Source organism: Piscinibacter sp. PDB1-1 (assembly GCF_056675995.1).
Map to the genome: position 1 here is coordinate 1,419,444 of NZ_JBWVZJ010000001.1, position 54,323 is coordinate 1,473,766.

Annotated in this window: 57 protein-coding genes (2 of these 57 cut by a window edge); 32 read left to right on the plus strand and 25 right to left on the minus strand. The window is 66.2% G+C overall.

Translation table 11 applies throughout. The annotated features are described in order from the left end of the window. The 4 genes from hisA to hisC all read right to left on the minus strand — a co-directional run. Positions 1–180: the 5' end (the start) of a 1-(5-phosphoribosyl)-5-[(5-phosphoribosylamino)methylideneamino]imidazole-4-carboxamide isomerase gene (gene hisA, locus AC1KAR_RS06475; protein ID WP_480315686.1), read on the minus strand. It extends 567 nt beyond the left edge of the window; the window shows 180 of its 747 coding nt (coding positions 1–180); the start codon lies at positions 178–180; the stop codon falls past the left edge of the window. Between the two features lie 84 nt (positions 181–264). Further along, the gene (gene hisH / locus AC1KAR_RS06480) at positions 265–912 is read right to left on the minus strand and encodes an imidazole glycerol phosphate synthase subunit HisH (RefSeq protein WP_480315688.1); all 648 of its coding nucleotides are present in this window, start codon (positions 910–912) and stop codon (positions 265–267) included. Position 913: 1 nt separating this feature from the next. Next, the gene (hisB, locus tag AC1KAR_RS06485; RefSeq protein WP_480315690.1) at positions 914–1,507 is read right to left on the minus strand and encodes an imidazoleglycerol-phosphate dehydratase HisB; all 594 of its coding nucleotides are present in this window, start codon (positions 1,505–1,507) and stop codon (positions 914–916) included. After that, positions 1,504–2,598, minus strand: coding sequence for a histidinol-phosphate transaminase (gene hisC / locus AC1KAR_RS06490; protein WP_480315692.1), 1,095 nt, complete (start codon positions 2,596–2,598; stop codon positions 1,504–1,506). The genes hisB and hisC overlap by 4 nt, the downstream gene beginning before the upstream one ends. 81 nt (positions 2,599–2,679) lie before the next feature. On the opposite strand from hisC, the gene AC1KAR_RS06495 reads away from it, so the two are divergent. Then, positions 2,680–2,961 carry a hypothetical protein gene (locus AC1KAR_RS06495; protein WP_480315694.1) on the plus strand — a complete coding sequence of 94 codons (282 nt, stop codon included), beginning with the start codon at positions 2,680–2,682 and terminating at the stop codon, positions 2,959–2,961. Next, positions 2,958–3,149, plus strand: coding sequence for a hypothetical protein (locus AC1KAR_RS06500; RefSeq protein ID WP_480315696.1), 192 nt, complete (start codon positions 2,958–2,960; stop codon positions 3,147–3,149). The genes AC1KAR_RS06495 and AC1KAR_RS06500 overlap by 4 nt, the downstream gene beginning before the upstream one ends. A 13-nt stretch (positions 3,150–3,162) precedes the next feature. Here the strand turns inward: AC1KAR_RS06500 and hisD are convergent, their stop codons facing one another. The 6 genes from hisD to AC1KAR_RS06530 form a co-directional block, all read right to left on the minus strand. Next, positions 3,163–4,479, minus strand: coding sequence for a histidinol dehydrogenase (hisD, locus tag AC1KAR_RS06505; RefSeq protein ID WP_480315698.1), 1,317 nt, complete (start codon positions 4,477–4,479; stop codon positions 3,163–3,165). Between the two features lie 8 nt (positions 4,480–4,487). Further along, entirely contained in the window at positions 4,488–5,129 is a 642-nt protein-coding gene (hisG, locus tag AC1KAR_RS06510; protein WP_480315700.1) for an ATP phosphoribosyltransferase, read from the minus strand. Then, positions 5,126–6,397 carry a UDP-N-acetylglucosamine 1-carboxyvinyltransferase gene (murA, locus tag AC1KAR_RS06515; protein ID WP_480315702.1) on the minus strand — a complete coding sequence of 424 codons (1,272 nt, stop codon included), beginning with the start codon at positions 6,395–6,397 and terminating at the stop codon, positions 5,126–5,128. The genes hisG and murA overlap by 4 nt, the downstream gene beginning before the upstream one ends. Before the next feature lie 90 nt (positions 6,398–6,487). Further along, positions 6,488–6,757, minus strand: coding sequence for a BolA family protein (locus tag AC1KAR_RS06520; protein ID WP_480315704.1), 270 nt, complete (start codon positions 6,755–6,757; stop codon positions 6,488–6,490). Positions 6,758–6,771: 14 nt separating this feature from the next. After that, complete coding sequence (locus AC1KAR_RS06525) at positions 6,772–7,536, minus strand: ABC transporter permease (RefSeq protein ID WP_480315706.1); 765 nt, start codon at positions 7,534–7,536, stop codon at positions 6,772–6,774. Positions 7,537–7,621: 85 nt separating this feature from the next. Further along, entirely contained in the window at positions 7,622–8,557 is a 936-nt protein-coding gene (locus AC1KAR_RS06530) for an ABC transporter ATP-binding protein (RefSeq protein WP_480315708.1), read from the minus strand. Positions 8,558–8,661: 104 nt separating this feature from the next. Here AC1KAR_RS06530 and AC1KAR_RS06535 point away from each other — a divergent pair, with 104 nt between their 5' ends. The 6 genes from AC1KAR_RS06535 to AC1KAR_RS06560 all read left to right on the plus strand — a co-directional run bounded on the left by AC1KAR_RS06535 (position 8,662) and on the right by AC1KAR_RS06560 (position 14,833). Then, complete coding sequence (locus AC1KAR_RS06535; RefSeq protein ID WP_480315710.1) at positions 8,662–9,330, plus strand: TetR/AcrR family transcriptional regulator; 669 nt, start codon at positions 8,662–8,664, stop codon at positions 9,328–9,330. Positions 9,331–9,369: 39 nt separating this feature from the next. Then, a complete protein-coding gene (locus tag AC1KAR_RS06540; RefSeq protein WP_480315712.1) occupies positions 9,370–10,143 on the plus strand; it encodes a hypothetical protein in 774 nt (257 codons plus the stop codon). A 175-nt stretch (positions 10,144–10,318) separates the two neighbouring features. Then, complete coding sequence (locus AC1KAR_RS06545; RefSeq protein WP_480315714.1) at positions 10,319–10,924, plus strand: DUF3501 family protein; 606 nt, start codon at positions 10,319–10,321, stop codon at positions 10,922–10,924. Between the two features lie 56 nt (positions 10,925–10,980). Further along, positions 10,981–11,229 (plus strand): hypothetical protein, encoded by a 249-nt coding sequence (locus AC1KAR_RS06550; RefSeq protein WP_480315716.1) that lies wholly within the window; start codon positions 10,981–10,983, stop codon positions 11,227–11,229. 14 nt (positions 11,230–11,243) lie between these two features. Next, positions 11,244–12,521 (plus strand): DUF2325 domain-containing protein, encoded by a 1,278-nt coding sequence (locus tag AC1KAR_RS06555; protein ID WP_480315718.1) that lies wholly within the window; start codon positions 11,244–11,246, stop codon positions 12,519–12,521. A 35-nt stretch (positions 12,522–12,556) separates the two neighbouring features. Further along, positions 12,557–14,833 carry a TonB-dependent siderophore receptor gene (locus tag AC1KAR_RS06560; protein ID WP_480315720.1) on the plus strand — a complete coding sequence of 759 codons (2,277 nt, stop codon included), beginning with the start codon at positions 12,557–12,559 and terminating at the stop codon, positions 14,831–14,833. Between the two features lie 196 nt (positions 14,834–15,029). On the opposite strand, the gene glpK is transcribed toward AC1KAR_RS06560, so the two are convergent. Continuing rightward, the gene (glpK, locus tag AC1KAR_RS06565; RefSeq protein WP_480315722.1) at positions 15,030–16,523 is read right to left on the minus strand and encodes a glycerol kinase GlpK; all 1,494 of its coding nucleotides are present in this window, start codon (positions 16,521–16,523) and stop codon (positions 15,030–15,032) included. A gap of 736 nt (positions 16,524–17,259) precedes the next feature. Next, complete coding sequence (locus tag AC1KAR_RS06570) at positions 17,260–18,024, minus strand: DeoR/GlpR family DNA-binding transcription regulator (RefSeq protein WP_480315724.1); 765 nt, start codon at positions 18,022–18,024, stop codon at positions 17,260–17,262. A 241-nt stretch (positions 18,025–18,265) separates the two neighbouring features. On the opposite strand from AC1KAR_RS06570, the gene glpD reads away from it, so the two are divergent. The 9 genes from glpD to AC1KAR_RS06615 all read left to right on the plus strand — a co-directional run bounded on the left by glpD (position 18,266) and on the right by AC1KAR_RS06615 (position 27,851). After that, positions 18,266–19,879, plus strand: a complete 1,614-nt coding sequence (glpD, locus tag AC1KAR_RS06575; RefSeq protein WP_480315726.1) for a glycerol-3-phosphate dehydrogenase — start codon at positions 18,266–18,268, stop codon at positions 19,877–19,879. Further along, positions 19,870–20,940, plus strand: coding sequence for an ABC transporter ATP-binding protein (locus AC1KAR_RS06580; protein WP_480315728.1), 1,071 nt, complete (start codon positions 19,870–19,872; stop codon positions 20,938–20,940). Before glpD ends, AC1KAR_RS06580 begins: the two co-directional genes overlap by 10 nt. Then, a complete protein-coding gene (locus AC1KAR_RS06585; protein ID WP_480315729.1) occupies positions 20,940–21,968 on the plus strand; it encodes an ABC transporter ATP-binding protein in 1,029 nt (342 codons plus the stop codon). Before AC1KAR_RS06580 ends, AC1KAR_RS06585 begins: the two co-directional genes overlap by 1 nt. A gap of 208 nt (positions 21,969–22,176) precedes the next feature. After that, positions 22,177–23,061, plus strand: a complete 885-nt coding sequence (locus AC1KAR_RS06590; protein WP_480315731.1) for a carbohydrate ABC transporter permease — start codon at positions 22,177–22,179, stop codon at positions 23,059–23,061. Next, positions 23,054–23,866, plus strand: coding sequence for a carbohydrate ABC transporter permease (locus tag AC1KAR_RS06595; protein ID WP_480315733.1), 813 nt, complete (start codon positions 23,054–23,056; stop codon positions 23,864–23,866). Before AC1KAR_RS06590 ends, AC1KAR_RS06595 begins: the two co-directional genes overlap by 8 nt. A gap of 879 nt (positions 23,867–24,745) precedes the next feature. Continuing rightward, positions 24,746–25,054: a DUF2160 domain-containing protein gene (locus tag AC1KAR_RS06600; protein WP_480315735.1), complete on the plus strand. Its 309-nt coding sequence runs from the start codon at positions 24,746–24,748 to the stop codon at positions 25,052–25,054. A 91-nt stretch (positions 25,055–25,145) separates the two neighbouring features. After that, positions 25,146–26,879 carry an ABC transporter substrate-binding protein gene (locus tag AC1KAR_RS06605; RefSeq protein ID WP_480315737.1) on the plus strand — a complete coding sequence of 578 codons (1,734 nt, stop codon included), beginning with the start codon at positions 25,146–25,148 and terminating at the stop codon, positions 26,877–26,879. Positions 26,880–27,094: 215 nt separating this feature from the next. Next, complete coding sequence (locus tag AC1KAR_RS06610; RefSeq protein WP_480315739.1) at positions 27,095–27,532, plus strand: META domain-containing protein; 438 nt, start codon at positions 27,095–27,097, stop codon at positions 27,530–27,532. A gap of 70 nt (positions 27,533–27,602) precedes the next feature. Next, a complete protein-coding gene (locus tag AC1KAR_RS06615; protein ID WP_480315741.1) occupies positions 27,603–27,851 on the plus strand; it encodes a DUF3297 family protein in 249 nt (82 codons plus the stop codon). 7 nt (positions 27,852–27,858) lie between these two features. Here the strand turns inward: AC1KAR_RS06615 and AC1KAR_RS06620 are convergent, their stop codons facing one another. Further along, a complete protein-coding gene (locus tag AC1KAR_RS06620; protein ID WP_480315743.1) occupies positions 27,859–28,203 on the minus strand; it encodes a PspC domain-containing protein in 345 nt (114 codons plus the stop codon). Positions 28,204–28,362: 159 nt separating this feature from the next. Here AC1KAR_RS06620 and AC1KAR_RS06625 point away from each other — a divergent pair, with 159 nt between their 5' ends. From AC1KAR_RS06625 to AC1KAR_RS06635, 3 genes are all read left to right on the plus strand, one after another. Then, complete coding sequence (locus tag AC1KAR_RS06625; protein WP_480315745.1) at positions 28,363–29,328, plus strand: DMT family transporter; 966 nt, start codon at positions 28,363–28,365, stop codon at positions 29,326–29,328. Between the two features lie 64 nt (positions 29,329–29,392). Then, complete coding sequence (locus AC1KAR_RS06630) at positions 29,393–29,773, plus strand: hypothetical protein (RefSeq protein WP_480315747.1); 381 nt, start codon at positions 29,393–29,395, stop codon at positions 29,771–29,773. Then, on the plus strand, positions 29,757–30,914 hold the full coding sequence (locus AC1KAR_RS06635) for an acyltransferase family protein (RefSeq protein WP_480315749.1): 1,158 nt from the start codon (positions 29,757–29,759) through the stop codon (positions 30,912–30,914). The genes AC1KAR_RS06630 and AC1KAR_RS06635 overlap by 17 nt, the downstream gene beginning before the upstream one ends. 30 nt (positions 30,915–30,944) lie before the next feature. On the opposite strand, the gene AC1KAR_RS06640 is transcribed toward AC1KAR_RS06635, so the two are convergent. The 4 genes from AC1KAR_RS06640 to glcE all read right to left on the minus strand — a co-directional run bounded on the left by AC1KAR_RS06640 (position 30,945) and on the right by glcE (position 35,212). Continuing rightward, positions 30,945–31,979 carry a porin gene (locus AC1KAR_RS06640; RefSeq protein ID WP_480315751.1) on the minus strand — a complete coding sequence of 345 codons (1,035 nt, stop codon included), beginning with the start codon at positions 31,977–31,979 and terminating at the stop codon, positions 30,945–30,947. 236 nt (positions 31,980–32,215) lie between these two features. Next, a complete protein-coding gene (gene glcF, locus AC1KAR_RS06645) occupies positions 32,216–33,448 on the minus strand; it encodes a glycolate oxidase subunit GlcF (protein WP_480315752.1) in 1,233 nt (410 codons plus the stop codon). A 2-nt stretch (positions 33,449–33,450) separates the two neighbouring features. Continuing rightward, on the minus strand, positions 33,451–34,071 hold the full coding sequence (locus AC1KAR_RS06650) for a class I SAM-dependent methyltransferase (protein WP_480317787.1): 621 nt from the start codon (positions 34,069–34,071) through the stop codon (positions 33,451–33,453). A gap of 31 nt (positions 34,072–34,102) precedes the next feature. Beyond that, the gene (gene glcE / locus AC1KAR_RS06655) at positions 34,103–35,212 is read right to left on the minus strand and encodes a glycolate oxidase subunit GlcE (RefSeq protein ID WP_480315754.1); all 1,110 of its coding nucleotides are present in this window, start codon (positions 35,210–35,212) and stop codon (positions 34,103–34,105) included. Between the two features lie 409 nt (positions 35,213–35,621). Between glcE and AC1KAR_RS06660 the strand changes: the two genes are divergently transcribed. Next, on the plus strand, positions 35,622–36,338 hold the full coding sequence (locus tag AC1KAR_RS06660) for a DNA/RNA non-specific endonuclease (protein WP_480317789.1): 717 nt from the start codon (positions 35,622–35,624) through the stop codon (positions 36,336–36,338). On the opposite strand, the gene AC1KAR_RS06665 is transcribed toward AC1KAR_RS06660, so the two are convergent. After that, positions 36,328–37,086 carry a Crp/Fnr family transcriptional regulator gene (locus tag AC1KAR_RS06665; protein WP_480315756.1) on the minus strand — a complete coding sequence of 253 codons (759 nt, stop codon included), beginning with the start codon at positions 37,084–37,086 and terminating at the stop codon, positions 36,328–36,330. The two genes, AC1KAR_RS06660 and AC1KAR_RS06665, sit on opposite strands and share 11 nt — an antisense overlap. 120 nt (positions 37,087–37,206) lie before the next feature. Here AC1KAR_RS06665 and AC1KAR_RS06670 point away from each other — a divergent pair, with 120 nt between their 5' ends. The 9 genes from AC1KAR_RS06670 (at position 37,207) to AC1KAR_RS06710 (ending at position 47,189) form a co-directional block, all read left to right on the plus strand. Further along, positions 37,207–39,153: an AMP-dependent synthetase/ligase gene (locus AC1KAR_RS06670; RefSeq protein WP_480315758.1), complete on the plus strand. Its 1,947-nt coding sequence runs from the start codon at positions 37,207–37,209 to the stop codon at positions 39,151–39,153. Between the two features lie 109 nt (positions 39,154–39,262). Then, positions 39,263–40,045, plus strand: coding sequence for an ABC transporter ATP-binding protein (locus tag AC1KAR_RS06675; protein ID WP_480315760.1), 783 nt, complete (start codon positions 39,263–39,265; stop codon positions 40,043–40,045). A 79-nt stretch (positions 40,046–40,124) separates the two neighbouring features. Next, positions 40,125–41,054 carry a branched-chain amino acid ABC transporter permease gene (locus AC1KAR_RS06680; protein WP_480315762.1) on the plus strand — a complete coding sequence of 310 codons (930 nt, stop codon included), beginning with the start codon at positions 40,125–40,127 and terminating at the stop codon, positions 41,052–41,054. A gap of 95 nt (positions 41,055–41,149) precedes the next feature. After that, a complete protein-coding gene (locus AC1KAR_RS06685; RefSeq protein ID WP_480315764.1) occupies positions 41,150–42,214 on the plus strand; it encodes a branched-chain amino acid ABC transporter permease in 1,065 nt (354 codons plus the stop codon). 58 nt (positions 42,215–42,272) lie between these two features. Then, positions 42,273–43,607: an ABC transporter substrate-binding protein gene (locus AC1KAR_RS06690; protein ID WP_480315766.1), complete on the plus strand. Its 1,335-nt coding sequence runs from the start codon at positions 42,273–42,275 to the stop codon at positions 43,605–43,607. Between the two features lie 106 nt (positions 43,608–43,713). After that, positions 43,714–44,535 carry an ABC transporter ATP-binding protein gene (locus tag AC1KAR_RS06695; RefSeq protein ID WP_480315768.1) on the plus strand — a complete coding sequence of 274 codons (822 nt, stop codon included), beginning with the start codon at positions 43,714–43,716 and terminating at the stop codon, positions 44,533–44,535. Further along, positions 44,532–44,834, plus strand: coding sequence for a hypothetical protein (locus AC1KAR_RS06700; protein ID WP_480315770.1), 303 nt, complete (start codon positions 44,532–44,534; stop codon positions 44,832–44,834). Before AC1KAR_RS06695 ends, AC1KAR_RS06700 begins: the two co-directional genes overlap by 4 nt. Further along, entirely contained in the window at positions 44,834–46,081 is a 1,248-nt protein-coding gene (locus AC1KAR_RS06705) for a phenylacetate--CoA ligase family protein (protein WP_480315772.1), read from the plus strand. Before AC1KAR_RS06700 ends, AC1KAR_RS06705 begins: the two co-directional genes overlap by 1 nt. A gap of 136 nt (positions 46,082–46,217) precedes the next feature. Further along, on the plus strand, positions 46,218–47,189 hold the full coding sequence (locus AC1KAR_RS06710; RefSeq protein WP_480315774.1) for a tripartite tricarboxylate transporter substrate-binding protein: 972 nt from the start codon (positions 46,218–46,220) through the stop codon (positions 47,187–47,189). A gap of 102 nt (positions 47,190–47,291) precedes the next feature. Here the strand turns inward: AC1KAR_RS06710 and dtd are convergent, their stop codons facing one another. Both dtd and tyrS read right to left on the minus strand, forming a co-directional pair. Next, positions 47,292–47,735: a D-aminoacyl-tRNA deacylase gene (gene dtd / locus AC1KAR_RS06715; RefSeq protein WP_480315776.1), complete on the minus strand. Its 444-nt coding sequence runs from the start codon at positions 47,733–47,735 to the stop codon at positions 47,292–47,294. Further along, positions 47,732–48,988, minus strand: coding sequence for a tyrosine--tRNA ligase (gene tyrS / locus AC1KAR_RS06720; protein ID WP_480315778.1), 1,257 nt, complete (start codon positions 48,986–48,988; stop codon positions 47,732–47,734). Before tyrS ends, dtd begins: the two co-directional genes overlap by 4 nt. Before the next feature lie 203 nt (positions 48,989–49,191). Between tyrS and AC1KAR_RS06725 the strand changes: the two genes are divergently transcribed. Both AC1KAR_RS06725 and AC1KAR_RS06730 read left to right on the plus strand, forming a co-directional pair. Continuing rightward, positions 49,192–50,580, plus strand: coding sequence for a peptidoglycan DD-metalloendopeptidase family protein (locus AC1KAR_RS06725; RefSeq protein ID WP_480315780.1), 1,389 nt, complete (start codon positions 49,192–49,194; stop codon positions 50,578–50,580). A 38-nt stretch (positions 50,581–50,618) separates the two neighbouring features. Next, complete coding sequence (locus AC1KAR_RS06730) at positions 50,619–51,722, plus strand: anhydro-N-acetylmuramic acid kinase (RefSeq protein WP_480315782.1); 1,104 nt, start codon at positions 50,619–50,621, stop codon at positions 51,720–51,722. A gap of 83 nt (positions 51,723–51,805) precedes the next feature. On the opposite strand, the gene erpA is transcribed toward AC1KAR_RS06730, so the two are convergent. The 5 genes from erpA to rplM form a co-directional block, all read right to left on the minus strand. After that, positions 51,806–52,183 (minus strand): iron-sulfur cluster insertion protein ErpA, encoded by a 378-nt coding sequence (erpA, locus tag AC1KAR_RS06735; protein ID WP_480315784.1) that lies wholly within the window; start codon positions 52,181–52,183, stop codon positions 51,806–51,808. Positions 52,184–52,232: 49 nt separating this feature from the next. Further along, positions 52,233–52,631, minus strand: a complete 399-nt coding sequence (locus AC1KAR_RS06740; RefSeq protein WP_480315786.1) for a bactofilin family protein — start codon at positions 52,629–52,631, stop codon at positions 52,233–52,235. Between the two features lie 63 nt (positions 52,632–52,694). Continuing rightward, complete coding sequence (locus AC1KAR_RS06745) at positions 52,695–53,402, minus strand: DUF6776 family protein (protein ID WP_480315788.1); 708 nt, start codon at positions 53,400–53,402, stop codon at positions 52,695–52,697. 176 nt (positions 53,403–53,578) lie between these two features. Continuing rightward, complete coding sequence (gene rpsI, locus AC1KAR_RS06750) at positions 53,579–53,971, minus strand: 30S ribosomal protein S9 (RefSeq protein WP_480315790.1); 393 nt, start codon at positions 53,969–53,971, stop codon at positions 53,579–53,581. Between the two features lie 9 nt (positions 53,972–53,980). Continuing rightward, positions 53,981–54,323, minus strand: the 3' portion of a protein-coding gene (gene rplM / locus AC1KAR_RS06755; RefSeq protein ID WP_480315792.1) for a 50S ribosomal protein L13. It continues 86 nt past the right edge of the window; 343 of the gene's 429 nt are visible here — the last part of the coding sequence; the start codon falls outside the window, past its right edge — the gene reads right to left on this strand; its stop codon occupies positions 53,981–53,983.

Genomic DNA, 54,323 nt, shown 5'->3' on the forward strand with positions numbered 1-54,323 from the left:
AGGCTTGCCTGCGAACGCACCGTTGAGGTCCACCAGATGCAAACGCCGTGCACCGGCATCGACCCATCGCCGGGCCATGGCTGCCGGGTCTTCGCCGAAGGTGGTGGAGTCGGCCATGTCGCCTTGTTTGAGGCGAACACATTTGCCGTCTTTGAGGTCTATGGCAGGGATCAGCAGCATGGCCGAAGCATGAGTGGGTGTGGAGGAGGTGGGAGGAACCGCAGGCCCGAGAACAACGCAGACGAGATGACGCCGTGAAGCGGATCAGGGATTCCAGTGCAGGAAGTTGCGGTAGAGCGCGAGGCCTTGCTCGGCGCTCTTCTCAGGGTGGAACTGGGTGGCGAAAATGTTATCGCGTGCCAGCGCACAGGTAAAGCGGGTGCCGTACACCGTTTCGCCCACGCTGTGGCGTGCGTCGGACGGGCGCGCGTAGAAGCTGTGCACGAAATAGAAGTAGGCAGCATCGGGCACGCCCGCCCAGATCGGGTGCGCATGCGCCTGGATCACCTGGTTCCAGCCCATCTGCGGGACCTTGAACCGGCTCCCATCGGGTTGCAGTTGGCCTTGCAACTGGAACCGGATCACCTCGCCCGGGATGAGATTCAGCCCGTCGGTAGGCCCTTCCTCGCTGCGAGTGAGCAACATCTGCATGCCCACGCACACGCCCATCAGCGGCTTGCGCGCGGCGGCGTCGAGCACGGCGTCTTGCAGACCGGAATCGCGCAGATCGCGCATGCAATCGGGCATGGCGCCCTGGCCAGGCAGCACGACGCGCTCGGCGGCATAGACCTCATCGGGCTTCGAAGTGACGATCACCTCGAAGCCGCTGCCCTGCGCGACATGCATCACCGCCTGCGACACGGAGCGCAGGTTGCCCATGCCGTAGTCGACGACGGCCACAGTGCGTGCCATGTCAGAGGCTGCCTTTGGTCGAGGGGATGACACCCGCTGCGCGCGGGTCGATCTCCAGCGCCATACGCAACGCCCGCGCGAAGGCCTTGAAGATGGTCTCGCACTGGTGGTGGGCGTTGTCGCCCTCGAGATTGTCGATGTGCACGGTCACGCCGGCGTGATTGCTGAAGCCCTGGAAGAACTCGTAGGCGAGCTGGGTGTCGAACGCGCCAATCATGCCGCTCTTGAAAGCGACGCGCATGTGCAGGCCCGGGCGGCCGGAGAAGTCGATCACCACGCGTGACAGCGCCTCGTCGAGCGGCACGTAGGCGTGGCCGTAGCGGCGCAGGCCTTTCTTGTCGCCCACCGCCTTGGCCACAGCCTGGCCGAGGGTGATGCCCACGTCTTCGACCGTGTGGTGGCCGTCGATGTGCAGGTCACCCTTGGCGTCGATCTCGATGTCGATCAGCCCGTGGCGGGCAATCTGGTCGAGCATGTGGTCGAAGAAGCCGATGCCGGTGGCCAGCTTGGCGGCACCGGTGCCGTCGAGGTTGATGACGACGCGGATCTGCGTCTCATTGGTGTTGCGGGTGACGTCCGCGATGCGGTCGGTCATGACAGGCTCGCTTTCATGGCTTCGATCAACAAGTCGTTTTCTTCCGGGGTGCCAACGGTCAGACGCAGGCAGTTTGACAGCAGCGGGTGCAGTTTGCTGACGTTCTTCACTAGCACGCGGCGTTGCTTCAGGGCGTCGAACAGCGAGGCCGCATCGGGCACGCGGGTGAGCACCATGTTGGCTTCGCTGGGGTAAGGCTTCACCCCGGGCATGGCGGCCAGCGCCTCGATCAGACGCGAGCGCTCGCTGCGCAGAACGGCTGCCTGGCGCGCGAATTCGTCGTCGTGATCGAGTGCGAAAAGTGCTGCCTCTGCGTTAAGCACGCTCACGTTGTAGGGCGGGCGCACCTTGTCGATCTCGTCGATCAGCGCTTTCGGGCCGAGCATGTAGCCCAGGCGCACGCCCGCGAGGCCGAACTTGCTGAGCGTGCGCATGACGAGCACGTGCTCGTGCCGCGCCACGCGGTCGACGTAGCTGCGCGAGGCAAAGGGCTGGTAGGCCTCGTCGATCACCACCAGGCCGGGTGCCGCCTGCACGACGCGTTCGATGACGGCGTCGTCGAACAGGTTGGCAGTCGGGTTGTTCGGGTACGCGATGAAGACGATGGCCGGCTGATGCTTGTCGATCGCGGACAGCATGGCGGCCTCGTCGAGTTCGAAATCAGCCGTCAGCGGCACGCCCACGAACTGCAGGCCTTGCAGCTTGGCTGACATCTCGTACATCACGAAGCCGGGCACCGGTGCCAGGACGGTGGCACCAGGCACGTCGCAGGCCATGCTCAGGAGGCTGATGAGTTCATCCGAGCCGTTGCCAAGCATCAGCTCGAAGCCCTCGGGCAAGCCCACATGGCGCGCCAAGGCTGCGCGCAGTTCGTCGATCCGGGCGCCGGGGTAGCGGTTGATCGCCACCTCACCCAAGCGCGCACCGAGCGCCTGGCGCAACGCCTCGGGCAGGCGGAACGGGTTCTCCATCGCGTCGAGCTTGAGCATGCCGCTGCTCGGCTGGATGGCGTAGCCGTGCATGGACTGCACGTCTTGCCGGATGTGGCGTGCAATGACCGGGGAAAGGGCGGAAGAATGCCTGCTGGACATGATGGGATCGCGTGGGGCAACGGGCCTTGAAAGGCCCCGTATTACATAATATATTGCATGTATCGTTCACTGGAGACCGCCATGGCAGCCGTCCTGACCAACGTGTACCTCGAACCCGGGCAACGCAAGTTCCTGGAGAAGCAGGCGAAAGCCAACGGGAGCAACCTCTCTGTCGAGATGCGCTCGGCGGTCGATTTGTACAAGGCGGGCGTTTCCAAGCCCGACCTCGACTTGCTCGACCTGGCCACACGCCGCGCCAAGGAAGACCTGGACGCGATCAACGCCACCCTCGACGCCGGCCAGCGCCGCGCCGAGCTGTTCTTCGCGCAGATCGAATCCATCAAGGCTGGCGCTCCGCAATGAGCCTGGTCGCAGAGATCCTCGACCGCCTGACCGGCGTCTCGATGCTGCGCGAGAAAGTCGCCCAGCAGGACAAGGTGCTCGAAGGCATGCAGCGCATCATGCTCGACCAGCAACGCGAGCTGGCCGAGATCAAGGGCACCTTGCGGGCCATGGTTGCCATGCAGCCGTCCTTGACCCACAAGCGATAACCCGTTTCCGTCTTCACCGCGGCTTGAGCCGCATCTCGGCGGCCTGCGCGTGGGCTTGCAAGCCCTCGCCATAAGCCAGTTCGGCCGCGATCACGCCGAGCTTCTGCGCGCCCGCTTCGCTCACCTCGATGAGGCTGCTGCGCTTCTGGAAGTCGTACACGCCCAGGGGCGACGAGAAACGTGACGTGCCCGAGGTCGGCAGGACATGGTTCGGCCCGGCGCAATAGTCGCCCAGGCTTTCGCTCGTGAACGCGCCCATGAAGATCGCACCGGCGTGCCTGAGCAGTGGCTCCCACTTCGATGGCTCGCGCGAGCTGATCTCCAGATGCTCAGGCGCGATGCGATTGCTGATCTCGCAGGCCTCTTCCATCGAGCGGGTGTGGATCAGCGCACCGCGGCCTTCGAGCGAGGCGCGGATGACGTCGCGGCGCGGCATGCCGTCGATCAGCCGATCGATCGCCGCCTTGACCTTCGCGATGTAAGCCGCATCGGGGCACAGCAGGATGCTCTGCGCCAGCTCGTCATGCTCGGCTTGGCTGAAGAGATCCATCGCCACCCAGTCGGCCGGCGTCGTGCCGTCGGCCAGCACCAGGATCTCGCTCGGGCCGGCGATCATGTCGATGCCCACCTTTCCGAACACGCGGCGCTTGGCGCTCGCCACGTAGGCATTGCCGGGCCCGGTGATCTTGTCGACCCCGGGCACGGTGGCCGTGCCGTATGCCAGTGCCGCCACGGCCTGTGCGCCGCCCAGGGTGAATGCGCGGTCGACGCCGGCAATGGCGGCGGCGGCCAGCACCATCGCGTTGCGCTCGCCCTTGGGCGTGGGAACCACCATGATGATCTCGCCCACCCCAGCCACCTTGGCCGGCACCGCCCCCATCAGCACACTGGACGGATAGGCGGCCTTGCCGCCGGGCACGTACATGCCCAGGCGATCGATGGGTGTGACCTTCTGGCCCAGCAGCGTGCCGTCGGCGTCGCGATAGCTCCACGAGCGGCCGCAGGCCTCGAGCTGGCGCTGGTGGTAGTCGCGCACTCGTTCGGCGGCGGCTTCGAGGGCGCCGCGTTGTTTCGGCGTGATCGCCGCCACGGCGGCCTGCAGCTCGGCGCGGGTGATCTCGAGCGCCGACACCGCGCTCGCCTTCAGGCCGTCGAACCGTTCGGTGTACTCCAGCACGGCCGCATCGCCGCGCTTGTGCACGTCGGCGAGGATCGCCGCCACCCGCTCTTCGATCGCATGGTCCGTCTCGGCCGACCAGTGCAGGACGCGCTGGAACTCGGCTTCGAAATCGGCGGCGGTCGTGGCGAGCTGGCGGACGTTGACACTCATGGTCTGGCTCAGGTTGGAGGAATGGCCGACGCGATCGCGTCGATGATCTGGCGGATGGGTTCGCGCTTGGTCTTGAGCGCGGCCTGGTTCACCACCAGGCGGGCCGAGATCTTCATGATCTCTTCGACCTCGACCAGATGGTTGGCCTTGAGCGTGCTGCCGGTGGAGACAAGGTCGACGATGGCGTCGGCCAGGCCCGTGAGAGGTGCGAGCTCCATGGAGCCGTAGAGCTTGATCACGTCCACATGCACGCCCTTGTCAGCGAAGTGATCACGCGCGCAGCTCGTGTACTTGGTGGCCACGCGGATGCGCGAGCCCTGCTTCACCGCCGTGGCGTAGTCGAAGTCGTCACGTACCGCCACGCTCATGCGGCATTTCGCGATGCGCAGGTCGAGCGGCTGGTACAGGCCTTCGCCGCCGTGCTCGAGCAGCACGTCCTTGCCGGCCACGCCGAGGTCGGCGCCGCCGTACTGCACGTAGGTCGGCACGTCGGTGGCGCGCACCAGCACCACGCGCACATCAGGTCGGGTCGTTCCGATGATGAGCTTGCGCGATTTCTCCGGGTCTTCGAGCACCTCGATGCCGGCCGCTTTCAGCAGCGGCAGAGTCTCTTCGAAGATTCGTCCTTTGGACAGGGCAAGAGTGATCATTTGATGCGTTCAATATCGGCGCCAATGCTGCGCAGCTTGGTTTCCATCTGGTCATAGCCGCGGTCCAGGTGGTAGATGCGCTCGACAGTCGTTGCCCCCTCGGCCACCAGGCCACCGATGACGAGGCTGGCCGAGGCACGCAGATCAGTGGCCATCACCGTCGCGCCGGACAACTTCTCCACTCCCTGGACCACCGCCGTATGGCCATCGACCTCGATCTTCGCGCCCAGACGCATGAGTTCGTTCACGTGCATGAAGCGGTTCTCAAAGATAGTCTCGGTGACCTTGGCAGTGCCGCTTGCGATGCAATTGAGCGCCATGAACTGCGCCTGCATGTCGGTCGGGAAAGCCGGGTACTCGCTCGTGCGAAACCCTACGGAACGCAGGCGACCCTCGCTTTTGACGCGGATCCAGTCGTCAGCGGACTCGATCGTGGCGCCGGCATCACGCAGCTTGTCGATCACCGCGTCGAGGTGATCGGCCCTGGCGCGGCGCAGCACCACGTCGCCCCCTGCCGCTGCCACGGCGCACAAGAAGGTGCCCGCCTCGATGCGATCGGGAACGATGCGGTGCGGTTTGGTCGCAGGCAGGCCACCGAGGCGCTCGACGCCCTGGATGCGAACCTTGCTTGTGCCATGCCCCTCGATGCGCGCGCCCATGGCAATGAGCATCTCGGCCAGGTCGGTCACTTCTGGTTCCTGCGCGGCGTTCTCAAGCACGGTTTCGCCGTCAGCCAGCGCGGCGGCCATCATCAGGTTCTCGGTGCCGGTGACGGTGACCATGTCGGTCGTGATACGCGCCCCCCGCAGGCGCTTGGCGCGCGCGAGGATGTAGCCGTGCTCCACAGTGATCTCCGCACCCATGGCCTGCATGCCCTTGATGTGCTGGTCGACCGGCCGCGAGCCGATGGCGCAACCGCCGGGCAAGGACACCTTGGCCTCGCCGAAGCGCGCCAGCAAGGGGCCGAGCACGAGGATCGACGCCCGCATGGTCTTCACGAGGTCGTACGTCGCCTCGCGCGAACTGACCTTGTCGGCATGGATGGTGACCGTCTCGGGCTGCGCGTCGCTACGCTGCGCCGCCACGCCCAGCATGCGCAGCAGCTTGAGCGTGGTATTCACATCCTGCAGGCGCGGCACATTGGTCAGCGTGACCGATTCATCGGTCAGCAAGGCCGCACACAGTTCGGGCAGGGCCGCGTTCTTCGCGCCGGAGATCGTGAGTTCGCCCGCGAGGCGGCGGCCGCCGTGAATCAGAAGTTTGTCCATGCTTGAGCTTTCTTGGCTGCCCCATGACCACCCCGGCTTTCGAACCCGCTGGCGCAGGCTCGCCAGCCGCAGTGAGCACTGCGGCGGGTATCAGTGGTGGTGGGTGGAGGCCGGGGCTGGGCTGGCAGCCCACTCGGCCGGGGTCAGCGTCTTCATGGACAGAGCGTGGATTTGCTCACGCATTCTATCGCCCAGGGCCTGGTAGACGCGCTGATGGCGCGCCACCCGGCTCTTGCCATCGAACTCGGCCGACACGATGGTGGCGAAGAAATGACGGCCGTCGCCTTCAACCTGCAGATGCTCGCAGGCCAGGCCTTGCGCGATGTAGCGCTGGACTTCGGCGGGGGTGGGATCAGCCATGGAGTCGGATTATCTCAGTGTCTGATCTTGTAGCCGATGCGAAGGAGATGCAGGCACAAGGCGCACACCACAACCAGGCTCGCGCTCACGATGAGCAAGCTCGTCCACGGCGAAACGTCGCTCACGCCGAAGAAGCCGTGGCGGAAGCCGTCGACCATGTAGAAGAAGGGGTTCAGGTGGCTCAGGCCCTGCCAGAAGGCCGGCAGCGACTTGATCGAATAGAACACGCCCGAGAGCATCGTCATGGGCATGATCAGGAAGTTCTGGAAGGCCGCGATCTGGTCGAATTTTTCGGCCCAGAGCCCCGCGATCAGGCCGAGCGCGCCCATCATCGCGGCGCCGGCCAGCATGAAGACGAAGACCCAGACCGGATGCGACACAGGTGGCGGCGCGAACCATACCGTCACCAACATCACGCCAAGGCCGACCACTACGCCGCGCGCCATCGAGGCACCCACGTACGCCACGAACCAGGCCCAGTGGCTGAGCGGTGTGACGAGCAGGAACACGAGGTTGCCGGTGATCTTGCTCTGGATCAGCGAGGAACTGCTGTTGGCAAAGGCGTTCTGCAGCACGCTCATCATCACCAGGCCGGGAATGAGGAAGCTGGTGTAGCCCACCTCGCCGAACACCGTGACGCGGCCTTCGAGCACATGGCCGAAGATCAGCAGGTACAGCACGGCGGTGAGCACCGGCGCAGCGACGGTCTGGAAGCTGACCTTCCAGAAGCGCAGCATCTCCTTGTAGAGCAGCGTACGCGCGCCCGCCAGAGCCGTCATGACAACTCCGCGATCGCCGTTGCCGGCGATCGACCCTCCGAGCGAGTCGGGCCTTGCTTGGGGCGGCCCAGCGCTGCAGCCCGCCTCATACCGCCACCTTCACCTGGTCGATCGTCTTCGGCGGCCCCTGCATGATCTCGAGGAACACGTCTTCGAGGTCGGCGCGGCCGATCTCCAGGTCTTCGGGTTGGCAGCCGGCGGCGCGCAGAATGCCTAGCACCGTCTCGACCTCGGCTGCGTCGTGCGCGGTGACCTGCACGATGCGCCCGGTCACGCGCGACTGGGCGGCGAGCTGCGTTGGCAGCGGCGCGTCCATCTTGAATCTCATCATCGTGCTCGCCGTGCCGGCCAGGAGTGCGGAGGTGCGATCGAGCGCCACCATACGACCCTGCTTGAGCATCGCGATGCGGCCGCACAGCGCCTCGGCCTCTTCGAGATAGTGCGTGGTCAGCAGCACGGTGTGGCCTTCCTTGTTGAGTCGAGCAACGAACTGCCACAGGGTCTGGCGCAGTTCGACATCCACACCCGCCGTTGGTTCGTCGAGCACGATCACGGGCGGCCGGTGCACCAGCGCCTGCGCCACCAGCACGCGGCGTTTCATGCCCCCGGAGAGCTGGCGCATGTTGGCGTGGGCCTTGTCAGACAGCCCCAGGCCTTCGAGCAGTTCGTCGATCCAGGCGCCGTTGTTGCGCACACCGAAATAGCCACTCTGGATAACGAGGGTTTCGCGCACGCTGAAGAACGGGTCGAACACCAGCTCCTGCGGGACGATACCCAGGCGCTTGCGTGCTTCGGCGTAGTCGGAGACCACGTCGTGCCCGAGCACCGAGACCGCGCCGCCACTGGCGCGCGTGAGCCCCGCGAGGATGCTGATGAGTGTGGTCTTGCCCGCGCCATTCGGCCCGAGCAGACCGAAGAATTCGCCGGGCTGGATCTCGAAGCTCACGCCGTCCAGCGCACGCACATCGCGCCCGCCGGATGAGTAGAGCTTGCTGATGTTCTGGAAGGAGATGGCTGGCATGAAGGGCTGCGATTGTAGGCAGCCGATGCAATCTTCGCTGGTGGCAAAACCGGTGTCTGGTGCTAGATTCGCCCGCAGATAACAACGAGGCATGAGAGACAAGCATGGCCCCTCCGCCCAAGAAGCCGCGCCGTACCGCCGAACGCATCCTCGAAGTGACGCTGGATCTCTTCAATCGCTTCGGCGAGCCGAACGTCTCGACCACACTGATCTCGGCGGAGTTGAACATCAGCCCCGGCAACCTGTACTACCACTACCCCGCGAAAGACGAGCTGATCAACTCGCTCTTCACGCGCTATGACGAGTCTCTGCGGCAGTTGCTGCACGCCGCCGACGACGTTCGCAATGTCGAAGACGCCTGGCTGTTCTTCCACATGCTGTTCGAGCTGATCTGGCGCTACCGCTTTCTGTACCGCGACCTCAACGACCTGCTCAGCAAGAACCGCAAGCTGGAGACCCAGTTCCAGAATGTGCTGCGCGACAAGACGCAGGCGGTGCAAGGCGTGCTCAGTGGCCTGGCGCGTGGCAATGCGATCCGAATCACACCGACCGAGGCCGAGCCCACCGCCACCGCGATGGTCGTCGTGCTCACCTACTGGCTGAGCTACGAATATGTGCGCGACCCGCGCAACGCGCTCGAGCCCGAGAGCGCCGGTGTGGCTCTGCTGCGCGGCGCTTTCCACGTGCTCAGCCTTCTTATGCCCTACCTCGACCCAGCCCAGCGCGAGCACCTGCTCGGCCTGGTGGGTCGCTACCAGAAGCCCGCCCCATAACCTGCCCACGCGCACCACACCAGCGCTCAGGAGACGACCATGGCCAAGTGGACTGCCTTCCCCTACGACGCCACCGACTACAGCTTCGACGCCGCCGCGCTCAGGAAGAAATGGGCCCGGCTCCACGCGGGTGACGCGGAGCCTCTCCCCAAAGACGACAAGGTGCTCTCCGCCTGGGCGCTGTACCACGCGGGCGAGTTCCAGAAGGCCGCCGAGGCTGGCCTGAAGGCGGGCCCCGCAGGCACGACCGTGGCCAACAAGGCCCAGGCCATCTACGCCAACTACCTCGAGAAGAGCGACAAGACCAAGTTCGCGCTCTTTCTCGAAGTGGCCGAGCGCGCCGAGGCGCAGGCCGCCGCCGAGCCCACGAACGCCAACGCGCACTACCTCATGGCCTACGCACTCGGCCGCTACAGCCAGGGCATCAGCGTCGCCAAGGCGCTGGCCCAGGGGCTTGGCAGCAAGGTCAAGACGGCACTGGAAACCGCCATCAAGCTGCAGCCCAAGCACGCCGACGCCCACATCGCGCTCGGCGCTTTCCATGCCGAGGTGATCGACAAGGTGGGGTCGCTGCTCGCCCGCACGCAAGGCGCCAGCAAGGAGGCCGGCCTGTCTGCCTTCAAGACCGCCCTCAAACTCAACCCGGCCTCCGCAATTGCGATGGTCGAGTACGCCAACGGCCTGGTCATGCTCGAAGGCGACAAGAAGATGAAGCAAGCCGAGCAGCTCTACGCCGACGCTGCCGCCTGCGACCCCGTCGATGCGATGGAGCGGCTCGACGTCGAGATGGCCAAGGCCGAACTCGACGAATAGAGCCCCACCCCTTTCCGGGGGATGAACAGGGCCTTAAGGTTGTGAATGCGAACGATTCGCATTAAAGTTCACAAACCCTGAAGCCGCCCCTGCCACCTGGTGGACGTCCTTGCTTTCAGGGCTCGCGCACAGCCAGCCATCGCCCGCCGTGCCAGACACCGAATTCGGACTGGACATGGCCCTACTCTTTCCCTCACTTGCGAGCGAACAGCACCGACACAAGCAAAGTCTGATCGCGCATCGGCGCGGCCGCAGCATCGCGCTTGGGCCGCGCATGTGGTTCCAGTTCGAGGATGCACGCACCGTCGAGTACCAGGTCGACCAGCTGCGCGCCGAGCCCGACGACGACGCCCAACGCGAGATTTCTGCCTGCGAGCACCTTGTGCCCGATGGCACCAACTGGAAGGCCACGCTTCTCATCGACCTGAGCAACGCAGCCGCGCGCGAGACGGAAACGCCCCCGCTGTCACTGCCTCCGCAGGCTCCACCCAGGATCTGCGAGGCCGTGACCCGCCTCTACGTCGAACTGCCCCACTTCGCCCGCGTGTACGCGCAAGCCAATACCGGCCTGCCCGCGCCACAGAGGGCGGGCCAAGAAGCGGCGAGTTCGCAGGTGCACTTTCTGCGCTTTGACTTTCCCAAGCCGCTACGCGTGGCGCTGCTGGCCGGTGCGAGCGCCACGCTCGGCTGCGCGCACGACCAGTACGCCTTTCGCCGCGTGATTCCGCTGGCCACGCTGGAGCGCCTGCGCTGCGACCTGGCCACGCAGTCCCCCCGCTGAACCGCATCGAACGCGGTCCGCCCCATCCACTGCTTCGCCAACCGACGCGAGGACCCATGCACCACCCCGATCCTGAACAGCACGGCCCCGGCCTGCCCCTCGCGCGAAGCGAGCTCGGCCATGTATCGATCTGCGCATGCGGCGTGGTCACCGTGACGCTGCACTACCTGAGCATGCGCTTCGAACCCGCCGCCTTCCGCGAGCTGGTGGGCATGTTGGGCCATGCGCAAGAGCGCATCGACAACGACGCCGCCTCACCTTCGGCGCCAGCACCTGCACCGCACGACGCACCGCAAGTGCATTGAACGGGAGACACCCTATGTGCCAGAAAGACCCCAACCAACTCGAAACCCTGGTGCGCCTGGCCGCCAGCCAGACCGGCGCCACTGTGTTGAGCGCTCCTGCTGCTCTGGCCAACGGTTCCCGGCGACGGCGCCTGTGGGAGCTCGACAGCCACGCCCACTGCCCGGTCGTCGGCGTGTGCCTGCCCATCAGCGCGCTGCGCCGGCTGGTCGACAAGGTGCTGGGGGGTCAGGCCATCGCCGATGAGTACGAACTGCACTGCGGCGTGATCGCCGAGTGCCGCCTGCGCACGCCGGTGGCCGAGGCCGTGCAACGCGAGCTCGACCGCCGCTGCCTGCTCACGCTGCGCCAGGCCGCCAAGGCCAAGACCACCGAGGCGCTGGCCGCATGGTGGGCCGAGGCATCCAAAGGCAAGGACCTGGCCGGCGCCTTCTGGGCCACGCTCACGCACGCACGCTGTACGCCCGCACTGGAGCATCAGGTGCTCGGTGAAGTGCACATGCTCCAGCACCAGGTGGGCATGGCGCGCCGCGTGGATCTCGCGCATTTCGAGAACCTTGTCGACGAGAACGCCGTGCTCGCGCGCGAGCTCGCCGCGACGCAGCAGCGCGGCACGCGGCAGGCCGACGAACACCATCTGCGCAGCGAGCAGCAGCAAACTCAGATCGTCCAACTGCGCGCTCAACTCATCAGCCGAGACACCACCATCGCCACCCTGCGCGACGAACTGCGCACCCTCGAAGCTGCCGCGCCCGGGCTCAGGAGCCGCTTCGACCTCGCCCGCGAGAGCGAGCGCCAGATCGAGCGCCTGCAGCAGCTCGAACGCGCCCTTCAACAGGCGCAACTAGAGACCGAACGCCAGCGCCGCCATGCCGAAGAAGTGGCCGCCGAACTGCACCGCCGCGACCATCTCGCAGGCGACGCCGCTGCACCGAGCAACGGCATCCAGGACCGCGAGCCACCCACCCGGCTCGACGACCGTTCCGTACTCTGTGTCGGCGGCCGCCCAGCCAGCGTGCCGGTCTACCGCCACCTGGTCGAGCGCACCGGCGGGCGTTTCCTGCACCACGACGGCGGCGAAGAAGACAGCCCCGCCAAGCTCGATTCCACGCTGGCCGCCGCCGACCTGGTGATCTGCCAGACCGGCTGCATCAGCCACGACGCCTACTGGCGCGTGAAAGACCACTGCAAGCGCACCGGCAAGCGCTGCGTGTTCGTCGAGACCCCGAGCACCGCAGGGCTGAAGAAGGCCCTGCTCGCGCTGGTGCCTGCGACGGAGCCCTCACCCCCCTGAGGTCCTGTTTCCACTGCCACAAACCAAACCACACCATGAAGAAGTTCGACACGAGGGAGCCTCACCAACACCACGCGCGCGCTGCGATCGCGGCAGCCGTGATTGCAGCGCTGCCGACTTTCGCCCTGGCGCAGACGAGCCCCGAGCCGGCCGCACCGGCGGCAGGCGACGCCAGCGCCCCGGCCAGCGCGCCCTTGCCAGCTACACCGGTTACCGAACCCAGCACGGTTCTCGCGCCTGTCCGCGTGAAGGCGGCCGCCGAACAGGAGACCGCCAACGGCCCGGTGCGCGGCTACGCGGCCAAACGCAGCGCCACCGCCACCAAGACCGACACGCCGCTCAATGAGGTGCCGCAATCCATCACGGTGATTACCGCAGATCAGCTGCGCGACCAGAGCTCCTTCACCATGCAGGAGGCCCTGCGCTACACCGCCGGCGTGCGCAACGAGATGTACGGCCTCGACAACCGTGGTGACTGGTTCACGCTGCGCGGCGGCAGCGAAGGCTCGGTGCTGCTCAACGGCATGCGCCAGCCGCTCACCGGCTGGTACGGCGTGATCCGCAACGAGCCCTATGCCTTCGAACGCGTCGAAGTGCTGCGCGGGCCCGCCTCCATCGTCGCTGGCCAGAACGGCCCGGGTGGCGTGGTCAACATGGTCTCCAAGCGCCCACAGGCCGATGCCACGCGCGAGATCGAGCTGCAACTCGGCAACTACGAGCGCCAGCAGTTCGCGGCCGACATCGGCGGCGCGCTGAACGACGAATCGACGTTGATGTACCGCGTGGTCGGCCTCTACAAGGAGGCCGGCAGCCAGGTCGACCACGGCAACGAGCGGCGCACCTACATCGCCCCCTCGCTCACCTGGGCGCCGAACAGCCGCACCAAGTTCACCGCCTACGCCGAATACCAGAAGGACTACTCGGCCAATCTCAACGCCTTCCTCCCGCTCGAAGGCACGCTCTACCCCGCGCCCAACGGCCCCATCCCCTACAGCACCTTCATCGGCGAGCCGGCCTGGGACCGCTACGGCGGCGAACGCGAGCGCGTCGGCTACGAGCTGGCGCTGCCAGTGAGCGACAACTGGTCGCTGCGCCACAACCTGCGCTACGACCGCATCGATGGCGGCATGCGCTCGATGTATGCCGACTGGTCGAGCTGGGTCAACGCCGATGGCACGCCCAACCCCAACGGCACCTACCTGAATCGCGTCTACTACGCCGACGACGACAGAGCCAAGATCATCAACGCCGACCTCGTGTTCGAAGGCAAGCTGCGCTTCGGCAGCACGCAGCACACCGTGCTGGTGGGCGTGGACGCCATGAAGAACACCACCGACATGGTGTACTACGACAGCGGTTTCGCAACTCCGCTCGACGTCTACAACCCGGTGTACGACACGTTCCAGGAGCCTGACTTTGGCTCGATGGTCATCTCCACCACGGCGTCTAAGCAGCGCACCGCCGGCTTGCTGCTGCAGGATCAGATCAAGATCGACGACCGCTTCGTGATCGTCGGCGCCGTACGCCGGGATCGCGCCAAGTTCGACACCGACAGCACCGACACCACCACCGGCACTGTCGACCCCACACGGCAAGACGATTCGGCCACCACGAAGAATCTCGGCGGGGTGTACCTGGCGCCATATGGCATCTCGCCCTACGTCGGCTACTCGGAGTCCTTCGAGCCTGTTGCGCCCACCATGGGAAAGATCTACCAACCCAAGCGCGGCAAGCAGATCGAAGCGGGCGTGAAGTGGGCGCCTGAGGAACAACGCTTCAGTGCCTCCGCGGCCCTCTACAAGCTGAAGGAAACGAACCGCCTGACCGAGGGCCCGACGCCCGCCGACCCACCCGGCCAGCTCGGCGAAGTCTCCGTCAACGGGTTTGAGATCGAAACCAGCGCCACGCTGGCGAACTGGGATCTGACTGCGCAGTACACCTACACGGATGCTCGCGAGACCAGCGATGCCCCTGATCGCGCGAACTACTACGACAAGCAACTCAGCGGTATCCCGAAGCACAGCGCCTCCGCCTGGGGCGTGCTCAAGTACGGCAGCTTCGGCCTGCCGGGCCTGCGAACCGGCCTGGGCGTGCGCTATGTGGGCAAGACATCGGACGGCACCGACAACAACACCGTGCCTGCGGTGACGCTGTTCGACGCGATGGTGGCCTACGACATGAACGCGTGGCGCGTGGCCTTCAACGTCAACAACCTGGCCGACAAGACCTATCTCGCCACCTGCCTGGAACGCGGCGATTGCTGGTTCGGTACTCAGCGCACCGCGGTGCTCTCGCTCGCCTACCGCTGGTAATCAAGCACGCAGCGCCGGGAGGACGTGAACCGAGAGGCCACGTACGCACCGGCCCTCGCAACCCGTCTCCTCTCCCGGTCACTGCCGGGGTGTGGCACCCCTGTCGGGTTCTACCCAACCAACCACGACAGGGGTGTTGGCCCTCGCCTCACGGCGGGGGCATTTTTTTGCTCGCCTCGAGTGGCATCGGCGCCAATCAAGCTGCCGTGCTCATGCGCACCGCGCGCTCCCACTCCTGCATCAACACCTGTGCGCGCTCGCGCGACATGGCGGGCTCGAAACGCCTGTCGACCTGCCATTGAGCGGACAGCTCGTCGAGGCTTCGGTACACGCCACACGACAGGCCCGCCAGATAGGCCGCACCGAGCGCCGTGGTCTCGATGACCTTGGGCCGCACCACCGGGATGCCCAGCAGATCGGCCTGGAACTGCATCAGCAGATCGTTCACGCAGGCGCCACCATCGACGCGCAGCTCGGCCACCGGCGCGCCTCCTGCCGCCACTGCGTCGCGGCTCATGGCCTGCAGCAGTGCCGCGCTCTGGAACGCAATGCTCTCCAGCGCCGCACGCGCGATGTGGGCCATGGTCGTGCCGCGCGTCAAGCCGACGATCGAGCCACGCGCATCGGCTTTCCAGTAGGGCGCGCCGAGGCCTGTGAACGCTGGCACGAAGGTCACACCGCCAGCGTCGGGCACGCTCTCGGCGAGCTGCTGCACCTCGCTGCTGGCCTTGATGGCCTTCAGGCCGTCGCGCAGCCACTGCACCACCGCGCCGCCGATGAACACGCTGCCTTCGAGCGCGAACTCGGGCGTGGTGGTCGGCTGCGAGGCACTCGTCGTCACCAGCCCATTCGTCGAAAGCTGGAAGTTGGCTCCGGTGTGCATCAGCATGAAGCAGCCGGTGCCGTAGGTGTTCTTCGCGAGACCAGGCTTGAAGCAGGCCTGGCCGAACAGCGCGCTCTGCTGGTCGCCTGCCACGCCGCCGATGGGCAGAGATGCGCCGAGCAGGCCAGCCTGCGTGTGGCCGAACAGGTGGGCTGACGGCTTGACCTGCGGCAGCATCTCGCGCGGCACACCGAGGATGCGCAGCAGCTCGTCGTCCCACGCATTGGTGCGGACGTCGAGCATCAGCGTGCGCGAGGCGTTGCTCACGTCCGTCACGTGCACCTGCCCGCCGGTGAGCTGCCAGATGAGCCAGGTGTCGACCGTGCCGAACGCCAGTTCACCCTTGGCCGCCGCCTCGCGCGTGCCGGGCACGTTGTCGAGGATCCACTTGAGCTTGGTGCCTGAGAAATACGCGTCGAGGATCAGGCCGGTGCGCTGCTGGAAGACCGGCTCCAGCCCCTTGCTGCGCAGCTCCACACAGGTGGGCTCGGCGCGGCGGTCCTGCCACACGATGGCGTTGTAGACGGGCTCGCCCGTCTTCCTGTTCCAGACCAGCGTGGTTTCACGCTGGTTGGTGATGCCGATGCTGGCGATGTCGGTTGCCTGCAGCTTGGCCTTTTGCAGCACTTCCTTGGCGGTGGCGAGCTGGGTGTCCCAGATCTCCTTGGGGTCGTGCTCGACCCAGCCCGGTTGCGGGTAGATCTGGCGGAACTCGCGCTGGGACATCGCAACGACGTGACCGTCTTTGTCGAAGACGATGCTTCGGGAGCTGGAGGTGCCTTGGTCCAGGGCCAGGAGGTAGGTCATGTGCTGGTTCCTTTTGCTCGCGCGGCGCAGACAGCTTGGGCTGTATGCGCACCACAGTCCGCTCGGGCTGAGGTATCGAAGCCTCGTGCTGCCTCTCGCGTGGCTTGTTCACTGCGTGAGGCCGCGCCGGGTGTTCGGCCTGGCAGCCGACCTCCTTTCTTGTACCGACAAGAAAGGAGGCAAAGAAGCGGCCCCTGCCTCCTCGGCCCTCGCTGCGCAAGGGCTGCATTGCGCTGCTCGGTCTTTGCGGGTCGGGCAGCACTCGCTACGCGGCCTGCGGCCCCTGCGCTGCTCAGCTCGTTGGGAGGGGAGGAGCCAACACCAGCCGGGCCTCGCTTGGCGAGGCTTTGATTCGATGCCAGCGAAGCTGGCGAGGTATTCCGGGGCCCCTGAGAGCCGTCGAGCAGCGCAGGGCTTGGTGGGTGCGCGCGCAGCGCGCTTCGTGATCTGACTTCGGGCAGCTGTTTGAGCGCAACGCCGGCACGGCGCGTAGCGAGTTCTGCCCGACCCACCAAGACCGAGCAGCGCAGAGCAGTCGGCCCTAGGCCGACCGGCGAACGGGGTGCCCTTTCTTTTGGTCCCCTTTCTTTGGGCAAGCAAATAAAAGGGACTGCCCTGCCGGGGGCATATCCCGGCGCGGCCTCACGCAGTGAACAACCCCTGCGAAGAGCAGCACGGGGCTTCGATACCTCAGCCTGAGCGGGCTGTGGCGTGCGCCGAAGAGCAGTAACGCCACTCACCCCGCCACCTCACACTGCACCCCCGCCTCCGCCAACAACAAAGGAAACGGCTCCGGTGGCGCCTCGTCCGTGAACAGCATGTCCACCTCGTCGAGCCCCGCCAGCTTCACCATCGCAGGCCGGTTGAACTTGGAGTGGTCCGCCGCCAGCCACACCTGCCGCGAGTGCTCGATGATGGCGCGCGCCACCTTCACCTCGCGGTAGTCGAAATCGCGCAGCGTGCCGTCGTCTTCGATCCCCGAGATGCCGATCAGCCCGATGTCGACCTTGAACTGGCTGATGAAATCGACCGTCACCTCGCCCACGATTCCCCGGTCGCGCGAGCGCACCACCCCGCCCGCCACGATCACCTCGCAGGCCGGATTGTCCGACAGGATCGCCGCCACGTTCAGGTTGTTGGTGATCACGCGCAAGCCCTTGTGGTGCAGCAGCTCGCGCGCGATCGCCTCGGTGGTGGTGCCGATGTTGATGATGAGCGAGCACCCCTCGGGCACCGCCGCCGCCACGCGCCGAGCGATACGTTGCTTGGCCTGCTCGTTGAGCTGCTGGCGCTGCCGATAGGCGATGTTCTCGGTGGTCGAGCTGGGCAGCCGCACGCCGCCGTGAAATCGCGCCAGCAGGCCGGCAGCGGCGAGTTGCTTCACGTCGCGCCGCACGGTCTGCAGCGTCACGCCGAACTGGTCGGCCAGGGCCTCGACCGAGACGGCGCCGCGGTGGCGCACCTCCTGGATCAGCAGGGCTTGTCGGGGGTTCGGGGTCATGCGTGCAGGGGCAGCGAAGCCAGGTCTGGCTGGCGAGCGTAGCGGTCGCCCCCGGAGTGGCGAGAGGGTGGAATCCGCCCTTGCGCAGTTTTCGTTTGTTGGCTAAAAAGAAAAAAGAGGAAAACAAACGAACCGAAATCGAACACGCCCGTGAAGAAGTCCGCGGCAGACCCGGGGTCTGCAGGGCTTCGATGGCAGTCGAGGGCGCCAACGGTCACCTTTTCTGATCGGAGACAGATCCGTGAACGACCGCTCCACGGGCTCGGCCGACCCGGCCGCGCCCGCTGTACAGCCTGCGCCTGAGCGCGCCTGCGATGTGCTCATCGTGGGCGGCGGCATCAATGGCGCCGGCATCGCTCGCGATCTCGCCGGGCGGGGGCTCGCCGTCACGCTGTGCGAAAAGGACGACCTCGCCGCGCACACCTCGTCGGCCTCGACCAAGCTGATCCACGGCGGCCTGCGCTACCTCGAGTACTACGAGTTCTCGCTCGTGCGCAAGGCACTGGGCGAGCGCGAGGTGCTGCTCAAGAGCGCCCCGCACATCATGCGGCCGCTGCGCTTCGTGATGCCGCACGATCCGTCGATGAGGCCGGCACTGATGATCCGTGCCGGGCTCTTTCTGTACGACCACCTCGCCCGCCGCGAGGTGCTGCCCGGCTCGAGCGCGGTGGACCTGCGCCACCATGTGACCGGCGTGCCGCTCAAGCCGCAGTTCAGCAAGGGCTTCGTCTACTCCGACGGCTGGGTCGACGACGCGCGCCTGGTCGTGCTCAACGCGATCGACGCTGCCGCGCGCGGCGCGCACATCCTCACCGGCTGGCGCTGCACCGATGCGCGGCGCGATACCACCGGCTGGCACCTCACGCTCACCGACGCGCAAGGCCACACGCAAGGCTGGCACGCCCGCGCACTGGTCAACGCCGCGGGGCCGTGGGCTGCGCAGTTCCTGCATGAGCACGCGCACCTGCACGACACCAAGTCGCTGCGGCTGGTGAAGGGCAGCCACATCGTGGTGAAGAAGCTCTTCGACCACGACCACGCCTACATCTTCCAGAACCCCGATCGCCGCATCATCTTCGCCATCCCCTACGAAGGCGAGTTCACGCTGATCGGCACCACCGACGTGGAAAGCGACAGCCCCATCGGCAAGGCGCAGATCGATGCGAGGGAAGTCGCCTACCTGTGCGAGCAGGCGAGCCGCTACTTCGCAAAGCCCGTCACGCCGGCCGACGTGGTCTGGACATACGCCGGCGTGCGCCCGCTGCTCGGCGACGAGACCAGCGACGCGTCGGCCGTCACGCGCGACTACATGCTCGAGTTCGAGGGTCACGCCGTGCCGCTGCTCACGGTGTGGGGCGGCAAGATCACCACCTTCCGCAAGCTCGCCGAAGAAGCGGCAGACGGCCTGTGCAAGCGCCTGCAGCACCGCGAGCCCGCGTGGACGGCCGACGCCTACCTGCCCGGCGGCGATCTCTCGGCCTGGGTGGGCCCGCCGCAGCGGCCCGACGCCGACTTCGAGCGCTTCGACGCCGCGCTCGCGCAGCGCCACCCCGAGTGGCCCGCCGCGATGCGCCGACGCATGGCGCACTGCCATGGCTCGCGCATCGAACTCGTGGCGGGCTCGCAGGGTCTGGGCGAGGAGATCGCCCCCGGCCTGCACGAGGCCGAACTCGTCTACCTGCACGACCACGAATGGGCGCGCAGCGCCGACGACGTGCTGTGGCGCCGAACCAAGCTCGGCCTGCACCTGCGCGATGCGCAACGCCAGGAGGTCGCCCGCTGGTGGTCGGCGCGCTGGCCGGCCGAGACCCCGATGGATACCGGAGACAACGTGAGAACGACAGCATGGAGTTGACCCTGGAGCGGGTCGACAAGATCGTGGGCCCCGAGACACACCTGTACCCGCTGGACCTGTCGCTCACGCCGGGCGCTGTCACGGTGCTGCTGGGCGCCACGCAGGCCGGCAAGACGACCCTGATGCGCCTGATGGCCGGGCTTGACGCCCCCAGCCACGGCAAGCTGCGTGTGGACGGCCACGACGTGACCGGGCTGCCGGTGCGCGAGCGCAACGTGGCGATGGTCTATCAGCAGTTCATCAACTACCCCTCGATGACGGTGGCCGACAACATCGCCTCGCCGCTCAAGCTGCGCGGCGAGCGTGATGTGGCGAGCCGCGTGCAGCAACTGGCCGCCAAGCTGCACATCGAGCCCTTTCTCAAGCGGCTGCCGGCCGAGCTTTCGGGCGGGCAGCAGCAGCGCGTGGCGCTGGCCCGGGCGCTGGCCAAGAACGCGCCGCTGATGCTGCTCGACGAGCCGCTGGTGAACCTCGACTACAAGCTGCGCGAAGAACTGCGCGACGAGCTGACGCAGCTCTTCGCGGCCGGCGACTCCACCGTCGTCTACGCCACCACCGAGCCCACCGAGGCGCTGCTGCTCGGCGGCTACACCGCCGTGCTCGATGCCGGCGAACTGCTGCAGTACGGGCCGACGGCCGAGGTGTTCCACCGGCCGAAGTCGATCCGCGTCGCGCGCGCCTTCAGCGACCCGCCGATGAACCTGATCGGCGGCAACGCGGCCTCGCTCGGCGTGGCGCTGCCCGCGGGCGTGCAGCTCTCGGTGCCGCTCCCGCCGGCCACCACGTCCCACCTGACCATTGGCGTGCGCGCCGGCGCCCTGCACCTCCAACAGCGCCCGGGCGACGTCGCGCTGCCCGGCGCGGTGGAACTGGCGGAGATCTCGGGCTCCGACACCTTCGTGCACGTCGAGACGGGTGTGGGCGAACTCGTAGCTCAGCTCACCGGGGTTCACTTCTTCGAGATTGGTGCGCCGGTCACGCTGTACCTGCACCCATCCAGCGCGTATGTATTCGACGCCAGTGGCGACCTGCTGGTCGCGCCGACACGGGGGGCCGCCTGATGGCCGCGATCGACCTCGACCTCGCCCACTCGTACCGGCCGAATCCGCAGAAGGATGAGGACTACGCGCTGCTGCCGCTGAAGATGAACTTTCGCGACGGCGGTGCCTACGCGCTGCTCGGCCCCTCGGGCTGCGGCAAGACCACGCTGCTCAACATCATCTCGGGCCTCGTGACGCCTTCGCAAGGCACAGTCAAGTTCGACGGCACCAACGTGACGGGCAAGACACCGCAGCAGCGCAACATCGCGCAGGTGTTCCAGTTCCCGGTCATCTACGACACGATGACGGTGGCCGAGAACCTCGCCTTCCCGCTCAAGAACCGCGGCGTCGCGCCCGAGAGGATCAAGCAGCGCGTCGGTGCCATCGCCGAGATGCTGGAGATGAACGGCCAGCTCAACATGCGCGCCGCGGGTCTCGCGGCCGATGCCAAGCAGAAAATCTCGCTCGGCCGCGGCCTGGTGCGCGAGGACGTGAGCGCCGTGCTGTTCGACGAGCCGCTCACCGTGATCGACCCGCACCTCAAGTGGCAGCTGCGGCGCAAGCTCAAGCAGATCCACCATGAGTTGAAGCTCACGCTGATCTACGTGACGCACGACCAGGTGGAGGCGCTGACCTTCGCCGAAGAGGTGGTGGTGATGACACGCGGCCGCGCGGTGCAGATCGGCTCGGCCGACCAGTTGTTCGAGCGGCCGCAGCACACCTTCGTCGGCCACTTCATCGGCTCGCCGGGCATGAACTTCCTGCCGGCCGCGCTGGTGCCGGGCGCCCCTGAAGGCGCCACGCAGCTGGGCGTGCGACCCGAGTACGTGAGCATCGCGCCGGCTGGCGACCCGCATGCGGTGGAGGTCACCGTAACGCAGCGGCAAGACGTCGGCACCTACTGGCTGGTGACGGGCAAGGCCGGTGAGACGGTGATACGCGCGCGGCTCAGCCCCGATGCCAGCCCGCCCGCCATCGGCGAGACCGTGTGGTTCGGCGTCAAGGGCACGCACACCTGCTACTACCGGAATGAGGAGTTGGTGGCATGAGCTCGATCCATGCACAGGCCATGCACGGCTTCGATACCTCGGCCCGAACGGGGGTTGGCGTGCGCGCGCCCCACGCCCTGTCCGCGCAACCCCTGTCCGCACACCACCACCCGCTCAGCCTGGCCCTTCGATACCTCAGGGCAGGGTACGCACTACGTGCGTATCGAAGGCCCGCTCCGATGTCCACCCATCAAGGAGCCGCACAAACATGAAGCCCATCAACCAGAAAGCCTGGTTCCTCATCCTCCCCGTCATCCTGTGCGTGGCCTTCTCGGCCATCCTGCCGCTGATGACGGTGGTGAACTACTCCGTGCAGGACATCATCTCCCCCGAGCGCCGCGTGTTCGTCGGCACCGAGTGGTTCAAATCCGTGATGCGCGACGAAGAACTGCACGGCGCGCTCGTGCGCCAGATCGGCTTCTCGCTGGCGGTGCTGCTGGTCGAGATTCCGCTCGGCATCTGCCTGGCGTTGTCCATGCCCGCCAAGGGCTGGAAGTCTTCGCTGGTGCTGGTGCTGGTGGCGATCTCTCTGCTGATCCCCTGGAACGTGGTCGGCACCATCTGGCAGATCTATGGCCGCACCGACATCGGCTTGCTCGGCGCCTTCCTCGCCTGGCTGGGCATCGACTACAGCTACACCGGCTACGCCACCGACGCCTGGCTCACCGTGCTGGTGATGGACGTGTGGCACTGGACGCCGCTCGTTGCGCTGCTGTGCTTCGCCGGCCTGCGAGCCATCCCCGATGCCTACTACCAGGCCGCGCGCATCGACGGCGCCAGCAAGTTCGCCGTGTTCCGCTACATCCAGCTGCCCAAGCTGCGCGGCGTGCTGATGATCGCGGTGCTGCTGCGTTTCATGGACAGCTTCATGATCTACACCGAGCCGTTCGTGCTCACCGGCGGAGGCCCCGGCAACGCCACGACTTTCCTCTCGCAGTACCTGACGCAGAAGGCGGTCGGCCAGTTCGACCTCGGCCCGGCCGCGGCCTTCTCGCTCATCTACTTCCTCATCATCCTGCTGCTGTGCTTCATCCTCTACAACTGGATGCAGCGCGTGGGCACGCAGAACACGACGGAGGCCAGCCATGGATGAGCGCCGCTTCAAGAAGCGCACGATCTTCCTGATCGCCTACCTGCTGTTCGCCATCCTGCCGGTGTACTGGATGGTCAACATGTCGTTCAAGACGAACACCGAGATCCTGTCGACCTTCAGCCTGTTCCCGCAGAACTTCACCTGGGAGCACTACCGCACCATCTTCACCGACGAGAGCTGGTACTCGGGCTACATCAACTCGCTGATCTACGTGGCCATCAACACGGTGATCTCCTTGCTGGTGGCGTTGCCTGCGGCCTATGCCTTCAGCCGCTACAGCTTCCTGGGTGACAAGCATGTGTTCTTCTGGTTGTTGACCAACCGGATGACGCCACCGGCAGTCTTTCTGCTGCCCTTCTTCCAGCTCTACACCACGCTCGGTTTGATGGACACGCACATTGCGGTGGCGCTCGCGCACCTGCTGTTCAACGTGCCGCTGGCGGTGTGGATTCTCGAAGGCTTCATGAGCGGCATCCCGCGCGAAATCGACGAGACGGCCTACATCGATGGCTATTCGTTCCCGCGCTTTTTCCTCACGATCTTCATTCCGCTGATCAAGGCAGGGGTGGGGGTGGCGGCGTTCTTCTGCTTCATGTTCTCGTGGGTGGAGCTGCTGATGGCGCGCACGCTGACGAGCGTAGATGCGAAGCCGATCGTGGCGACGATGACGCGCACGGTGTCGGCTTCTGGGATGGATTGGGGTGTGCTGGCGGCTGCCGGCGTGCTGACCATCGTGCCGGGGGCGATCGTGATCTGGTTTGTGCGGCACTACATCGCCAAGGGCTTTGCGATGGGGCGAGTTTGATCATGCGCGTGCCCTCGTCTCCCACCCTTTTCCGCGCATCACCGATCGCTCGGCCTGCTCGCGCATCACCGCCCGCTTGGCCTGCTCGCGTATCACCATCCGCTCAGCCTGAGGTATCGAAGGCCTGCTCAGTCCGTGCCGCCAGCTGTGAATCTTGTTCACTGCGTGAGGCCGCGCCGGGATGTGCGCCCGGCGGCGCAGTTCCTTTTCTTTGCTTGCCCAAAGAAAAGGAACCAAATGAAAGGGCACCCCGTTCGCCGGTCGGCCTAGGGCCGACTGCTCTGCGCTGCTCGGTCTTGGTGGGCGGGGCAGAAACTCGCTCCGTCGCCTGCGGCGACTGCGCACAAACATCTGCCCCAAGTCAGCTATTGATGCGTGCTGCGCACGCGCCCACCAAGCCCTGCGCTGCTCGACGGCTCTCAGGGGCCCCGGAATGCCTCGCCAGCTTCGCTGGCATCGAATCCATCGCACGCGGGTGGGCCGACGCGAAGCGAGGCCCGGCTGGTGTTCGCTCTTCCCCTTCTGACGAGCTGAGCAGCGCAGGGCTTTGGGGCGGCGTGCGAAGCACGCTTCGTCAACTGACTTCGCGCCGCCTGTTTGAACGCAGCGGCCGAAGGCCGCGAAGTGAGTTGGGCGCGAGCCCCAAAGACCGAGCAGCGCAAGGCAGCCCTCGCGCAGCGAGGGCCGAGGAGGCAGGGTCGCCTTTTCTTGGTTACTTCTTTTGGCGAAGCAAAAGAAGTAACTCGGCCGCCGGGCCGAAACCCCGGCAACGGCCTCACGCAGTGAACAAGGCAGGCGAAGAGCGGCACGAGCCTTCAATACCTCAGGCTGAGCGGACTGGGATGCGCACAGCGCCAGCAAATCAAGCGGAGCACCCCCATGTTTGACTGGATGGCCTGGACCACCCCCGTCGCGATCTTCTTCACCTGCATCCTGCTCATGCTCATCGCCATGACCGTGTGGGAGCTCAAGTCGCCGACCACCAGCCGCAAAGGCTGGCTTCCGATGGAAACCACGCGAGGCGACCGGCTCTTCATCGGCCTCCTCGGCGCCGCCTACGTCAACCTCGCCTTCGTGGCGGTGAGCGAAAAGATGATGACCTGGTTCAGCCTCGAGAACGAACCCTCGATCTGGATCAGCTTCGTGGTGTCGATGCTCTTGCTCGCCCTCGTGATGCGCAAGGGATAGATCCACCAACCCGGCTTTTGAAAAGGCACCCGGCCAACCCTTCCCAACCGGCGTGTCACGCGATCAGTGGGAAGCCAACGAGGAGACAGACATGAAATTGCGCTTGAATGCCGTGGCCTTTGCCGCCGCTGCTCTGGCCATCGGTCAGAGCGCATGGGCCGGTGAGGCCGAAGCCAAGAAGTGGATCGACAGCGAGTTCCAGCCCTCCACGCTGAGCAAGGATCAGCAGATGGCCGAGATGAAGTGGTTCATCGAAGCCGCCAAGAAGCTGCAGGCCAAGGGCGTGAAGGAGATCTCGGTCGTCTCCGAGACCATCACCACGCACGAGTACGAATCCAAGACGCTGGCCAAGGCCTTCACCGAGATCACCGGCATCACGGTCAAGCACGACCTGATCCAGGAAGGCGACGTGGTCGAGAAGCTGCAGACCTCGATGCAGTCGGGCAAGTCGATCTACGACGGCTGGATCTCCGACTCCGACCTGATCGGTACGCACTACCGCTACGGCAAGATCATGAACTTGACCGACTACATGGCCGGCAAGGGCAAGGAGTTCACCAACCCCGGGCTGGACATCAAGGACTTCATCGGCACGAGCTTCACCACTGCGCCCGACAAGAAGCTCTACCAGCTGCCCGACCAGCAGTTCGCCAACCTGTACTGGTTCCGCGCCGACCTCTTCGCGCGGCCCGACCTGAAGGACAAGTTCAAGGCCAAGTACGGCTATGACCTGGGCGTGCCGCTCAACTGGAGCGCGTACGAAGACATCGCCGAGTTCTTCACCAACGACGTGAAGACCATCGACGGCAAGCCCATCTACGGCCACATGGACTACGGCAAGAAGGACCCGTCGCTCGGCTGGCGCTTCACCGATGCGTGGCTCTCGATGGCCGGGACCGCCGACATCGGCATCCCCAACGGCAAACCGGTCGACGAGTGGGGCATCCGAGCGTCCGACGACGGCTGCAACCCGCTGGGCGCGAGCGTCTCGCGCGGTGGCGCGACCAACTCACCGGCTGCCGTGTACGCACTCACCAAGTACGTCGACTGGATGAAGAAGTACGCGCCGAAGGAAGCCACCGGCATGACCTTCGGCGAAGCCGGCCCCGTGCCCGCGCAAGGCCAGATCGCGCAGCAGATCTTCTGGTACACGGCCTTCACCGCCGACATGACCAAGCCCGGCCTGCCGGTGGTCAATGCCGACGGCACACCCAAGTGGCGCATGGCCCCCGGCCCCAACGGCCCGTACTGGAAGCAGGGCATGCAGAACGGCTACCAGGACGTGGGCTCGTGGACCTTCTTCGAGGCGCACGACGCCAACAAGACGGCCGCCGCCTGGCTGTATGCGCAGTTCGTGACGGCCAAGACCACATCGCTCAAGAAGACGATCGTGGGCCTGACGCCAATCCGCGAATCCGACATCCAGAGCAAGGCCATGACCGACCTGGCGCCCAAGCTCGGCGGGCTGGTCGAGTTCTATCGCAGCCCGGCGCGCGTGGCCTGGACACCCACCGGCACCAACGTGCCCGACTACCCGAAGCTCGCGCAGCTCTGGTGGAAAAACGTGGCCGTGGCCGTGACCGGTGAGAAGACACCGCAGCAAGCGATGGACAACCTCGCCAAGGAAATGGACGACGTGATGGCCCGCCTGGAGCGCGCCGGCATGGCCCGGTGCGCGCCCAAGCTCAACAAGCCGGGCGACCCCAACAAGTGGCTGACTGACAAGGGCGCGCCATGGAAGAAGCTCGCCAACGAGAAGCCCAAGGGTGAAACCATCGCCTACGACACGCTGCTGAACGCGTGGAAGGCAGGCAAGGTGCGGTGATGAAAGCTCACCGCTAGATCGTCTTCGACCCGAAGCGGGGCAGGCGCATCGGCCTGCCCTTTCATGTGCTTTCATGCCCTCGCTGCGTAAGTGGCGAGGGCATCTTTGCGTAGGGGCTGCGCGAAACGCGGTCCGGCGCAGCAAGGGAGCGCGACCGCGCGCATGCCATGTTCGCCCGCAGGCCCTAGAGTGCGGTGTCTCCCGGAGTCGACCCCATGAAGAACACGAGCAAGTTCCTGCTGATCACCCTGTGCGCCTGGGCCATGGCCGCGTGCAGCACGCCGCCGCCCCCGGCACCCGATGCGGCGCTGGAGAACACCTACTGGAAGCTGATGGAAGTTTCAGGCCAGCCCACGCAGGTGTTCCACAACCAGCGCGAAGCCCATTTCGTGCTGCAGAAGGCGCGCAAGACCGTCGCCGGCTCCAGCGGCTGCAACCGCCTGACCGGCACCTACTCGCTCGAGGGAACGCAGTTGCGCTTCGGCCCCCTCGCCGGCACGCGCATGGCGTGCCTGCAGGGCGCCGAGCAGGAGCGCGTCTTTCTGGAGACGCTGCCCGAGGTGGCGCGCTGGCGCGTCACAGGCAACCAGTTGAATCTGCTCGACGAGAAAGGCGCGGTGCTCGCGCGATTCGAGGCGCGCTACATGCAGTAGCGGCCACCGCCCGTGCAATCCGCGAAAATCGCCCGCTCACGCAACTGCGCCTGCCCGCCAGGCTAGCCCCATGACCGACGCCACCGAACGGCCCGCCCTGCCCGACCACCTGTCCACCGACCCGCGCAGCCCGCATCACGTGGCCGCCGTGTTCGAGCACGAGATCGGCATCCGCCTGAACGGCAAGGATCGCCACGACGTGGAGGAGTACTGCATCAGCGAAGGCTGGGTGAAGGTGCCGGCCGGCAAGACCAAGGACCGCAAGGGGCAGCCGTTGCTGATCAAGGTGAAGGGCACGGTCGAGGCGTACTACCGCTGAGCTCTGCTCATGCCGCCCCGCCCGCCTGCGCCTGGCCGTAGTGCGTGGCGGGTTCCAGCGGCACCACGATCCACAGCAGCACGTACACGAAGATGCCCGTGCCGCCGCACAAGAGCAGCAGGGCCAATGCAAGCCGCCACATCCACGCGGCCACACCCGTCACGCGGGCCAAGCCGCCGCACACGCCACCGATCCAGCGATCGCTGCGGCTGCGTCGAAACGCATTGGCCGCGTCGAGCATCGGCCCGGCGCCGTTCACGATGCGTGCCTTGGCACGGCTGAACTCGGCATCGGAGAGCTGGCCGCGTTGGTGCAGGTCACTGAGCGTGCTGAGATCGTCGGCGATGGACATGAGATGGCTCCTGTAAAGGTGTTCGACATGCACAGGCTAGCCACCTGACGCACCAGCGCGAGCCCGTTGCGACAGGCTGCGCGAATGCGCGGACCAACTGCATCCCCGACCGATGTGCAGGTCGTATCCTCTGCTCCCTTCAGGGCCTACCTACACCACATGACCACCGGATTGCTCTTCGCCCTGGCCGCCGGCCTGATGTGGGGCCTCGTCTTCGTCGGGCCGCTGATGCTGCCCGAGTACCCGGCCACCTTGCAGGCGTTCGGCCGCTATGTGGCCTTCGGCCTGATCGCGCTGCCGCTGGCCTGGCTCGACCGCGCGCGCCTGCGCGATCTCGCGCGTGCCGACTGGGTCGAGGCACTCAAGCTCGGCGCCGTCGGCAACGTCGTCTATTACCTGTTCCTGGCCAGTGCAATCCAGCGTGCCGGCGGGCCGTTGCCCACAATGATCATCGGCACGCTGCCGGTCGTGATCGCCATCACCGCCAACTTGCGCGGCGGGCGAGAGGCCAAGCTGCCCTGGGCGCGCATGCTGCCCTCGCTCGCGCTCATCGCCGCCGGCATCGGGCTCGTGAACCACGCAGAGATCAGCCACCTGCATGAAGACCCCAACGCCGACATCGGCCGCTACGCGCTGGGCGCGCTGCTCGCAGTGGGTGCAGTCATCTGCTGGACCTGGTACCCGATTCGCAACTCCGAATGGCTGCGTGCCCACCCCGACCGCAGCCCGCGCACCTGGGCCACGGCGCAGGGCCTCGCGACCTTGCCCCTGGCCTTGGTGGGCTACGCGTTTGCCTGGGCCTGGAACGCGCTGCAGGGCGACCCGTTCCCCATGCCCTTCGGCCCGCGGGCGGCCGATTTCCTGTGGCTGATGTTTGCCATCGGCTTCTTCGCCTCGTGGCTGGGTACCGTGTGCTGGAACGAATCCAGCCAGCGTCTTGCGCCCTCGCTTGCGGGCCAGTTGATCGTCTTCGAGACGCTGGCCGCGCTCAGCTATGCCTACCTGCTGCGCAAGCAATGGCCCGAGTTCGAGACGCTGGCGGGCGTCGGCTTGCTGATCGTCGGCGTGGCGTGGGCGCTGCGTGCACGGCCCGAACCGCTGGCCGCCGAGGGCCACGCGAGTTGAAGCGCACCGGCATGCCTGTGCGAAGATTTCGCGCATCTGCACAGCCACTTGCGGGAGGAATCAGATGGCATTGCTGATCGTGGGCGCCCTGTTGGTGGCGCTGGGCCTCTTCGCAGGCGCGGTGCTCGTGGCCGTGCCGCTGGGTTGGGCGGGCGCCGTGGCCGACCCGACGCTGTGGCTGCTCTTTCCCCTGCTCAGCCTGACGGGCTTCGCGCTCTTCGTGGTCGGCGCCAGGAACGCGCACATCCGCGGCCTCGGCGCGATCGTGTCCGGCGCCCTGCTGGTGCTCGCAGTGGCCGCGGCAGCCGGCCTGGTGCTGCGCGCGGCTGGCATGGTGACGGCCGACTCCAGCGGCCTGTCGCTCTGGTACGTGCTGGTGGTGGCCGGCCTTCTCGGCTCCGTCGGTGCCGCCACGCGCAGCGGTCGCGTTGACAGCACCGCCTGACCCCGACGCGCAGCGCGTTCACGGCCTCGATGCCGTGCGCGCCGCCGCATTGCTGCTGGGCATCTTTCTGCACGCGGCGTTGTCCTTCCTGCCGGGGGTGGACACCAAGGTCTGGCCCGTGGCCGACGTTCAGAAGAGCGCAGCGCTGGGTGCGCTCACCTTCGTGATCCACGTGTTCCGGATGTCGGTGTTCTTTCTGGTCGCGGGTCTGTTCGCCCACATGCTCTACCACCGCCGTGGCTGGCGCGGGTTCTGGCGCAATCGCCTGGCGCGGATCGCCGTCCCGCTGGCCGGCGCCTGGGTGGTGTGCAATCTGCTCGTGCTGGGCGTGGCAATGTGGGCGCTGGCACGTACGCACGGCGGGCGGCTGCCCGACACGCTGCCGGCGTACATCACGCCGGGCTTCTTCCACCTGTGGTTTCTCTACATGCTGTTGTGGCTCTACGCGATCGCCATCGGCCTGCGTTGGCTGGGGCGCGCGCTGGACAGGCACGGCATCGTGATGCACTGGGCCGACCGCATGCTGCGAGGCGGTCTCACCTGGGTAGCAGGCTCGTTGTGCCTGGGCGCGCCGGTGGCGGCGGCATTCGCGCTTCAGCCCGGGTGGCTCGTGCTGCACGGGGTCAGCACACCCGGCTTCACCTGGCTCCCGCCGGCCCTGCCGCTCTTCATCTATGCGTACGTGTTCGGCCTCGGGTGGTTGCTCGATCGGCAGCGCGCGCTGCTGCAGGTGATCGCGGCGCGCCGCCGCGTCAATTTCGCCATCGGCCTGGTGGGCGTGGCGGTGTCGCTGCATCTGGCCGACCGGCCCGAGCTGCAGGCCGTGCTGGCCTTTGCCTATGCGGTCGCCTTGATGCACTGGACCTTGGCCTTCATCGGCACCGGCCTGCACCATTTCTCGCGCGAGAACCCGGCGCTTCGCTATGTGGCCGACGCCTCGTACTGGATCTACCTGATGCACCTGCCGCTGGTGCTTGCGCTGCAGACGGCGCTGATGCTGGCCGACTGGCACTGGGCCATCAAGTACGCGCTGATCGTGTGCGCGACGTTCGCGATCCTGTTGATCGCGTACCAGAAAGCAGTGAGGCCGACATGGGTCGGCCTCCTGCTGAACGGAAGGCGCCGCTCCCGCGGCGCCTGAGCCCGAAGGCTCTATCCCTTCTTCGTCGACTTAGAACGAGTGGCGCAGGCCGAGTTCGAAGCCGGTCGAGTTGCCACCAGCGGGCAGCGCCGGGCTCGACGCGACCTTGAAGCCTTGGCGGCCGTCGTTCGAGATGCGAGCGACCGTGGTGTACAGGGCCGTGCGCTTCGACATGTTGTAGATGCCGCCGATCGCCCACAGGTCGGCATCGTCGTTGTCGTTGTAGCCCGAACCGACGGCGCCGCCGGACAGGTCAGCCATGCCGTACGAGGCACGCAGAACGAACGGGCCGAACGGTGCGGAAGCGCCGACCGTGTACAGCAGCTCTTCGCGACCGATGAACTTGGCTTGCGACACCGAGCCCAGCAGCTTCAGGAAGCCGAAGTCCCACGATGCGCCGAGTGCGCCGAGCTTGTAGTAGTCGTCAGCCGCGTTGGCTTGCGTCTCGCCATAGGCCAGCGACACGTTCAGCGGGCCTGCGGCGTAACCGATACGGCCACCGTAGTACTTATCGCCGACATTGCCTTCGCCAGCCGCGACGGTGACGTTACCGTACACGCCGCCGAGGGTCTTCGGCAGGAAGTAGTGCACCTGGTTGTCGCCGCGAGCCAGCGTGTTCACCGTGCCGCCCAGCTTGGACTGCAGGTTGCTGAACTTGCCCACGCCGTTGTCGCCGAAGGCGTCAAAGTCGGCGATGCCGGTGTAGGTCGGCACGTAGTCGCGGCCGAGGCGCACTTCACCGATCGATTGGCTGATCAGGCTCACCGTGGTACGGCGATGCCAGAACTTGCCGCTGGAGTTGATGGTGCCGGTGTCGGGGTTCAGGCCGGCTTCGAGCCAGAAGCCTGCGCTCAAGCCACCGCCGAGGTCTTCGACGCCGCGGAAGCCCAGACGGCTGCTGTTCAGGCCGTCGGTGCCGAGCTGGTACTGGTCGAGGTTGTCGCCGTTGTCGACATAGCGGCCGTTGACGTCCACGATACCGAAGGCGGTGACAGAGGATTGAGCGGACGCTGCGCCAGCAAAACCGGTCAGCAGCGCCAGAGCGATTGCATGTTTCTTGTTCATGAGTAAAACCTCAGTGAGTTGATTGCACGATGGCCGCCCAGGCGGCCCGCGGACGAGCTTGCTTCTGTGAGCAATCGCCGATTTTGTGCATCCAATACGACAAATCAGTGCAAACCCGACTCCCCTGCCTGGAATGTTGGAGCTAGGAGACGTCAGCGCTACCCGCGTCGTGGTCTTTCACATTTCGGACACGAACCCGTGCGCACATTAGTGGGTTTGCGGGTCGCGCCAAGCCCTCACGGCAGGGCTTCGTCGATCAACTCGACCCAATGTCGCACCGGTGTCTGGGTGCCACCTTGCAGGTGCTGAATGCAGCCCATGTTGGCCGACACGATCACCTGGGCATCTGCTGCACCGAGCGCGCTGAGCTTGCGGTCGCGCAACTGCTTCGAGAGCGTGGGCTGCAGGACCGAATAGGTGCCAGCCGACCCACAGCACAGGTGGCTCTCGCTGGCGGCCAGGCGCACCTCGAACCCCAACATGGCGAGGTGCGTTTCGACACCACCGCGCAACTGCTGACCATGCTGCAGCGTGCACGGCGGGTGGAACACCAGCTCACGGGTCTTGGGTTTGCGCAGCCGGCCCTTGAGGCGCGGGCCAATGTCGGGCAGCAGCTCGCTCAGGTCGCGCGTGAGCTCGCTGATGCGCTGCGCCTTCTCGGCATAGGCGGAGTCGTGCGCGAGCGCGCGGCCGTACTCCTTCACGGTGACACCACAACCCGATGCGTTCATCACGATGGCCTCGACCTTGCCCGAGACCACCATCGGCCACCACGCGTCGATGTTGCGGCGCATGTCGACCAAGCCGCCCTCGGTGTCGGCCAGGTGAGTGCGGATCGCCCCGCAGCAGCCGGCGTCGTCGGCCACCAGGGTCTGGATGCCGGCGGCATCGAGTACGCGCGCCGTGGCACTGTTGATGTTCGGGGCCATCGCCGGCTGCACGCAGCCCATCAGCAGCAGCACCTTGCGGGCATGCTCGCGCGTGGGCCACTGGTGCGCGCGCGCTGGGGCGGGCTCGGGCACCTTGTCCTTGAGCACCGCAGGCAGCAGGGGCCGCAACTTCTGCCCGAGCTTGAGGGCCGGCGCGAAAGCCGCCGAGGTCATCCCGGTCTTGAGCAACCAGCGCACCGCCCTGTCCTTCGCAGGCCGCTGGACACGCTCCTCGACGATGTGGCGCCCGATGTCGACCAGCTGCCCATACTGCACGCCCGAGGGGCAGGTGCTTTCGCAGTTGCGGCAGGTGAGGCAGCGGTCGAGATGCAGTTGCGTGCTCTGCGTGACCGGCTCGCCTTCGAGCACCTGCTTGATGAGGTAGATGCGCCCGCGCGGGCCGTCGAGTTCGTCGCCCAGCAGCTGGTAGGTCGGGCAGGTGGCAGTGCAAAAGCCGCAGTGCACGCACTTGCGCAGGATGGCCTCGGCGGCATCGCCTTCGCGCGTGCCCTTGAACTCGGGGGAGAGTTTGGTTTGCATGGTCAGACGGTGTAAACGCACGCCCAGAAGTACTGCCACTGCTTCCACTCGGCACGTGCACCCAGCAGCTGCCGCATGGAGGGCTCGTCAGGAAAGTTCTTCAGCACCTCGTGTGTGCTGCCGTCGGCGAGGCGGCGGGCCTGATAGCTGTTGCCATGCGCGTCACGCCGCGTGATGGGTGTGCTGCTGCCCTCGACATACAGGTTGTCGATGAGCACCACGCGCGCGCCGGGCTGCAGGCACGCGTGCAACCCGCGCAGCCACTCGCCGCTGCGCTCGACGGGCACATGCGACCACCAGAATCCCGCGAAGGCGGCGTCGAACCGCCCCGTGAAGCGCAGCGCGTATGCATCGGCGCGCTGAAAGTTAACTCGCGCGTGCGGCAGTGGTTTGGTTCGCGCAATGGCCAGCACTTCTTCATTGAAGTCGGTCGCCGTCCAGGCCTCACATTGCGTCGCCGCATGCGGCGTCCAATAGCCCGTGCCGCAGGCGATCTCCAACACGTTGCGCCCGGCAAACTGGGTCGGCAGCCAGGCCTTCAGGGCCGCGATGTCCGCCTGCCGCTCGGGCTTGTCGTAGATGCGCTCGTACTCGCTCGCCCGCTGCGCGTAGTAGCGTTGCATGCTCTCGGCGGTGGCGTGCGGGCTCATCGAATCACAAGCCCGGGTAGAGCCGGCCGGGGTTGAAGATGCCGCTCGGGTCGAAGGATTTCTTCAACTCGCGGTGGATGCGATCGAGCGGCGGCTTGAGCGGTGCGAAGGCGCCGCCGTGCTTGTGCTGCCCCATGAAGAGCGTGGCGTGGCCGCCTGCGCGCGCCGCGGCCTCGCGCACCTTGGCGGCCGAGGCCGAAGTGCACAGCCAGCGCTGCGCGCCGTGCCACTCGATGAGCTGCTCACCAGGCAGGATCAGCGGGCGGGCGGTTTGCGGCACCGACACGCGCCACAGCGCCACGCTGCCGCCGGCCACGGCCTTTTGGGCCTTGGTGAAGTATTCGTCGGTGTGGTTGCGCAGGCCGTCCCAGAAGGGGCTCGCGTGCGCGGGCTCGATCACGTCGCCGCCGAGCGTGTTGATGGCGGCCTGCACCGCCGCAAGCGCGCCACGCAGGCGCACGAGCAAGCTGCCGTCCCACCACGCGCTGGCGTTCAGCGGCAGCGGTTGGCCACCCCACGTGTTGAGTTTGTCGAGCGCGGCCACCTGCTCCATCTGGAAGCGCAGCGTGGCCGTGGCAGGTGCGATCGGCAAGACCTTGAGCGACACCTCGAGCACCACGCCCAGCGTCCCCATCGAACCCGCCAACAGGCGCGAGACGTCGTATCCCGCCACATTCTTCATCACCTGCCCGCCGAAGCTCAGCACTTCGCCCTGGCCATTGAGCAGGCTCGCACCGAGCACGTAGTCACGCACGGCGCCCACTGACGCGCGCGAGGGGCCCGACAGCCCTGCAGCCACCATGCCGCCCACCGTGGCGGCCGTGCTCATGTGGGTGACGAAATGCGGCGGCTCGAAAGGCAGGCACTGCCCCCGTTCCGCCAGCACCGATTCGAGCTCGATCAGCGGTGTTCCGGCGCGGGCGGTGATCACGAGTTCGCTCGGCTCGTAGCTGGAGATGCCGCGCAGCTCGGAGGTGTCGAGCCGCTCTCCTTGCGCCGCCTCGCCGTAGAAGCTCTTGCTGCCACCACCGCAGATGTTGAGCGCCGTACCGGCGGCACGGGCGGTGTTCACGTGGTCGATGAGACGCTGCAGCGCGGGGTCGTTGTCGTTCATTGAAAAGCGTTGTCCGGAGGGGGTCGCGCCAGGGCGATGGTAGCGGCCGCAGCCGGATGGCGCGTTGCGGCAGACCCGGAGTCGGCCCGCGAGCGCACGGCACGAGGCGGCGACAAGGGCTTCGATGAACTGACACCGTCTGCGGCGAAGATCGCCCGATGAACGACGACACCTCACCCTTCCTCACGCCACAGTCCTGGCGCCCGCTCGACCCCGACTACCGCAACCGCCGCGGCTATGACCTCGGCTTCCTCGGCCCGGCCGTGCCGCTGCCCGCGCTCGAAGCTGCTGCAGCGGCTTCGAGCGCGCCAGCACCTCTGCCGTACGAGCACTTCAGCATCCTGATGAACCCCCGGCGACGCCTCGCGTACTGGGCCGCCGTCAACATCGATGGTGCCCAGGACGCCATCTGGGTGACCGCAAGCGCGACGCATGGTGGTTCGACGAGCGCGCGGCGCCTTCCACGCAGATTGGCGATGACTTCTATCGCGGCTCCGGCTTCCAGCGCGGCCACCTCGTGCGCCGGCTCGATCCGGCCTGGGGTGACAGCGACGCGCAATCGGCTCGTGGCGAAGCCGACACCTTCCACTGGACCAACTGCTCGCCGCAGATGCCAGTGCTCAACACCGACTGGTGGCTGCAGATCGAGAACCACGTGCTGCAGACCGCCAACGCGCAGGACCACAGGGTGAGCGTGTTCTCGGGCTGCCTGTTCGCAGGCGACGACCCGCTCTACCGCGGCGTGCAGATTCCGCTCGCGTTCTGGAAGGTCATCGCATGGGTCACGGCAGCACCACCGGTCGCCGCGCCTGCGGCCACGTCACTGCGCTCGCTCGCCTTCCTGGTCGGGCAAGACGACGCCGTGGCCGCGCTCATCCGCCAGCGCGGCGATCACGCGAAGCCCCAGGCGCACCGCTTCGACGACGTGCCCGAGCCCATCCAGGCCTACCAGACGACCGTGGCCGACCTGGAGCGCGAGGTGCAGTGCAGCTTCGGCCCGCTGGCAAGCGGCGACGTGGATGTCTACGCGCGACACCAACATGCGGCGCGCCCGGCCACCGCGGCTGGGCCGTGGGCCGCCCCCAGGCGCCTGCTCGGCAGCCCGGGCGAACTGATCACTTCGTGACGCCGCCTTCGGGGATGGTCTGGCGCCGCAGGCCTTCGAGATCGAGCACACGCAGCCCGCCGTATTCGATGCGGATCAGATCCACGGCCTGCAAGACATGCAGCGCCTCGTTGACCCGCTGGCGCGACAGGCCGACCAGGTAGCCCAGCTCCTGCTGCGTGATCTTCAGCAGCGAGCCCACGCCCGGGTAGAGCGTGGGGTGAAAGAGCGCGGCCAGGCTGCGCGCCACGCGCACGTCGGGGTCGTTCATGCGGTCGATCTCGCGCGCGGCGATGAACTGGCCGAGCCGCTCGTTGAGTTGCTGCATCACGAAGCGGTTGAACGGGATGCTGCGGTCGATCAGCCAGTGAAACGTCTCGACGCGGATGCCCGCGACCACGCTCTTGCGCAAGGCCTGGATGTTGTAGCGGTACACCTCGCGCTTGAGCACGGTGCCTTCACCGAACCAACCGCCCGGCGGCACGCCGGTGAAGGTGATGGGCACGCCGCGGCTGGAGTCGTTGCTCATCTTCAAGAGACCATCGATCACGCCGAACCAGTAGGTGGCGGGCCGGCCCACGCGGCACAGCAGCTCGCCGGTGGCGACGTTCACCACGCGCAGGTCTTCGACGGCACGTGCGCGCTCGTCGGCCTGCAAGGTCTGGAGCCATGGGATGCCCTCCAGCTCCGGGATGCTGGGCGGCCGCGCGCGCGACGCCAGCGCGGCCGCACCGGGTTGGCCGCTGGTTTCGGGGCGGGTGTTGCTCATGGCGGGGGCCGCGGGTAAGAACCGGGGAGGAGTGTCCCTAGGATTGTCGTTAGAACGACACCGCGACGTCAAACTTCTTCTTACAGTCCGGCCCACAAGGACCCAGGAGACCGCGCTGTGGTGACCACGACCTTTCCGCAACTGATGCTGGAGCACGCCGCCCGCAGGCCGCACGCTCCTGCCTTGCGCGAGAAGGAGTTCGGCATCTGGCAGACGCTCACCTGGCAGGGGCTCGCGCAACTCGTGCGCGATCTGGCGGGGGGGTTCGCCGCCGCCGGCCTGCAACGCGGGCAGCATGTGGTCGTCGTCGGCGAGAACCGCCCGCGCCTGTATGCCTGCATGCTCGCCGCGCAGTCGCTGGGGGCCGTTCCCGTGCCGCTGTACCAGGACGCGGTGGCTACCGAGTACGTGTTCCCGATTGCCAATGCCGAAGTCGCATTCGCCGTGGTCGAAGACCAGGAGCAGGTCGACAAGATGCTCGAAGTGCGCGAGCAGCACCCTGGCCTGGCGCGCATCTGGTTCGACGACCCGCGCGGTTTGCGCAACTACAGCGAGCCCGGCCTGGACGCGATCGACGCGCTCGTCGACGCCGGCCGTGCCTTCAATGCGAGCCACGCGGGCTTCTTCGATGCCGAAGTCGCCAAGGCGCAGAGTGGCGACGTGGCGGCGATGTTCTTCACCTCGGGCACCACCGGCAACCCCAAGGGCGTGGTGCACACCCACGCCTCGCTGATCGACCGTGCCCAGGCCGGCGCGCGTTTCGATGCGCTGACCGACAAGGAAGAAGTGCTGGCCTACATGCCGCTCGCGTGGATCGGGCAGAACGTGTTCTCGTACGCGCAGTGGCTGGCCTGCGGCTACGTGGTGAACTGCCCGGAAAGCGCCGCCACGGTGAGCATCGACCTGCGCGAGGTCGGCCCCACGTACTACTTCGCGCCGCCGCGCATCTTCGAAGGCCTGCTCACCAGCGTGATGATTCGCATGGAAGACGCATCGGCCCCCAAGCGCTGGCTGTTCCAGCGATGCATGGCATTGGCGCGACGCGTGGGCCCGGCGCTGATGGACGGCCAGCCGGTGGGCTTGGTCGACCGCGCGCTTTATGCGCTCGGCAACCTCGCCATCTACGGCCCGCTGCGCAACACGCTGGGCTTCAGCCGCGTGCGCGTGGCCTACACCGCGGGCGAGGCGATCGGGCCTGACCTCTTCACTTTCTACCGCTCGATCGGCATCAACCTGAAGCAGCTCTACGGCTCGACCGAGACTGCCGTCTTCGTGTGCCTGCAGCCCGACGACCAGGCTCGCGCCGACACCGTGGGCGTGCCGATCGAGGGCGTGGAGATCCAGGTCGCCGACAACGGCGAGATCCTGGTGCGCTCTTCCGGCCTCTTGCGCGGCTACTACAAGAACGAGGCCGCCACCGCCGAGGTGCTCGACGCCTCCGGCTGGTACCACACGGGCGACGCCGGCTTCCTGGACGCGGCCGGGCATCTGAAGATCATCGACCGCGCCAAGGACGTGGGGCGCATCGGCAGCGGGCCGAACGCCGGCGCCATGTTCGCGCCCAAGTATGTGGAGAACAAACTGAAGTTCTTCCCGCACATCAAGGAGGCCGTGGCCTTCGGCGATGGGCGTGACAAAGTCTGCGCCTTCGTCAACATCGACATTGACGCCGTGGGCAACTGGGCCGAGCGACGCAACCTGCCTTACGCGGGCTACACCGACCTGGCGCAAAAGCCCGAGGTGTACGAACTGGTGCGCGATTGCATCGAGAAGGTCAACGCGGATCTGGCCACCGACGACAAGCTGGCCGGCAGCCAGATCAGCCGCTTCCTGATCCTGCACAAGGAGCTCGATGCCGACGACGGTGAGCTCACCCGCACACGCAAAGTGCGGCGCGGCTTCATCGGCGAGCGCTACCAGGTGCTGGTGGATGCGCTTTACAGCGGCAAGGCCTCGCAGTTCATCGAGACGGCGGTGAAGTTCGAGGACGGACGCAGCGGCGTGGTGTCGGCGGACTTGCGGATCGTGGATGCGAAGACGTTTCCTGCATTGAAGAGGGTCGCATGAGAAAGGCCGCTCAGCCTGAGGTATCGAAGGCCCGCTCAGGCCGTGCCGGGCTTCGATACCTCAGCCTGAGCGGTCTGTGGCGTGCGCCGATCCTGACGAGGCCGAGCCCATGACCCGCAAGATCGGCGAGGTCATCCTCGACGTGCAGAACATCTCGCTCAGCTTCGGCGGCGTGAAGGCGCTCACCGACATCAGCTTCAATGTGCGCGAGCACGAGATCCGCGCCATCATCGGCCCGAACGGCGCGGGCAAGAGCAGCATGCTCAACTGCATCAACGGCGTGTACCAGCCGCAGCAGGGCTCGATCACCTTTCGCGGCCAGACCTTCAGGCACATGAACTCCCGGCAAGTGGCCGAGATGGGCGTGGCGCGCACCTTCCAGAACCTCGCGCTGTTCAAGGGCATGAGCGTGCTCGACAACATCATGACGGGGCGCAACCTCAAGATGAAGTCGAACCTGCTGATGCAGGCCCTGCGGCTCGGACCGGCGCAGCGCGAAGAGATCGCGCAGCGCGAGTTCGTCGAACGCATCATCGACTTCCTCGAGATCCAGCCCTACCGCAAGACGCCCGTGGGCCGCATGCCCTACGGCCTGCAAAAGCGCGTGGATCTCGGCCGCGCACTCGCGATGGAGCCGCAGGTGCTTCTGCTCGACGAGCCCATGGCCGGCATGAACGTGGAAGAGAAGCAGGACATGAGCCGCTTCATCCTCGACGTGAACGACGAGTTCGGCACCACCATCGTGCTGATCGAACACGACATGAGCGTGGTGATGGACCTGAGCGACCGCGTGGTCGTGCTCGACTACGGCCGCAAGATCGGTGACGGTGCGCCCGACGAGGTGCGCAACAACCCGGATGTGATCCGCGCCTACCTCGGAGCTGAACACTGATGACAGCCCCCAGCGTCACGATGTTCCGGCCCCCCGAGGGGGCGCAAAGCCTCCTTGGGGCGGCCCGGCGGAGTCTTTGATGGCCTTCTTCCTTGAAACCCTGTTCGGCGGCCTGATGGCCGGGATGCTGTATTCGCTGATCGCGCTCGGCTTCGTGCTGATCTACAAGGCCTCGGGCGTCTTCAACTTCGCGCAGGGCGCGATGGTGCTGTTTGCGGCGCTCGCGATGGCGCGGCTGTCGCAGTGGATACCGGCGTGGCTGGGCATCGAGAGCAAGCTGCTGGGCAACGTGCTGGGCTTCGTGGCCGCGATGCTGATCATGGTGGTGGTGGCGTGGTTGATCGAGCGCCTGGTGCTGCGCCACCTCGTCAACCAGGAGGGCATCACCCTCTTGATGGCCACACTCGGTATCGCTTACTTTCTCGACGGCCTGGGCCAGACGCTCTTCGGCAACGACATCTACAAGATCGACGTGGGCATGCCGAAGGACCCTGTCTTCGTGCTCGAGTCGGTCTTTCAAGGTGGCGTGCTGATCAGCCAGGAAGACCTCGTGGCCGCAGCCATCGCCGCCGCGCTGGTGGTGGTACTGGCCCTCTTCTTCCAGAAGACCTCGGTGGGCCGCGCGCTGCGTGCCGTGGCCGACGACCACCAGGCGGCGCAGTCGATCGGCATCCCGCTCAACCGCATCTGGGTGATCGTGTGGAGCGTGGCGGGCTTCTCGGCGCTGGTGGCCGGCGTGATCTGGGGCAGCAAGCTGGGCGTGCAGTTCTCGCTCTCGCTGGTGGCGCTGAAGGCATTGCCGGTGGTCATTCTCGGCGGGCTGACCTCGGTGCCGGGCGCCATCATCGGCGGGCTGCTGATCGGGGTGGGCGAGAAGCTCTCGGAGCTGTACATCGGGCCGATGCTCGGCGGCGGCATCGAGATCTGGTTCGCGTATGTCTTGGCGCTGGTGTTCCTTGTCGTGCGGCCCCAGGGCTTGTTCGGCGAAAAAATCATTGATCGCGTATGAAGTACGCGACCAGTGATTTTTCGGTGCAGGCTGACTTGCGCAGCAAGTTGAGCGAAGCGTGCCGCAACCAAAAGATCATCGATCGGGCCTAGGCCATGCTGTACAGAGAAAACGGCCAGTTCAAGACCAGCTACCGCGCCGACCTGCAGATCTTCCCGATCCTGCAGGACCGAATCGTCATCATCGCGCTGCTGCTGGTCGCCTTCGTCGTGGTGCCGATGACGGCGCCGGAGTACCTCTTCCGCGCCATCCTCACGCCCTTCCTGATCCTGTCGCTGGCAGCACTGGGGCTCAACATCCTCGTCGGCTACTGCGGGCAGATCTCGCTCGGCACCGGCGCCTTCATGGCGGTGGGTGCGTACGCGGCCTACAACTTCCATGTGCGCATAGACGGCATGCCGCTGCTCGCCTCGCTGCTGCTCGGTGGCCTGTGCGCCACAGCCGTGGGCGTGCTGTTCGGCATCCCCTCGCTGCGCATCAAGGGGCTCTACCTCGCGATGGCCACGCTGGCCGCGCAGTTCTTCACCGACTGGGCCTTTCTGCGGATCAACTGGTTCACCAACAACTCGACATCAGGCTCGGTCAGCGTGGCCGGTCTCAACGTGCTGGGCCTGCCGATCGAATCACCGGTGAGCAAATACCTGCTGTGCCTGGGCATCGTCAGCGTGTTCGCGCTGATGGCCAAGAACCTGGTGCGCTCGCACATCGGCCGCGAATGGATGGCCATGCGCGACATGGACGTGGCCGCCGCCGTGATCGGCATACGCCCGATGTACGCCAAGCTCACGGCGTTTGCGGTCAGCTCGTTCATCGTGGGCGTGGCCGGCGCGCTGTGGGGCTTCATCCACCTCGGGGCGTGGGAGCCGGCGGCCTTCAACATCGACCGCTCCTTCCAGCTGCTCTTCATGGTGATCATCGGCGGGCTGGGCTCGATCATGGGCAGTTTCATCGGCGCGGCTTTCATCATCTTGCTGCCGCTGCTGCTGAACCAGATCCCGCTGTGGTTCGGTATCCCGCTCTCGACCGCGCTGGCCTCGCACCTGGAGGCCATGATCTTCGGCGCCCTCATCGTGTTCTTCCTGATCGTCGAGCCGCACGGGCTCGCGCGTTTGTGGTCCACCGCGAAAGAAAAGCTGCGGTTGTGGCCCTTTCCTCACTGAAAAGACGAACCGGCATTCACATCGCACTGACAAGTGCTCTTTCCCTCTGGAGGCAGACATGAAGTTGACTTCTTTTGCACGCATTGCCGCGGTGGCCGCGGTGGGTTGGAGCAGCCTGGTGACTGCGCCGGCCGCCCTCGCCCAAGCCAAGGAGCAGTTCTTTCCGCTGCTGGTCTACCGCACCGGCGCCTACGCGCCGAACGGCACGCCCTGGGCCAACGGCAAGCAGGACTACATCAAGATGATCAACGCGCGTGACGGCGGCATCAACGGCGTGAAGCTCACGTTCGAAGAGTGCGAGACCGGCTACGCCACCGACCGCGGCGTCGAGTGCTACGAGCGCCTGAAGGGCAAGCCCGGCGCGGCCGTGATCGACCCGCAGGCCACCGGCATCACCTTCGCGCTGACCGACAAGGTGCCCAACGACAAGATCCCGCTCATCACCCTGGGCTACGGCCTGGCCGCATCGCAGGACGGCGGCGTGTTCAAGTGGAACTTCCCGCTCATGGGCTCGTACTGGACGGCGGCCGACGTGCTCATCCAACACATCGGCAAGAAGGAAGGCGGCCTCGACAAACTCAAGGGCAAGAAGATCGCGCTGGTCTACCACGACTCGCCCTTCGGCAAGGAGCCGATGCCGCTGCTGGAAGAGCGCGCCAAGATGCACGGCTTCGAGCTGCTGAAGATCCCAGTGACCGCGCCAGGTGTGGAACAGAAGTCGGCCTGGCTGCAGGTGCGCCAGAACCGCCCCGACTACGTGTTGCTGTGGGGCTGGGGCGTGATGAACTCCACCGCGCTGAAAGAGGCCGTGGCCACCGGCTACCCGCGCGACAAGATGTATGGCGTGTGGTGGGCCGGCGCCGAGCCCGACGTGAAGGACGTCGGTGAATCGGCCAAGGGCTACAACGCCCTGGCGCTCAACACCTCAGGCCAGTCGCAGAAGGTCATCCAGGACATCATCAAGTACGTGCACGACAAGGGCCAGGGCACCGGTCCGAAGGAGGAAGTGGGCTCGGTGCTGTACACGCGCGGTGTGATCATCCAGATGCTGGCGGTCGAGGGCGTGCGCCGTGCGCAGGAGCGCTATGGCAAGGGCAAGGTGATGACGGGCGAGCAGGTGCGCTGGGGCCTGGAGAACCTGGCGCTCGACCAGAAGAAGCTCGACGCGATGGGCTTTGCCGGCGCACTGCGCCCCATCAGCACCTCGTGCCTCGACCACATGGGCACCACCTGGACCCGCGTTCACACCTGGGACGGCGCGAAGTGGAACTTCTCGTCTGACTGGTACCAGGCCGACGAGCAGATCATCAAGCCGATGGTGAAGGCGGCGGCTGACAAGTACGCGGGCGAGAAGAAGCTCACCCGCCGTGCTCCGGAGGACTGCCAGTCATGACCCACCCCCGGAGCGGCTCACACCGCTCCCCCTCAAGGGGGCGCTGCCAGCGGCCCGGCAAAGCCGGTTCCGCGGCAGCCGCTTGATCAGGAACGGTGAGATTCGCATGGGCAACATCCTCCTCAACGTCAGCGGCATCGAGGTCATCTACAACCACGTGATCCTCGTGTTGAAGGGCGTGTCCCTGCAGGTGCCCGAAGGCGGCATCGTGGCCTTGCTCGGCGGCAACGGTGCCGGCAAGACCACCACGCTGCGCGCGGTGAGCAACCTGCTGGCGGGCGAGCGCGGTGCGGTCACCAAGGGCAGCATCGAGCTTCGCGGCGAGCGCATCGAGGCGCTGTCCACCTCGGAAATGGTGAACCGTGGCGTGATCCAGGTGATGGAGGGCCGGCACTGCTTCGCCCACCTCACCATCGAGGAGAACCTGCTGACCGGCGCCTACACGCGGCGTGATGGCAAGGCCGCGATTGCGCAGACGCTGGAGAAGGTCTACACCTACTTCCCGCGGTTGAAGACACGCCGCACGTCGCAGGCGGCCTACACCTCGGGCGGCGAGCAGCAGATGTGCGCCATCGGCCGCGCGCTGATGGCCAACCCGAAGATGGTGCTGCTCGACGAGCCCTCGATGGGACTCGCGCCGCAGATCGTGCAGGAGGTGTTCGAGATCGTGAAAGACCTCAACACCCGCGAGCACGTGACCTTTCTGCTGGCCGAACAGAACACCGGCATGGCGCTGCGCTATGCCGACTACGGCTACATCCTGGAGAACGGGCGCATCGTGATGGACGGCGCCGCCTCGTCGCTGGCCGACAACGAAGACGTGAAGGAGTTCTACCTCGGCACCGGGGGCTCGCGAGACGGCGGCGCCGATCGCAAGAGTTTCCGCGACGTGAAGAGCTACAAGCGACGCAAGAGGTGGCTGGCATGACCAACGACAACGGCTTCTTCGCCCTGCCCGCATTCAAGCCCGACGACTCGCTGGTGCTGCTCAAGCGCCAGCTGCGCGAGTTGCGCCCGCTCGCCGAGCGCGGCAACGGCTTCGCACTAGGCGGCAAGCCGGTGATCGAGTTGAAGGCAGACGCCGCCACGCTGACGGCCAGGCTCGCCAAGCGGCCGGCCGTGTCACCCGACTGGGACACGCTCACGCTAAAGAACAGCGTCGACGTGCGCAAGTGCGTCGATGAAGTGAAGAAGCGCCTCGCCCGCTGGCAACAGGACGCAGAGTGATGAGCGAACACTACGACGCACTCGAAACACGCGCGCCCGCCGAGCGCGAGATCGCGCTGCTGGCCGCGCTGCCCGCGCAGATCGCGCATGCGCAGGCGCGCACGAGCGCCTTCGCGCAGATCCTGCAAGGCGTGAATGCCGGCGACGTCACGAGCCGCACTGCCCTCGCGCGCCTGCCCGTCACGCGCAAGCACGAGTTGATGGAGCGACAACGTGCGCAGACCGCGCACGATCCATTCGGTGGATTCTCGGCGCTGCGCTGGGGGCAGGCGCGATGTGTGTTCCAGTCGCCCGGGCCAATCTACGAACCCGAGGGTTCGGGCGCCGACTACTGGCGGGTTGCACGCGCCCTCTTTGCCGCGGGGTTCCGTGCGGGCGACCTGGCACACAACACTTTCAGCTATCACTTCACACCCGCGGGCTCGATGATGCAGACCGGCGCGCACGCGCTCGGCTGCACCGTGTTCCCGGGCGGCACCGGCCAGACCGAACAGCAGGTGCAGGCCATCGCCGAACTTCAACCGGTGGGCTACATGGGCACGCCGAGCTTCCTCAAGCTGATCGTCGAGAAGGCCGGCGAGTTGGGCCGGCCGATCCCCTCGCTGCGCAAGGCGGCGGTGAGTGGCGAAGCCTTTCCACCCAGCCTGCGCGACTGGCTGGCCGAGCGCGGCATCACGGCCTACCAGTTCTACGGCACGGCCGATCTGGGCAACATCGCCTACGAGACCTCGGCGCGCCAGGGCCTGGTGATCGACGAGGGGGTGATCGTCGAGATCGTTCGCCCCGGCACCGGCGACCCTGTGACCGAAGGCGAGGTGGGCGAATTGGTCGTCACCACACTCAATCCCGACTACCCGCTGATCCGATTCGGCACCGGCGATCTCTCGGCCGTGCTGCCCGGAGCCTGCCCGACCGGGCGCACCAACACGCGCATCAAGGGCTGGTTGGGCCGCGCGGACCAGACCGCGAAGGTGCGCGGCATGTTCGTGCACCCCAGCCAGGTCGCCGAGGTGCTGCGGCGCTTTCCGGAGGCCGGCAGGGCGCGGCTGGTGGTGAGCGGCGAGATGGCCAACGACCGCATGACGCTGAAGGTGGAAACCACCACTGCCGGTGACGACGGCCTGGCCGCCCGCCTGGCCGACGCCCTGCGCGAGGTGACCAAGCTGCGCGGCGAGGTCGAGTTCTGCGCCCCCGGCAGCCTGCCCAACGACGGCAAGGTGATCGACGACACGCGCAAGTACGAGTAGCGGCCGGCAAGCGAGCCTTCGGGTAAGCGTGAACCGGGGCTTACGTAGTTTCCGCCATGCCCGGGGCCGGGGGGCTTCCGACAATCTGCCATCTCGAATCTGCCACCCTGAGTCCACGCAGGCTGAAAGGAAACCCATGAAGCGCACGTTGCTCGCACTGCTCGCACCCCTGGCCGCCGCCAGCGCCTTTGCCGAATTCCCCGACAAGCCGATCACGCTGGTCATCCCCTTCGCCGCCGGCGGGCCGACCGACAAGGTAGCCCGCGACTTTGCCGAAGCCGTGCGCAAGCCGCTGGGCAACGCAACGATCGTGATCGACAACGTCGCCGGTGCCGGCGGCACGCTTGGCAACGCCAAGGTGGCCAAGGCGTCACCCGATGGCTACACGCTGCTGCTGACGCACGTGAACATGGCCACCGCGGTGGCGCTGTACCGCAACCTGCCGTACAAGCCGCTCGAAGACTTCGAGTACGTCGGCCTCGTCAACGAAGTGCCCATGACGCTGGTCGGTCGCCCCTCGCTGCCCGCCAACAACTACACCGAACTCGCGGGCTGGATCAACGCCAACAAGGGCAAGATCAACCTCGCGCATGCCGGCCTCGGCTCGGCCTCGCACCTGTGCGGCCTGCTGTACCAATCGACGGTCAAGGTCGAGATGACTCCCGTGCCGTACAAGGGCACCGCCCCGGCCATGAACGACCTGCTCGGCGGCCAGGTCGACATCATGTGCGACCAGACCACCAACACCACCGGCCAGATCGAGGCGGGCAAGATCAAGGCCTACGCGGTCTCCACCACCAAGCGCCTCGCGACCCCTGCGCTGGCCAAGCTGCCCACGCTCGACGAATCCGGCCTGAAGGGCTTCAACGTGACGATCTGGCACGGCGTGTACGCCCCCAAGGGCACACCCAAGGCCGTGATCGACAAGCTGAATGCGGCACTCAAGACCGCACTCAAGGACCCCCAGTTCATCAAGAACCAGGAAAGCCTGGGCGCCGTGATCGTGTCCGACGCCCGCATGAACCCGGCCGAGCACAAGAAGTTCGTCTCGGACGAAATCAACAAGTGGACACCCATCATCAAGGCAGCCGGCCAGTACGCCGACTGACCGCTGACGGTTCGACGACCGAAGACGACGGTCGCTGACCCGAAGAATCTCCTCAGTGAAGACCCATTGGCCACCTTCGGGTGGCCTCTTTTTTGGCCGCGCTCAGGCGCGCAGCGTGTAGGGGATCGTGACCGGCCCGTCGTTGACGAGGTGCACGCGCATATCAGCACCGAACTCGCCGGCCGCGACCACGGGGTGCAGCGAGCGCGCCGTGGCGAGTACACGCTCGTAGAGACGGCGCCCGAGCTCGGGCGCGGCCGCGCCGGTGAAACTCGGCCGGTTGCCGCCCGACACGTCGGCGGCCAGGGTGAACTGGCTCACGATCAAGAGCCCGCCTTGCACGTCGACCACACTGCGGTTCATCTTGCCGTCCAGGTCGGCGAACACACGCAGCTTGAGCAGCTTGGCGACGAGCTTGTCGGCCAAGGCTTCGGTGTCACCGGGCTCCGCGCAGACCAGCACCAGCAGCCCGACGCCGATCGCCCCGACCACCTGGCCGGCCACTTCGACGCGAGCCTCGCTGACGCGCTGCGAGACTGAAATCACGCGAGCGTGACGCGCGCGAACTTGCGCTTGCCGACTTGCACGACATAGGTGCCGACGTCCAGCTTCAGCCCCTTGTCGCTGACCGCATCGCCATTGATCTTGACACCGCCGCCGTCGATCAGCCGGCCGGCCTCGCTCGTCGAGGGAGCCAGGTTGGCCTGCTTGAGCAACGCACCGATGCCGAGCGGCGCGCCACCGAGCGAGACCTCCGGGATCTCGTCGGGCACACCACCGCGCGCACGGTTGTTGAAATCGGCCTCGGCAGCATCGGCCGCCACCGCGCTGTGAAAGCGCGTGGTGATTTCCTTGGCCAGCATCACCTTGGCGTCCTTCGGGTTGCGCCCGCCCTCGACCTCGGCCTTGAGCCTTTCAATCTCGGCCTCGGGCCTGAAGCTCAGCAGCGTGAAGTACTTCCACATCAGCGCATCGCTGATCGAGAGGATCTTCGCGAACATGCCGTTGGCCGGCTCGGTGATCGCGATGTAGTTGCCCTTGCTCTTGGACATCTTCTCGACGCCGTCGAGCCCTTCGAGCAGCGGCATGGTCAGGATGCACTGCGGCTCCTGGCCGTATTCGGCCTGCAGCGTGCGGCCCATCAACAGGTTGAACTTCTGGTCAGTCCCGCCGAGTTCGAGGTCGCTCCTGAGCGCCACCGAGTCGTAGCCCTGCATCAGCGGGTACAGGAACTCATGCACGCTGATCGGCGTGCCGGCCTTGAAGCGGTCGTGGAAGTCATTGCGCTCCATCATGCGCGCCACGGTGTAGCGGGCCGCGAGCTGGATCATGCCGCGCGCGCCCAGGGGGTCGCTCCACTCGCTGTTGTAGCGAATCTCGGTCTTGGCCGGGTCGAGCACCAGGCTCGCCTGCCTGTAATACGTCTCGGCGTTGGACTTGATCTTCTCCGGCGTGAGCGGCGGGCGGGTGGTGTTGCGGCCCGAGGGGTCGCCGATCATCGAGGTGAAGTCGCCGATGAGAAATATGACCGTGTGACCCAGGTCCTGCAGCTGGCGCATCTTGTTGAGCACCACGGTATGCCCCACATGGATGTCGGGCGCAGTCGGGTCCAGGCCGAGCTTGATGCGCAGTGGCACGCCCGTTGCTTCTGACTTCGCCAGTTTTGCCACCCAGTCGGCTTGCGGGAGCAGTTCATCGCAGCCACGCAGTGAGACGGCCAACGCTTCTCGAACCTTGTCGGTGATCGGATGCTTGGGCGCGGTGTCGGTCGAGGCCGCGTTGTTTTCAGACTGTGACATGGGGCAATTGGAATCCACGGGGAATTCCGGAAATTGGGGAAAAAGGGGCTGGCTATACTGCCGTGCACCCCGCCGGACACCCCGGGCATAGGGGCCCGCCAAAGCGCTCACGATTCTAGTGGGCGCCCTTCGGGCAGAGACAAACCGAGAGCGCCAACTCCCTGGTGGCGCTTGCAGACCAGGCCAACCGGCCTCGCCGCCAATTGAATTCGCTAGACAAGTTCCAGGCTGCCCTCGCGACTGCGTCGACTCAGGCCACCCATTTCGTCGGTAAACACCCGCGCACGCTCACCTCACTCATCGTCGCCAGCCTGATGGGTTTTGGGGTCACGGCCTTCGGCATCGCGCCCTTGGCCCCCGATGCCGCCGACCTGCCGCGGCGCATGGTGACGGAAATCGTCACCCCGGACGACATCACGTCGCAGATCGAGACGCTGGCCAGCCACACGCTCGAGCTGTACCGCAGTGATTTCACGCGCAATGCCGACACCGTCGACTCGCTGCTCACGCGCCTGAGCGTTACCGACGTGGCCGCTGCGGCCTTCCTGCGCAGCGACGCTACCGCCCGCAGACTGCTCGAAGGCCGCGCCGGCAAGATGGTGCAGGCGCGAGTGAGCGAGACGGGGCAGCTCGAAGAGCTGGTCGCACGCTTCCCGGCCGAGAAGGCCGAGCAGTTCAGCACCCACTTCTCGCGCCTGCGCGTGACACGCACCGACGACACGCTGCACGCCGAGGTCGAAGTCGCGCCGCTCGAAACCCAGGTTCGCCTGGGCAGCGGCACCGTGCGCAGCTCGCTGTTCGCTGCGACCGACGAAGCCCAGATCCCCGACACCGTGGCCACGCAAATGGCCGAAGTCTTTTCGACCGACATCGACTTCCGCCGCGAACTGCGTCGGGGCGACACCTTCACGGTGCTGTACGAAGCACTCACCGCCGATGGCGAGCCCATCTCCTGGAACCAGGCCGCAGGCCGGCTGCTCGCCTCGGAGTTCGTCAGCAATGGTCGCAGCCACTCGGCCGTCTGGTACGAAGACGGCCACACCAAGGGCAGCTATTACAGCTTCGGCGGCGAGAGCAAGCGGCGCGCATTCCTCGCGAGCCCGATGGAGTTCTCGCGCGTGACCTCCGGCTTCTCGATGCGCATGCACCCCATCCACAAGACATGGCGCGCGCACCTGGGCGTCGACTATGGCGCCCCCACCGGCACAGCCGTGCGCAGCGTGGGTGACGGCACGGTCGATTTCGCGGGCTGGCAAAACGGCTACGGCAACGTGGTCGAGATCCGTCACAACAACAATCGCACGACCTTGTACGCCCACCTGAGCCGCATCGATGTGCGCCGTGGGCAGCGTGTCGACCAGGGCGTGCAGATCGGCGCCGTGGGTGCTACCGGCTGGGCCACCGGCCCGCACCTGCACTTCGAGTTCAAGGTGAACGGCGAGCAGCAAGACCCGCTCGTGATCGCAAAGACCTCCGAAGCCATCACCCTGTCGCCCGCCTCACGCCTGCAGTTCGTGATGGCATCGCAACAGCTGCAGCGCCAACTCAAAACCGCCGAGCCGCAGGGCAGCCGCCTGGCCTACGTCGAGTAGTCGGCACCGTCAGATTCGAGCCATTGCACAATTCGCCGATGGCTGAATTGTTTGCGGGCTTGATGTCGGGCACCTCGCTCGACGGTGTCGATGGCGTCCTGGCGGAGTTCGCCCCCAGCGGCGTGCCCAGGGTCGTCGCACATGCCTACCGCGCATTTCCCGAGCCGCTACGCGACGAACTGCTCGCACTGAACGCGTCCGGCCCGGACGAACTCCACCGCGCCGCTCTCGCCGCCACCGTGCTCGGTGGCCTGTACACCGAGGTCGTGGCCGAACTGCTCGCGCAAGCGCAGGTTCCCGCTTCGGCCGTTCGCGCGATCGGCAGCCATGGACAGACCGTCCGCCACCGCCCCGCCCTGGGCTACACTTGGCAGATCAACAACCCGAGCCTGTTGGCAGAGGGCACCGGCATCGGCGTGGTGGCCGACTTCCGCAGCCGCGATGTGGCTGCGGGCGGTCAAGGGGCGCCGCTGGTCGCCGCCTTCCACCGGGCACTGTTCGGCCAGTCCGGCGAGGCCCGCGCGGTGCTGAACCTCGGTGGCATCAGCAACCTGACGGCCCTCCTCGCCGACGGCCAGACCACCGGCTTCGACTGCGGCCCGGCTAACGTGCTCATGGACCTTTGGTGCCTGCGGCATACGGGGCAGCGCTTCGATGCCGACGGCACCTGGGCTGCCAGCGGCCACGTGCTGCCCGCCTTGCTCGCCCTGCTGTTGCAGGAGCCCTACTTCGCCGAGGCCCCACCCAAGAGCACGGGCCGCGACCTCTTCAATGCAAGCTGGCTTGATGCGCGTCTGGCGCTGCACGATGGGCAAGCCCGTCCCGAGGACATTCAAGCCACTTTGTGCGAGCTCACTGCGCTTACGTGCACACAGGCCATCCGGGCCCATGCAGGCACCTCGAGCGAGTTGCTGGTCTGCGGTGGCGGCGCGCTGAACAAGTACCTGATGACCCGGTTGGCTCACCATCTGCCGACCATGGACGTGCGCCTGACCGACGACCGCGGGCTGCCGGCACAGCACGTCGAGGCCGCCGCGTTCGCGTGGCTTGCCTTCCGGCACGTGCATCGCGAGCCAGGCAACCTCAGCGCCGTGACTGGGGCATCGGGCCCACGCGTGCTGGGCGCCTTCTACCCGGGCTGAGCGACCCCGCTCAAGCGCAAAGACATCGCCAAATGAAAAGGCCGCCTCGAAGGCGGCCTTGGCACTTCAGGGGAGATGAGTCCTCAGACCGAGAAGCTGGACCCGCAGCCGCAGGTGGTAGTTGCGTTCGGGTTCTTGATCACGAACTGCGCACCCTGCAGATCGTCCTTGTAGTCGATCTCGGCACCCGCCAGGTACTGCAGGCTCATGGCGTCGATCAGAAGGGTGACGCCGTTCTTGTTCATTTGCGTGTCGTCTTCATTGACGATTTCATCGAACGTGAAACCGTACTGGAAGCCCGAGCAGCCGCCGCCCTGCACGAACACGCGCAACTTCAACTCGGGGTTGCCTTCTTCATCGACCAGTTCCTTGACCTTGTTCGCCGCGCTGTCGGTAAAGACCAGCGGCACCGGCGGTGCGTCGACTTCAGGGGTTTGAACGGTGCTTGCTGCTGCGCTCATGGGTATTCCTTCCAGACAATGGCCGAATTATCCACGCGCCCGGCAGTTCTCACCCGGCACTGGAAGCAGCCAACTTGATGAGTGCGGGCTTTTCCTCGGCTTTCAAGGGGTGCAGCTCGCCATCGATCGATGCGCCTTGGTGCATTTCGAGCGATTCGTATTTCACGTCGCCCACGATCACGGCCTTGGGCTGCAACTCCAGGAGTTCGTCCGACTCCACCGGGCCGGTCACATGGCCATTGATGATCACGTGGCCCGCCTTGACGCGGCCGGTCACCTTCGCCTTCTCGCTGATCACCAGGATGCTGCGCGAGCCCGGCGCTGCGACCACGTCGCCCTGGACCTCGCCGTCGATGCGCAGGCCATCAGCGAACAATAGTTCACCGCGAATGACCGTGCCCTCACCAATGAGGGTGCGAATCGGGGGCTGCTTCTTCTTGGCGAACATGTGTGACTCCTTGGGTCGTCGTGGGTCGGTTCGGTTCCGGTCGAGGGCCGGCACAGATCAATTTCAAAGTTTCACAGTCTGGGTGGCCCTCACGGCCCCCTGGTTGTCGGTCACCCTGACCTGCACGGTCTTGACCACGGCCGCTTGCGGGTAGTCGACCATGCCTTCGAGCCGGGCAGACTGCTTCACATTCAGCGCCTTGGGCCCGCCGGGTTGTGACAAGCTCCAGGGCTTGTCCGCCAGTGTTCCCGAAAGGACGATGTCGTAGCGGCCGACAAACTCGGGCAGATTACGCCCTATTTGCATGACGAGCATCTGGAATCTCAGGTGACCCGGCTCCGCGGCCTCGGCCTGAAAGGCGCGCACATTCAGCCCGGTTGCGTTGGCAGGCAACAGCCGCTCGAAGAATCCCAGATCAGCCTTCAGCGCGAGGTTCTCGGTTTCGACCTGCTTGATCTGTTCGGTAAGCCGCTCCTGCGCCACTTTTTCGGCCCGGAGCAGGCTTTGCGCGGTGTTGGCGATCGACTGCGCCCCCTCGCGTTCTGCACGCAGCTTGGACACTTCCTCGCGCAGCTGCGCGAGTTCCACCTTCGCATCCCGGTCGAGGCCTGCGATGTTCTTTCCGATCTCGAAGGCCCACAAGGCCAAGGCCGCGGAGAAACCGAACATCAGCGCCACCGCCACCCAGCGCAAGGGCCATGGCAGGTGACTGCGCACCGTCATGCGGGGTGCGCTGATCGACAGACGTCGGCGTAGCAGCTTCCAGCGCATGGGGTCGTGGGGGAGGTCTCAGGGGTGGGTAGGTCAGGAGAAGTGAATTCTAGGAGTGCACCCTGCCGGTGCCCTGTGACGAAACCTTGCAGGTGTATGCAGCTCCCTCAGCCATGAAAAAAGGCCGCGAAGTGCGGCCTTTTTGCACAAAACCCGAATCGGGCTTCGAGGGCGGATCAGCGCTTGCTGAACTGCTTACGGCGACGAGCGCCGTGCAGACCGACCTTCTTACGCTCGACTTCACGCGCGTCGCGCGTCACGAAGCCGGCGTGCTTGAGGGCCGATTTGAGCGTTTCGTCGTAGTCGATCAGCGCACGGGTGATGCCGTGGCGCACCGCGCCGGCCTGGCCCGATTCGCCACCACCGTGGACGTTGACCTTCACGTCGAAGGCTGCGTCGTTCGCGGTCAGCACCAAAGGCTGCTTGACGACCATGATGGACGTCTGGCGGCCGAAGTACTGCTCCACCGACTTGCCATTGACCATGATCTGGCCGGTGCCCTTCTTGATGAAGACACGTGCCACCGACGACTTGCGGCGGCCGGTTCCGTAGTTCCAATTTCCGATCATCACCGCTCCTTAGATTTCCAGCACTTTGGGCTGCTGGGCGGTGTGGGGGTGGGAACCACCGGCGTACACCTTCAGCTTCTTGACCATTGCGTAGCCCAGCGGACCCTTGGGCAGCATGCCCTTGACAGCCTTCTCGAGCGCGCGGCCCGGATGCTTGGCTTGCATGTCCTTGAAGCTGGTGGCGCGAATGCCGCCCGGGTAACCCGTGTGGCGGTAGTACATCTTGTCGGTGTTCTTGTTGCCGGTCACGCGGAGCTTGTCTGCGTTGACGACGACGATGAAATCACCGGTATCGACGTGAGGCGTGTAAATGGCCTTGTGCTTGCCGCGCAAACGGAGTGCCACTTCGCTG

Excerpts from the sequence above, each read along its gene's own strand:
- hisH (WP_480315688.1), bottom strand. The coding sequence starts at position 912 with ATGGCACGCACTGTGGCCGTCGTCGACTACGGCATGGGCAACCTGCGC.
- hisB (WP_480315690.1), bottom strand. The coding sequence starts at position 1,507 with ATGACCGACCGCATCGCGGACGTCACCCGCAACACCAATGAGACGCAG.
- hisC (WP_480315692.1), bottom strand. The coding sequence starts at position 2,598 with ATGTCCAGCAGGCATTCTTCCGCCCTTTCCCCGGTCATTGCACGCCAC.
- AC1KAR_RS06495 (WP_480315694.1), top strand. The coding sequence starts at position 2,680 with ATGGCAGCCGTCCTGACCAACGTGTACCTCGAACCCGGGCAACGCAAG.
- AC1KAR_RS06500 (WP_480315696.1), top strand. The coding sequence starts at position 2,958 with ATGAGCCTGGTCGCAGAGATCCTCGACCGCCTGACCGGCGTCTCGATG.
- hisD (WP_480315698.1), bottom strand. The coding sequence starts at position 4,479 with ATGAGTGTCAACGTCCGCCAGCTCGCCACGACCGCCGCCGATTTCGAA.
- hisG (WP_480315700.1), bottom strand. The coding sequence starts at position 5,129 with ATGATCACTCTTGCCCTGTCCAAAGGACGAATCTTCGAAGAGACTCTG.
- murA (WP_480315702.1), bottom strand. The coding sequence starts at position 6,397 with ATGGACAAACTTCTGATTCACGGCGGCCGCCGCCTCGCGGGCGAACTC.
- AC1KAR_RS06520 (WP_480315704.1), bottom strand. The coding sequence starts at position 6,757 with ATGGCTGATCCCACCCCCGCCGAAGTCCAGCGCTACATCGCGCAAGGC.
- AC1KAR_RS06525 (WP_480315706.1), bottom strand. The coding sequence starts at position 7,536 with ATGACGGCTCTGGCGGGCGCGCGTACGCTGCTCTACAAGGAGATGCTG.
- AC1KAR_RS06530 (WP_480315708.1), bottom strand. The coding sequence starts at position 8,557 with ATGCCAGCCATCTCCTTCCAGAACATCAGCAAGCTCTACTCATCCGGC.
- AC1KAR_RS06535 (WP_480315710.1), top strand. The coding sequence starts at position 8,662 with ATGGCCCCTCCGCCCAAGAAGCCGCGCCGTACCGCCGAACGCATCCTC.
- AC1KAR_RS06540 (WP_480315712.1), top strand. The coding sequence starts at position 9,370 with ATGGCCAAGTGGACTGCCTTCCCCTACGACGCCACCGACTACAGCTTC.
- AC1KAR_RS06545 (WP_480315714.1), top strand. The coding sequence starts at position 10,319 with ATGGCCCTACTCTTTCCCTCACTTGCGAGCGAACAGCACCGACACAAG.
- AC1KAR_RS06550 (WP_480315716.1), top strand. The coding sequence starts at position 10,981 with ATGCACCACCCCGATCCTGAACAGCACGGCCCCGGCCTGCCCCTCGCG.
- AC1KAR_RS06555 (WP_480315718.1), top strand. The coding sequence starts at position 11,244 with ATGTGCCAGAAAGACCCCAACCAACTCGAAACCCTGGTGCGCCTGGCC.
- AC1KAR_RS06560 (WP_480315720.1), top strand. The coding sequence starts at position 12,557 with ATGAAGAAGTTCGACACGAGGGAGCCTCACCAACACCACGCGCGCGCT.
- glpK (WP_480315722.1), bottom strand. The coding sequence starts at position 16,523 with ATGACCTACCTCCTGGCCCTGGACCAAGGCACCTCCAGCTCCCGAAGC.
- AC1KAR_RS06570 (WP_480315724.1), bottom strand. The coding sequence starts at position 18,024 with ATGACCCCGAACCCCCGACAAGCCCTGCTGATCCAGGAGGTGCGCCAC.
- AC1KAR_RS06580 (WP_480315728.1), top strand. The coding sequence starts at position 19,870 with ATGGAGTTGACCCTGGAGCGGGTCGACAAGATCGTGGGCCCCGAGACA.
- AC1KAR_RS06585 (WP_480315729.1), top strand. The coding sequence starts at position 20,940 with ATGGCCGCGATCGACCTCGACCTCGCCCACTCGTACCGGCCGAATCCG.
- AC1KAR_RS06590 (WP_480315731.1), top strand. The coding sequence starts at position 22,177 with ATGAAGCCCATCAACCAGAAAGCCTGGTTCCTCATCCTCCCCGTCATC.
- AC1KAR_RS06595 (WP_480315733.1), top strand. The coding sequence starts at position 23,054 with ATGGATGAGCGCCGCTTCAAGAAGCGCACGATCTTCCTGATCGCCTAC.
- AC1KAR_RS06600 (WP_480315735.1), top strand. The coding sequence starts at position 24,746 with ATGTTTGACTGGATGGCCTGGACCACCCCCGTCGCGATCTTCTTCACC.
- AC1KAR_RS06605 (WP_480315737.1), top strand. The coding sequence starts at position 25,146 with ATGAAATTGCGCTTGAATGCCGTGGCCTTTGCCGCCGCTGCTCTGGCC.
- AC1KAR_RS06610 (WP_480315739.1), top strand. The coding sequence starts at position 27,095 with ATGAAGAACACGAGCAAGTTCCTGCTGATCACCCTGTGCGCCTGGGCC.
- AC1KAR_RS06615 (WP_480315741.1), top strand. The coding sequence starts at position 27,603 with ATGACCGACGCCACCGAACGGCCCGCCCTGCCCGACCACCTGTCCACC.
- AC1KAR_RS06620 (WP_480315743.1), bottom strand. The coding sequence starts at position 28,203 with ATGTCCATCGCCGACGATCTCAGCACGCTCAGTGACCTGCACCAACGC.
- AC1KAR_RS06625 (WP_480315745.1), top strand. The coding sequence starts at position 28,363 with ATGACCACCGGATTGCTCTTCGCCCTGGCCGCCGGCCTGATGTGGGGC.
- AC1KAR_RS06630 (WP_480315747.1), top strand. The coding sequence starts at position 29,393 with ATGGCATTGCTGATCGTGGGCGCCCTGTTGGTGGCGCTGGGCCTCTTC.
- AC1KAR_RS06640 (WP_480315751.1), bottom strand. The coding sequence starts at position 31,979 with ATGAACAAGAAACATGCAATCGCTCTGGCGCTGCTGACCGGTTTTGCT.
- glcF (WP_480315752.1), bottom strand. The coding sequence starts at position 33,448 with ATGCAAACCAAACTCTCCCCCGAGTTCAAGGGCACGCGCGAAGGCGAT.
- AC1KAR_RS06650 (WP_480317787.1), bottom strand. The coding sequence starts at position 34,071 with ATGCAACGCTACTACGCGCAGCGGGCGAGCGAGTACGAGCGCATCTAC.
- glcE (WP_480315754.1), bottom strand. The coding sequence starts at position 35,212 with ATGAACGACAACGACCCCGCGCTGCAGCGTCTCATCGACCACGTGAAC.
- AC1KAR_RS06665 (WP_480315756.1), bottom strand. The coding sequence starts at position 37,086 with ATGAGCAACACCCGCCCCGAAACCAGCGGCCAACCCGGTGCGGCCGCG.
- AC1KAR_RS06675 (WP_480315760.1), top strand. The coding sequence starts at position 39,263 with ATGACCCGCAAGATCGGCGAGGTCATCCTCGACGTGCAGAACATCTCG.
- AC1KAR_RS06680 (WP_480315762.1), top strand. The coding sequence starts at position 40,125 with ATGGCCTTCTTCCTTGAAACCCTGTTCGGCGGCCTGATGGCCGGGATG.
- AC1KAR_RS06685 (WP_480315764.1), top strand. The coding sequence starts at position 41,150 with ATGCTGTACAGAGAAAACGGCCAGTTCAAGACCAGCTACCGCGCCGAC.
- AC1KAR_RS06690 (WP_480315766.1), top strand. The coding sequence starts at position 42,273 with ATGAAGTTGACTTCTTTTGCACGCATTGCCGCGGTGGCCGCGGTGGGT.
- AC1KAR_RS06695 (WP_480315768.1), top strand. The coding sequence starts at position 43,714 with ATGGGCAACATCCTCCTCAACGTCAGCGGCATCGAGGTCATCTACAAC.
- AC1KAR_RS06700 (WP_480315770.1), top strand. The coding sequence starts at position 44,532 with ATGACCAACGACAACGGCTTCTTCGCCCTGCCCGCATTCAAGCCCGAC.
- AC1KAR_RS06705 (WP_480315772.1), top strand. The coding sequence starts at position 44,834 with ATGAGCGAACACTACGACGCACTCGAAACACGCGCGCCCGCCGAGCGC.
- AC1KAR_RS06710 (WP_480315774.1), top strand. The coding sequence starts at position 46,218 with ATGAAGCGCACGTTGCTCGCACTGCTCGCACCCCTGGCCGCCGCCAGC.
- tyrS (WP_480315778.1), bottom strand. The coding sequence starts at position 48,988 with ATGTCACAGTCTGAAAACAACGCGGCCTCGACCGACACCGCGCCCAAG.
- AC1KAR_RS06730 (WP_480315782.1), top strand. The coding sequence starts at position 50,619 with ATGGCTGAATTGTTTGCGGGCTTGATGTCGGGCACCTCGCTCGACGGT.
- erpA (WP_480315784.1), bottom strand. The coding sequence starts at position 52,183 with ATGAGCGCAGCAGCAAGCACCGTTCAAACCCCTGAAGTCGACGCACCG.
- AC1KAR_RS06740 (WP_480315786.1), bottom strand. The coding sequence starts at position 52,631 with ATGTTCGCCAAGAAGAAGCAGCCCCCGATTCGCACCCTCATTGGTGAG.
- AC1KAR_RS06745 (WP_480315788.1), bottom strand. The coding sequence starts at position 53,402 with ATGCGCTGGAAGCTGCTACGCCGACGTCTGTCGATCAGCGCACCCCGC.
- rpsI (WP_480315790.1), bottom strand. The coding sequence starts at position 53,971 with ATGATCGGAAATTGGAACTACGGAACCGGCCGCCGCAAGTCGTCGGTG.